The organism is Vagococcus sp. JNUCC 83, from assembly GCF_053667615.1.
On record NZ_CM132204.1, the window covers coordinates 172,307 to 229,977 of the forward strand.

Below are 57,671 nucleotides of genomic sequence, written 5' to 3' on the forward strand. Positions count from 1 at the left end.
AAAATTCTTTTTCAGCTGTATTTAATTTTACAACTCTAATTTCTTTTTCAGCAAAAGATATTTGTAAGTTTAAATTTTTTTCAATGTATTTATAAATAGAATCCTCACCAATGTCAATCGACATATTAGGAATTAATCGGCACAAGAGATAATCGGTATCTAAAATCACTTTTTGCCCATCAATTTCACGAGTCCGAATCATCTTCCATACCATTTCTCCTGTGGCGAATCCAGTCATTTTCTCAAGCTCAGTATCAATCATTATTTTATCAATAAACACTACTTTTGTAAGACTGTTATATCCATAGGCATGTTGCAATTCTTTGTAACTTGTTAATCCAGAAATAGGAAAACGCAATTGTTCTCTTTTTAATACCATTGAACCTTTGCCATGAATTTTTTGGATATAGCCATTGGTCATTAGTAAGTTTAGCGCTTTTCTTACTGTGTCTCTTGATACTTTAAATTGTTTAACATATTGATTTTCACTTGGTAAAAAGTCACCAGGTAAGAATTCCCCTCTTAAAATACTATTTTCAATTGCTTGGTATATTATTTCGTATGCTTTCATAAGGTCCCCTCCAAAAACTTGTATGAACATCTTATAGTTAAGTATATTCGATATAAAATATAAGGGATTTTAAATGAGAAGTTTTTAATAAAAAGTTAAATATAGTGGTTACTTGTTAGTTTTTTTACAGTCAAGTGTTAGTTTTGTTCAGTATATAATGTGTTTTTTTTGAATGATTTATTAGAAAAAGGTGTGTAAAAAAATTGATGGAAAACTTTTGTTTTGATAGCGCTTTACAAGTAGGCTCTAAAGGTGTATATTTTATTTAAGGTAACTTGTATGTACAAGTGAAAGGAGAAAGAAGATGGGAAAATTTAATCAAGATGCGTTATTATTATTAGATTATGTCGGTGGAAAAGAAAATATTGCTGCTGTGACACATTGTGCCACGCGAATGAGGTTTGTGTTAAATGATCCATCAAAAGCACAAGAAAATAAGATTGAAGACATTTCCTGTGTGAGAGGTATTTTTACTAATGCTGGACAGTTCCAAGTAATTATTGGAAATGAAGTGCCAACGTTTTATCAAGAGTTTATGTCTGTTGCAGGAATTCAAGGTGGAACAAAAGAAGAAATTAAGTCTGCAGCAAAACAAAATCAAAATATTCTACAAAGAGCGGTAACTGTTTTAGCAGAAATTTTCACGCCATTATTGCCAGCAATTATTGTTGGAGGATTAATTTTAGGATTTAGAAATATTTTGGAAGCAGTTCCAATGGGGTTTTTAGATGGGAAAACTATTACAGAATCGTCAACATTTTGGAACGGGGTTAATGGATTTTTATGGTTGCCAGGTGAAGCTATTTTCCATTTTCTACCAGTAGGGATTACTTGGAGTATTGCTAAAAAAATGAAGGGAACTGAAATATTAGGGATTGTCCTAGGAATTACGCTAGTATCACCACAACTTTTAAATGCTTATGCAGTGAATTCTACGAGCGCCGCAGATATAGCTGCTAATTGGAGTTGGGATTTTGGTTTCTTTACAATGGATAAAATAGGTTATCAAGCACAAGTTATTCCAGCAATGCTTGCCGGATTTATGCTAGTTTACTTAGAACGATTTTTAAGAAAACATATACCAGAAGCAATCTCAATGATTTTTGTTCCATTTTTTGCATTATTACCAACTATTTTAGCGGCACATTTAATTTTAGGACCTATCGGTTGGAAGATTGGTTCTGCGATTTCAATGGTGGTTAATACAGGATTAACATCATCTCTTAATTGGTTATTTGCAGCAGTGTTTGGTACGTTCTATGCACCACTTGTTATTACAGGACTACATCATACGACCTTAGCAATCGACCAACAATTAGTAGCAGACTTTGGGTCAACGAATCTTTGGCCAATGATTTGTTTATCAAATATTGCTCAAGGTGCAGCAGTTTTAGCTGTTGTATATGCTCATAAAGGCAATAAAAAAGAAGAGCAAGTATCTGTTCCTTCAGTTATTTCAGCTTGGTTAGGTGTTACTGAACCAGCGATGTTTGGAATTAATTTAAAATATATGTATCCGTTCGTTGCAGCGATGATTGGTAGTGGAATTGCCGGATTATTTGTAACGTTATTCGGAGTAAGAGCATTATCTATTGGGGTAGGTGGTCTTCCGGGTATTTTAGCGATTATGCCAAAATATTACGGAGTATTCTTAATCGGGATGATTATTGCTATCGTTGTTCCGTTTATATTGACTTTATTCTTTAGACGAGCTGGTATATTCAATCAACTAGACAGAGTAGGAGAAGCTATTTCTCCAGTAGATGCTAGTTTAAGTGGACCAATTGTACCAGAAAGTAATTTAACAGAAGTTGTTTCAGTTTATTCGCCATTAGTTGGAGAGTTATCACCGATGACTGATTCAAAAGATCCTGTTTTTTCTCAAGGGACAATGGGACAAGGTGTTGTTATTGAACCAAGCGAAGGTCATGTCTATGCTCCGATGAATGGGACAATTAGTTTAGTTTTCCCAAGTAAGCATGCGATAGGTATTACAGATGATCATGGAATTGAGATGTTAATACATGTTGGATTAGATACAGTTAACTTAAATGGGCAGTATTTTGACACATATGTAAAACAAGGAGATAAAATAACGATTGGTGATTTGTTGTTAGATTTTGATATTGATGGTATCAAAGAATCAGGGTACTTAACTCAGACGCAAATTGTCATTACTAATTCAGATAGTTATCAAGTAGATCCAACAATAAACAGTGGTCAGGTCACAAATGATACGGCCATTTTACAAGTTAAATCAATTTAATAAAGGAAGTGACATAGTGAGTTTTAAGAATAAAGTTATTTATCAAGTATATCCAAAATCATTTTATGATAAAAATGGGGATGGCATCGGAGATTTACAAGGGATTATTGAAAAGTTACCTTATCTTGAAACGTTAGGTGTCGATATGATTTGGTTAAATCCCATTTATCCAAGCCCACAAAAAGATAATGGGTATGATATTTCGAATTATACAGCGATTGATTCTATGTTTGGAACAGAATCAGATTTTAAACATTTAGTAGAAAAAGCTAGTGAAAAAAATATTGATATCATGTTAGATATGGTGTTAAATCACGTATCCATTGAACATGAATGGTTTAAAAAGGCAGTGACAGGTGATTCATACTATCAAGATTTCTTTATATTAAGAGAGGAACCAACTAATTGGGAATCAAAATTTGGTGGAAACGCATGGTCCCAATTTGGTGATACGGATAAATATTTTTTACATTTGTATGACAAAACGCAGGCTGATTTAGATTGGCGAAACCCAAATGTGAGAAAAGAATTGTATAAAGTGGTTGATTTTTGGACTGAGCTAGGTGTAAAAGGTTTAAGATTTGATGTTATCAATGTTATTGGTAAAGACAAAGTATTAAAAGATGCTGATGACAATGTTGGTAAAGCAGAATATACGGATAAACCAATTGCTCATCAATTTATTCATGAAATGAATCGTGCAACGTTTGGCAAAGACCCATCAATTGTTACAGTAGGAGAAATGAGCTCGACAACAATTGAAAATGGCATTCTTTACACAGCACCTGAAAGAGAAGAATTAAGCATGATTTTTAATTTTCACCATTTAAAAGTTGATTACAAGGATGGAGAAAAATGGACCATTATGCCATATGACTTTAATGCCTTAAAAAACACCTTGCATGAATGGGGAGAAGGAATGAGTCAAGGAAATGGATGGAATGCATTGTTTTGGAATAACCATGATCAACCAAGAGCTTTAAATCGCTTTGTTGATTGGAAAAATTATCGTGAGCGTGGCGCAAAAATGTTGGCAGCAGCAATCCATCTAAACCGAGGGACACCATATATTTATATGGGAGAAGAGATTGGCATGCTAGATCCAGAATTTGATGAACTAGCTACCTATCAAGATGTGGAAACTCATAATGCTTATAATAAGTTGTTAAGCAATGGATTAACACACGAAGAAGCTATTAAAGTGATACAACATAAATCAAGAGATAATTCTAGAACGCCAATGCAGTGGGATAACAGTGAAAATGCTGGGTTTAGTTCTGGAACACCATGGTTATCAGTCGGAAAACATCGTGATATTACTGTTGAGAAAGAGTTAAGCCAGGGAAGTATCTTCTCATTTTATCAACAACTTATTCATTTAAGAAAAGAAAAAGAAGTCATCTCTAAGGGTGATTATAAAGCTTTCGAAGTGGAAGGAAGTCGCATATATGGGTATACCAGACATTATAGCAATGAATCCTTATTAGTATTAAATAATTTTTCGGATGAAATAACACAAGTGATGATTCCAGATGAATTTATCCAAAGTGACATTTTGATTAGTAATGTTGTATGTGACACAGTAGAAAAAAATATGGTATTAAAACCATATCAAACACTCGCTTTATTGAGTCTTAGTTAGAGAGAAACCAGTTACTTTTTGAGTAGCTGGTTTTTTTGCGATGTTCAAAAAAATAGTGACACTAGTTTCATTAATACAGGGAAAAAAAGTAAATAGGCAAAAAGAGAGTATGTGAGAGACGAATCTGTAAAACTAATATCTATGTGTTTCTCACCTGCTAAAATGGCTACAGTATTTGATACAGGAATACTAAATTGAATCAAGCAAATTGTACCCATTAATGTAGAAACATGAAACAGGTGGGCTAATAAAATAACGATAATAGGTGTAATAATGAAACGCCCACAAAGTATTCCAATCACCTCTTTTGAAAACGTTAAATTTTTAAGACCAGTCTGATAGATAGTTGTTCCAATAAAAAGCATAGCAAGGGCTGATGTTGTTTCTCCAATATAGCTAAATAAGGATTTAAAGAAGAAAGGCAGTGGAATATTAAAAATGACCAACAAACTCGCTAAAAGAAATGCAATGATTGGGGGACTAAATAATTCTTGGATGGTGTGTTTAAAATCAAACGACGTCTGTTTATTAGTAGTAAAATCGTCATCTTTGTTTAGTAGCATGACTCCAATTGTCCAAGTGGATACACTAGTCACAATATATACTAACAAAGCATAAGGTAGTCCCTTATCTCCGTATAAGCCTAAAATAATTGGCATACCAATAAATGCAGCGCTTGGTGAAGCAAAACAAAGCGTGAAGGCCCCTTGTTGGGCTTTGGCAACTTTAAATAGATTAGAACTGAAGTAGCCAATGATAAAAACTAAACTAATAATTAATACGGGGAAAAACGATTCTTTAAAAAGTGAAAGAAGTTTTTGTTTAGTAAAGTCTCTCGTTATTCTTAAAAATATTTCTAAAGGTAAGGCGAAATGAATAACAAAATAAGATAAAGCATTACTCACATCTTGGGTAAAAATACGTTTTTTAGCTAAAACATACCCTAGAGAAATGATAGAAAATAGCACAAGAATGGTTGAATAACTGGCAAGCATAAGAGTCATCTCCTTTATAATCATTGTTTATCATACTTAAGAGATACAAACGTTTATCAAAAAAAATAAGAAGATTCTATATATTTTTTATACGTAAATGATTATTTTTCTCATTTAAGGGGTATATTTTTCCAGTTAAAGACATAAGTGATAAACTGATGTAGAAAGAATGGATAGGAGGATGTCTATGACTAATCTAAAAAAACTTTTTATTACTATTGTTGCAGGAATGACTGCACTAGTCGCAGAATTTATTTTTCATCAACCAAAGATAGCTTACAGTATAGTAGTGGTCATTGGCGGAATAACCACTATATCAATGTTTATTGGGATGATTAAAACATTGAAGTCAGGAAAATATGGCGTCGATATTTTAGCGATTACAGCAATTATCGCGACATTAGCTGTTGGTCAATATTGGGCGAGTTTAATGGTATTAGTGATGCTGACTGGTGGAGATAGTTTAGAAGATTATGCAGCAGGACAAGCAGGCAAAGAGTTAAAAACATTGCTTGATAATACACCACAAGTCGCTCATAAAGTGGCAAGAGATGGACTAAAAGATATTCATGTAGATGATGTCGCTATTGATGATATTATTTTAGTAAAACCCGGGGAAGTTGTGCCAGTTGATGGAACAATCGTTGAGGGCGTTTCTTCTTTTGATGAGTCTTCTTTGACAGGCGAGTCTAAACCAATTGAAAAGCAGGTAAATGATACTGTGATGTCAGGCTCTATCAATGGGGATGTGTCAATTAAGTTTAAAGTGACTAAAGTTGCGGCAGATAGCCAGTATCAAACCATTGTTAAATTGGTGAAAGAGTCTGAGTCAAAACCAGCTAATTTTGTTCGTTTAGCAGATAGGTATGCTGTCCCATTTACTATTGTGTCGTATGTCATCGGAGGGATAGCTTGGTATGTTTCAAAAGACCCAGTTCGTTTTGCTCAAGTGTTGGTAGTTGCTTCTCCTTGTCCACTTATATTGGCAGCACCAATTGCTTTAGTTGCAGGAATGAGTCGTTCAAGTCGACATGGTATTGTCGTTAAAACAGGAACGACAATAGAAAAATTATCAGATGCAAAGAGTGTTGCATTTGATAAAACCGGGACGCTAACTGAAGGAAGTTTAAAAGTATCTACTGTTACAAGTGTTAATGAACAGATATCAAAAGATCAATTAGTCCAGCTAGCAGCAAGTGTTGAACAAGAATCCATTCATATATTGGCAAGGTCTTTAGTACAATATGCTCATGATAATCAGTTGAATTTGAAAGATGTTTCTTCAACAAAAGAAGTCACTGGACAAGGGGTACAAGGAACTATAGACAATCATCTAATCAAAGTGGGTAAAGCAAGTTATGTTTCTAAAAAGACAATAACTTCTCCTGATAAGACAGTGATTTATGTGTCAATTGATGATGAATATGTTGGTAGTATAGAGTTTGAAGATATTGTACGTCCAGAGTCTAAATCAACAATAACTTCTTTAAGAAAACTAGGCTTAAATCCTATTTTAATGATTACAGGTGACAATGAAATAATCGCACAACATATAGGGCGAGAAGTTGGGATTACTGATATTCATGCGAAATGTTTGCCACAAGAAAAAATTGATATTATAAAAAAATTAACCCAAACATCACCACCTGCTATTATGGTGGGGGATGGCATGAATGATGCTCCAGCTCTTGCAATGGCTGACATTGGTATCGCAATGGGCGCTCATGGTTCTAGTGCAGCTAGTGAAAGTGCAGATGCCGTGATTTTAAAGGATGATTTATCCAAAATAGCTGAGTCAGTTGAAATATCTAAAGACACAATGAAGATCGCAAAACAATCAGTATTGATTGGAATATTTATTTGTATTATTTTAATGTTAATAGCAAGTTTTGGTGTAATACCAACACTTGTTGGAGCGATGTTACAAGAAGTGGTTGATACAGTGTCAATTTTATCAGCTTTAAGAGCAAGGAAGGATAAATAAAAACAGTCTAACCGTTCAATTGAATGGTTAGACTGTTTTTTTAGAATCTGACTTTTTGGAGTTGTTGATTTTGATAAACAGCTAATTCCGTTATACCATGCTCTTTAATTAAATTCCCCATTTCTTCAAATCCTAACCTATAGTCTTCGGAAACATGAGCGTCAGAACCTAATGTAAATAACGTTCCACCGAGTGAAATATATAAAGGAATGGCATATTTATAAAGTTTTCGATTGTCATACTTTATAAAACTCTTAGCATTTAATTCAAAGGCTATCTCTTTTTCAATGATTGTTTTAAAAATATCAATTAAATATGGCTCAGCTATGTCTTTAAAATAATCAACATCTATGTCTAATCGCCTCATGCCATAATCAAAATGAGTTAAAACATTGGCAAAATCCACCTTTTGTACGGCTTCTAACATACGAGAATAGTAATCATTAATTAAATCATTCACGTTTAACTTTAGTACATCGTCATCCATATAATCAAATAGTCCATTTTGATGAATGCTAAGGAGGATAATGTCATAGTTTTTATCTTCTAAAAATGTATGAATGAGTGAATGATGTGTGTCAACATAACCTACCTCAATTCCTTTTAATAACCTAGTATTATAGTCATCTGAAAGGTGGTTGATTTCTTTGATGTATTCTTTATATTTAGGAATACTATTTTCCCCATTGACATATGGATTTTTAAACTCTAGATGTTCTGTCGTCACAAAAAAGTCAGGTGAATAGGTAGATAAATAATTTTCAAATGATTCATCCGAATCAAAAGAATGATGTGTATGTAAATGTTGGTCATAATATTTCATTAAAATACCCTCCTCGTTAATTAAATCTATTCTATCACTAAATTTTAAATACGGACTATTTTTACGCCACATTTACAAAGTTTACAAATCATTACCCATCATTTACTAACTATTTACAAATTAAGTCTATACTCAACATGTCAAATAAAATAGAGTGAGGGTTAATAATGAAAAAGAAATTAATTTCAAGTTTATTAGGATTATTTTTAGTCACTATGTTAGTAGGTTGTTCTTCTTCATCAACTGAAAATAATGAAACGGCAGCTAAAGATGATGATAGTTTAGAAACAATCATTGAAAAAGCAAAAAAAGAAGGAGACGTAGCTAGTGTAGGAATGCCAGATACTTGGGCTAACTGGGTTGGTACTTGGGAGGACATGAAAGAAGAATATGGGATCAATCATAAAGACACAGATATGTCTAGTGCTGAAGAGTTGGCCAAATTTGAATCTGAAGGGGAAAATGGAACAGCTGATATAGGAGATGTGGGAATTAGTTTTGGTCCATTAGCCGTTAGTAAAGATTTAACTTTACCATATAAAACATCATACTGGGATGATATTCCAAAATGGGCAAAGGATGATGAAGGTCATTGGTTACTAAGTTATACAGGCACTATTTCATTCATGGTGGATACGGATAATGTTAAAGATGTTCCAACTAGTTGGGAAGATTTGAAAAATGGTGATTATCAGATTTCAGTAGGAGATGTTACTAAGGCTAATCAAGCACAATTTGCTGTTTTAGCAGCAGCAATGGCAAATGGTGGTAATGAAAAAGATATTCAACCAGGATTAGATTATTTTAAAGAAATTGCAAAGCAAGGAAGAATTTCATCTGTTGATGCTTCTTTAGCAAATATTGAAAAAGGTGAAATAGATGTTGCAATTCTTTGGGATTTTAATGCTTTAAATCATAGAGATTCAATTGATAAAGATAGATTTGAAGTTAAGATTCCAACAGATGGTTCTGTTATTAGTGGGTATACAACGTTAATTAATAAAAATGCGCCACATCCTAATGCAGCTAAACTAGCAAGAGAGTATATCCTATCTGACAAAGGCCAAATCAACTTAGCTAAAGGATATGCACGACCAATTAGAACAGACGTTAAGTTACCAGATGATGTGGGCAGTAAATTACTAAAAGATGAGGAATATGAAAGTGCAAAACCAGTTGAGTCTAACGAGGACTGGGATAAAACTGCTTTAGAATTACCTGAAAAATGGCAGAGTGAGGTACTAGTGAATGTTAAAAAATAAAGTATTACTTATTATTTTAGATGGGTGTCGTTATGATATTGCAATGGAACAAATGGGTTTTCTAAATAGTTTAGTTGAACATGAAAAGGCTCAAGTTAGAAAAATGAAATCAGAAATGCCAAGTAATTCTAGGCCATTGTATGAAGTAATAATGACTGGTAAACCTATGTACCAAAATGAAATATATACAAATTTGATAGTTAGACGGTCGAAAGAACTTTCTATTTTTGATTTAGTGAAGTCAGCTGGAGGAACGACAGGCATGTCAGGTTATTATTGGATGAGTGAATTATATAATCAGTCCCCATACAACATATTTACAGATAGGATTCAACATGATGAATCAAAACTTATTCAACATGGGATATTTTATAGTGAGGATCACTATCCAGATAGTCATGTGTTTGCTGATGCAAATAGTATTATTACTGAATATCAACCTGATTTTATGGTGATTCATTCAATGAATATTGATGATGTTGGCCATAAATTCACCTCTGATTCTCGTGAGTATATGGCTCAGGTTAATATTGCTGATAATATTCTCGGGACGATTGTACCAACCTGGTGTGAGTTAGGTTATAAAGTTATAGTAACAGCAGATCATGGAATGGATGAATATGGACTACATGGTGGAAATTTACCTCAACATAGAGAAGTACCTTTTTATTTTCTATCAGATTCAGAGATATTGCCAAAAAAAGAAATAATGAGTCAGTTGGAATTAATGCCTTTTATTGCAGATTTAATGGACGTATAGGAGGGAGAAAATATGAAAAAAGTGAATAAACAGTGGATGGGCCTCCTTCCACTGTTCATTATTGCAGCAATGTTTTTATTCGTACCTCTTATTTTTATGCTTGTATCTAGTTTTCAATTAGATGTTACGCAAAAATTTAGTTTGGATAACTATATTCAAGCTATTACTAACCCATATTATTATCAAGCTTTTGGAAATAGCATAGTCATAGCCTTAGGTTCGAGTGTTGTAGGAATTATAGGAGCACTTCTATTTTCATATGCTTTAGTAGGATTGTCTGATAAAACTCAAGAAAAACTGACATTATTTTCTAATTTAGCTGCTAATTTCGCAGGAATACCATTAGCTTTTGGTTTTATTATTATTTTAGGAAATTCAGGTTTATTAAAATTAATTTTTCCACTGTTAAATAAGTTTGATTTATATACATGGAAGGGATTGGTTTTAACGTATACGTATTTTCAGATTCCATTAGCTACATTATTTATATATCCTGTTATGAGGAAAGTAAAAAAAGAATGGCAGGAAAGTGCAGAGATGTTAGGCGCACCAACATTTTATTATTTGAGAAAAGTTGTATTTCCGTTTTTAGTCCCTACAATAAGTGGCACATTTGCTATTCTATTTGCTAATGGCATGGGAACGTACGAGACAGCTTATGCTTTAGTTAGTAGTAATGTGGGCTTAATAACGACTAGAATAGCTTCTGTAGTAGCAGGAGATGTATATGCTAAACCAAATGTGGGTAGTGCATTGTCAGTGTTGTTTGTATTAAGTATGATAATTGTTATTTTTATTTCTCAGTATTCAATGAAGAAATTCAGAAAGGATTTGGCATGAAACAGACACTAAAAAAACATCGTATTTTTTCATATGTTATTATTGCTATTTTAGCAATATATTATTTAACGCCATTGATTATGACATGCGTTTATGCTTTTGGAGATGAATGGGGCAAATCAATTTTACCTAATGATTTCACAATAAAGTGGTTCAAGATACTATTTCAAGATACGGCTTTTTTTCAATCAATTGCTCGGTCATTATTATTATCAATTATCGTTTTATCAAGTATTCTGATTGTTATGATACCAAGTGTTGTAATAATTTATTTGTACTATCCAAGACTGGATAGAATGATGCAATCTATTTCTTTGTTACCTTATGCTATTCCAGGAGTCATCTTAGTAACAGCTTTATTGAAAACTTACTCTAAAACAGGAATATCTATGTTTATAGTTTTATGTGGGGCACTTTTTATTTCTCCGATTATGTATATGGGAATTAGAAATAGTTTACAAGCAATTAATGCGAAACAATTAATTGAAGCAGGCCATATGCTAGGAGCAAATACAATAACAGTAATTTTTAGAGTAGTTCTGCCAAATTTAAGAGTTGGGATTGTGTTATCAAGTATCATGGTATTTTCGGGTGTGTTTGGTGAGTACGTTTTAACTAATTTATTAATTGGTGGCAGATTTGAAACTTTGAGAATTTATATGTTAAGAAGAATGAATGAAAATGGTCATTTAGCGAGTGCAGTAATGGTGTGTTACTTTATCATGATTTTTTTAATGGGAATAATTATCTATAGATTATCTAATAAGAAAAAAAATAATGAAAGTCATCTCAAAACTCAACAACAAGGCATCATAAATAAAGAAGCAATCAATACAATAGTAGAGGAGGGAAATGCATGAGTTATCTAGTCGTTGAGGATTTATCATTATCCTTTGATGATAAATTAGTTTTAAATAATGTTTCATTATCGGTAGGAAAAGGTGAATTAGTAACGCTTCTTGGACCTAGTGGTTGTGGAAAATCAACCTTACTTCGTGCAATTGCAGGATTGGAACAACCAAAATCTGGGAAAATTTTTCTTGATGGAGAGGAAATTCAAGATAGACAAAGTCGAGAGCGTCAAATTGGAATGGTATTTCAACAATACGCGTTATTTCCCACTATGACAGTATATGAGAATGTGGCTTTTGGGTTAAAAGTAAAAAAATTAGATAAAAAAATAATTGAGGAAAAGGTTAACAAAATATTAGGATTAGTAGAATTAGAAGAGTTTTCTAAGCGTTATGTTACACAACTTTCTGGAGGTCAGCAACAACGTGTCGCTTTGGCAAGGGCGCTAGTTGTTGAACCAAAATTATTATTATTGGATGAACCTCTAAGTGCATTAGATGCAAGAATCAGAAAACAACTTCAACTGGAAATTAGATCGATACAACAAGAACTTGGTATTACAATGATTTTTGTGACACATGATCAAGAGGAAGCTATGAGGATTAGTGACAGGATTTACGTATTATCAGAAGGGGAATTGGAGCAAGCTTCATCACCAAATGAACTGTATACAAAACCTCAAAGTCAATTTGTAGCTGAATTTATAGGAGATTATAATAAAATACCCTCTAGTGATTTAATAGGCCAGATAGGAACGAATCAGTACAAAAAATATTTTGCTAGGCCTGAGGTTATCAGTTTTGATGCTATGCCGGATAGTATTGGTATTCCAGTTGATTTTGAAAACCAGATAGTGTTAGGAAACGTCATTAGATATCAATTTAAAACAGGAGAAAATCAAACAATATTTGTTGATAGATTAAATAACGATGAAAATAATAATATCGAACATATCGAAATATTGTATATTCAACAAAAGGATTTATTAGGAATTAAGTAAAAAAGTCTAAAGCTGATTATTATGTCAGTTTTAGACTTTTTTAAATATCATGATGTATTACCGTTAGTTGATTTTTACCATTTCTTTTTGCTTTGTATAATGCCTCATCTGCTAAGGTGAATAACTCATCTGTACTAATAGAAGCGTTTGAAAAGTGTTTTTTTTCAATAATAGCTAGGCCACATGATAATTCAATAGAGATAGCCTGATTTTCAAATAGACAAGGAAATTGATTGATTTCATGTAGTTTGTTTTGTATAAATTTTTCTGGATTATCAATAGGTGATTTAAAAATCATAGCGAACTCATCACCACCGATTCGACATATTCTAGGTGATTCTACAGGTGTTTTATCACCAATTAGCAGTTTTGATACATGAATTAATACATGATCCCCAGCTAAATGACCATAGTTGTCATTGATTGCTTTAAAATTATCAATATCTAAAATGGCAATGCCGCAAGGAGAATCGTTGATTAATAAATCTGAATAAATATGATCTAAGAAAAAGTAAAAAGATTCCTTATTATATAATTTTGTTAAATGATCATAAATTGATGATGTTCTGTAGACATGTATCGTTTTTGAAATGCAAATAGATGTGTCAATTAACCAAGCAGTGAAAAGGAAAACTAAAGAAAATATAGTGACATAAGTTATTAAATTTATGAAATTATCAAATCGCCAGATAGGATAAAAAATAATAGAGAATGTAAATAGGCGAATGAACAAGGCAACGAATAAAAACGTAAAAACAGCCTTTTTCTGAGAAAAATGCTGTTTTTTTATGAGGGAGGCTAAAAAAACGAGAGAGAAAGTTAAAAAAATGTTGTTAAAATACTCGTAAGCAAAAGCCCCTCTGATGGTATATTGAATTAACTTTAAACTAATTAATGTTGCGCCATTTGCAACACCAATCAAAACTGAACCATAATAAATGGAAAAAAAGATAGGTAAGTATCTTACATCTACAGTGGCATTCCCATAAAATGGAATAGGAATTTTATTTAAAGAAATGAAAAAACAAAGAATACCGACTATGATACCTAAAAATAATTGGTGCGTTCTAGTCAAAGAAAACGTTCCAGATTGATTAATAAAGTCTGAATCAATCTTGCTATCTTTGAGAGATTGACCAATAGATAAGAAATATAAGGTTAATGATGTACTGACGATGATCGATAAGTTAATCAAAATTGCATTAACAAAATTAAGCATAGTGAATAAACCCCTAGTAATACGTATTATTTAAGTAAGTAATAACTTTTTCGTCTAATTGATGAGTGTTATTAATGGCCCGTCGAATGGTTCCCCAATCAGAATTAGAAGGAATATCATCGATTACGACGAGTTTATCTTGTGGTAGTAAGTCTGAATCAAAAGTACTAACAATAATATCAAACCCTTGGAAAAACTCTTTTGGAACATCTTCAATAAAGATAACAGACTGATTATAAGGTTCAATGATTGCTTTATTATCAAAGTTTTTTTGAATCATTTTTGATAGAAAATCTGAATGATCATGTCCTAAGCTACTCATTACAAGAATTTTAGCTTTTTGTTTTTTATTTTCTAGTAGAGTCGGCAAATCTGTCCATTGAATCATCATTGTGCACAGAACCTCATAAAAGTAGTCTGTGTGCCAAGGAAAATTCGTATTTTTTTCAAGTTTGATTAATTCTTGTTCAATTACAATCGCCATTGTAGGGAAAAGCTTTTTGATAGCAATGGCATTATAGAAGCTTTTATTAAAAATAATATAGTTTGAATAAGGATAGATTGTATGTTGTAAATAAATATGTTTCATTGAGTTTTCAATTTTGTCAGATAATTGATTGGTAAGAGTAAAGTCAAACACATTGCGAATATTTTTCATTAAGTTTTTTATCTCTTTTGTAATGTGCAAGTACTCTTCTTCTGAATGCCAATTAATCAAATGGTAGTATAGTGAAAACATTAAATCATAAATGAGCTGATCGTTTACAATAAGGCCATATTGTTCTGTGATATCAGACAATATATCTGAGTTTTTATCAATGGACTGATACATTTTTTTAGTAAAGATACTTTTATTGTAACCTTCAACAAAATAGCCTTGGCTTTGTCTTGTTAAAGAGATGCAAAGAATATAGCTAATCAGTAGAATATCCTTTTCAGAAACATCTTCATTAAAATAATCAACAATATTTTGGATAAATTGTATGGATTTCTTTTTATCAGAAGGAAAAGGCCAGTCATTTATTTGATAAGCTTCAAAAAAATAATTTGTATAGAAAAAACGAACAAAAAATTCATCTTTCCCAATGACACGACAAGGCTTTTTTTCCAGCGTTAGGCCATATTTACTTAAAGATTTTGATATATCGCTTGTTATTCTGTACAAAGAAGATTCGCTAATAAATAATTTTTCTCCCCATTTTTCAATACTCAAAGTGGTATCAAAAAAGACACTTTCAATTAATCGAAAAGCTTCAGAGTTTTTTAAGACATAGCGGTAAACCACCTCTATGTGGCTACTCGGCTGTGTTTGAAGACGAACGCCATTTTTTTTAGACGTTTCAATTAATAGATGTGGGTACCAATTTTCTTTTAGATAACTCACATCGTTATTTATTGTTCTTAACGATGCTTTATTACTTTTTGCTAATTCGTTAGAACTAATCCAGTCAGAAACTTCATTCAATTGTTCCAAAATATGAAGTCTACGCTGAGTAGGTGTATCAAGAAGTTCACGCATAGATGTATTCCTTTCATAAAAAGTGCCTATATAGTTTCGCAAAGTTGCATAATCTTACTCTATAAAGATACCTTATTTTGTATAAAAAATCTACTTAACCAAAATGAAGTAGTGGAACATTAAGAATTTATTAAAACACGATTAATTAAATAGTATTCGTTATTTTTTTGATGTAATTTATAAACGTTTTTTATAAAATCTGTTACAATTGTAGTAATAAGACGATAAGGAGGAAAAAGAATGTTTTATCCATTTTTTGATAGTACATATATTTTAGTGATTATCGGAATACTTATTTCAATGGCAGCATCTAGCTACGTGAATAGTACTTACCGAAAATTTGACAAAATTATGAATAAAAAAGGCTATACAGCGACAGATGTGGCTCGTTTGATATTGCAAGATTCTGGTATACATAATGTAGGCGTGCAACAAATTTCTGGTGATTTAACAGATAATTATAATTCTAGCACGAAAATATTGAGTTTATCGCAAACTGTAGCAGATTCAAGGTCTGTAGCAGCAATTGGTGTAGCAGCTCATGAGTGTGGTCATGCTGTTCAAGATCAAAAACATTACGCGCCACTTAAATTGAGGATAGCTCTTGTTCCAGTTGTAAATTTTGGTTCTAAGATATCCATTCCATTAATTTTAATTGGTGCTATATTTTTTAGTAGCACACCAGTTTTAGTGACAATTGGTCTATGGTGCTTTGCTTTAACATTCTTATTTCAAGTGGTGACATTACCTGTTGAATTTAACGCATCACGACGAGCTCTTGCTATATTAAGTGAGCATCATATTTTAGAAGAAGATGAATTACTCATGGCAAGAAAAGTGTTAACGGCAGCTGCATTAACCTATGTTGCTGCAGCGGTGGCCTCATTACTCCAAGTGATTCGATTGTTTCTATTATTTGGAAATAATAACAGAAACTAGAGAGAAAGAATCAAGAGATAACAGAGTGTCAATTCTGTCATATTTTTAAGAGAAATACCTGTTTGTTCTGAAAATTTATCTAGTTTGTATTGCAAGGTGTTTCGGTGAACATATAATAACTTTGCGCTTGATGTAATGTTACCCTGTTCACCCCATAAAGTTTTAATCACTTGTACCGTATCATCATCTAGTGTCATACGTTGAGATAGATTAGTCATTAAGGAACTATCCTTAATGGCTTTTTTTGTGAGATACTTGAGAGCAACATCAGAAAAGGTAAAGACTTGATTGGTATGGTATTCTTTATAAAAGGTATTAAATATCGCTTGTTCTTCATTAAAACATTCAATAAATGATGGTGAAATCAAGTTGAACTGTCCTAAAAAAACAGTTGATTGAATAAAAAACTCTATTTCAAGTGTCAAAAGAATAGACTGGATATCATTTTTATTATTAAGGATAGGTGTTTTCTGTTCTATGAGAATAGCGGTTGTCTCATCAATGAAAAAATAGTCTACGACAAAATCTAATAACTTGGAAAAATGAGTTAACCATTCTTGACGGTTTTCATTTTTATTTCTTAGTTTTATTTGAATCACTCTAAAATAGTTATTACTAGCTGGAAGTTTAGCATTATTAAACAACATGTCATACCAAATACTTGTTTTATTTATTTTGGTTGGTTGTTTATTAATTAGTAGTTCCGTGATGAGAGATATTTCTCGTTCTGAAAGGTCGTGCTTTGGTATATGGAAATATCCTTGCTCTACTGAAATAACTAAATCATTGCCAGTCGTTTTATTGGTTGATTTTATTTTGCCTTTAGGAAATAAAGATTGAAGAGTTTGCTGATTCAAATGAAGTCACCCTTTATTTTTTATTAAAGCTATTTTATCATAAAAGAGGAATCAAAAACATTTTTTTAAAGAGGAGTTAAAAATGTTGTTAAGAGATGTCAATTTATCTGAAGAAGAAAAAAATATATTTATGAAAGAGGCTTTATTAGAAGCCAAAAAAGCAGAATTAATGGGTGAAGTCCCAATTGGTGCAGTGGTTGTTTTAGAAGGTGAAATTATTGGAAGAGGTCACAATGTGCGAGAATTTTCGCAAGATTCAACGACACATGCTGAAATGATAGCAATTAGAGAAGCAAATCGAGCAGTTGGTAGTTGGCGTTTAGAAAAAGCTCATTTGTTTGTCACATTGGAACCCTGTCCTATGTGCAGTGGAGCTATTTTACTATCTCGAATTGATCAAGTATTTTTTGGCGCCATGGATCCAAAAGGTGGAACAGTCGGTTCGTTAATGAATTTATTGCAAGATACTAGGTTTAATCATTTTTGTTATGTAGAATCAGGGATTTTAGAAAATGAATGCGCCAGTATCTTGACTGAATTTTTTAGAAACATTCGAAAAAAGAAGAAAGAAGAAAAAAAGACTAGTAATTTAAATAAAAATATTGTACAATAATATTTGCCGTTATGGCTAGGACAATGGTGGGCTGATGAAGCGTGTCAGATCTGGAAGGAAGCAGCACTAAGTTGGTGCCGCCATGTGTCTGAATTTTATATTAGGCTTTAAGCCTATTTTTTTACCTAAAATATGATTATAGATAAAATGCCACAGCGATTAGAAACTGTGGCATTAGTTATATTATTTAGTCTTCGTTAGGGTCATCAATAGCATCTTGATGAGTTTTATGAACCGTTCCAGGGACATGATCAGGTCCAGCATACAATGTATAGAGTTTTAAAGGTTTGTCACCGATATTTTCTACATTATGCCACATATCAGCAGGAACGAAAATCGCATCATCATCAGATACTTCTTTAACAAAAGTTAAATTATCTTCAGCATCTCCCATCTTACAAAGTCCTTTTCCTTCTTCAATCCGTAGAAATTGATCAATACCATGATGTACTTCAAGTCCGATGTCATCGCCAGGTTGGATTGACATCAACGTCATCTGCATTTTTTTACCAGTCCATACAGTTGTCCGATAGTTATCATTAGCTAGAGTCCATTCTTCAACATTTTCTACAACAGGTTTTTGTCCTCTATCAGTAAAATCAAACGTCATTTTTTATTCCTCCAATGTTATTTTATATCTCAATCATATCATAAATTTATCCGTTTTCAAGTAATTAATATTATTTAATAATAATTATAATTTAACGATGTGATTTCTACTAAAAAAAACGATATGAAAGGGTTTTATAAAAGTATTAATAAAACTAATAGTTAACATAATTTTTGTTAAGTAGCAATGTTCGTGAAAACGGATTATTATTTGGTTGTAAGCAGGAAATAACAAAAAATAAATTTTTGGAGGAACACAACATGTCATATTTAGAAGAATTGAAAGAGTTTTATCCGTTAGATTTGTATGCCTTTTCAAGAGGGTTAACAGAGGGAGAATTCACTGTTCTTAAAAATTTACGAAAAGTTCTAGAAGAAAAAGTAAAACCAGTTGTTAATGAGCATTGGGAAAAAGCAGAGTTTCCATTTGAAGCTTTTGGTGAAATTGCTAAAGTTGGTGTAATGAACAGTCCATTATTATTTGAAGGACGCGAAGGAAAACGCAAACCAAGTGAATTATATAATGCCTTTCTTTATTTAGAATTAGCTAAATTAGATGCATCAATTGCAACATTCTACACAGTTCATGGTGGATTATGTTACAACACAATCTTAATGGGGGGTAGTGAAGAACAAATCGCTCACTATGCACCAAAAGTAGCATCATTTGAATGGCAAGGATGTTTTGGTTTAACTGAACCAGATCATGGATCAGATATCGCTGGTGGTTTAGCTACGACTGCTGAAAAAAAAGGCGACAAATGGGTTATCAACGGAGAAAAGCGTTGGATTGGTGGAGCAAACACTGCTGATATTTTACCAATTTTTGCTCGCGATAAAGCTGATAACAAAATTAAATGTTTCATCGTACCTGGTGGATCTGAAGGACTTAGAGTGGATGTTATCCAAAATAAAGTCGCATTAAGAGAAGTACAAAATGGACATATTTACCTAAATGATGTTGAAGTGGATGATAGCACTCGTTTAGCAAATGTTAATGGATTTAAAGATGTTGCTCGTATTCTACGTGCGACACGTGCAGATATTGCTCATTTAGCAATGGGTATGACTTATGGTTCGTTAGAAGCAGCACTTAAATATGTTAAAGAACGTGACCAATTTGGTAAGAAAGTTTCTTCTTTCCAATTAGTTCAAGAAAAATTAGCTCGTATGGAAGCAAACGTTGTAGCAACAATGGCTTATTCAGTACAATTAGCTAACTTACAAGAACAAGGTGAATTCTTAGAAGAAAACTCAGCACTTGCTAAAATGCATAATGCTTTAAGAATGAGAGAAACAGTTGCTCTTGGTCGTGAAGTATGTGGTGGTAACGGTATCACATTAGAAACAGATGTTGCTCGTTTCTTTGCTGATGGTGAGGCAATTTACTCATACGAAGGAACACACGAAATCAATGCATTAATCGTTGGTCGTTACTTAACAGGACAAGGTGCATTTGTTTAATCACTACGAGAGATTTTCCAATTATCAATAAACTTTTGAATTAAATAGAGTATAAGCTGCTAAATTAGTCATGGATTTAGCAGCTTTTTTTTTATATGTTTTGAAAACCACCTGCTATGCGGGTGGTTCTAAAGAGCTTTCAGCGTGGTATTAAAAAAGCCTCCTAAAATGATAAGATAAATTTGGTTTCCCGACCACAAAATATCAATCATATAGGAGGCTCCTTATGAAAAAGGACAATCAAAGTTTATCACACACAACATGGAAATGTAAGTATCATATAGTTTTTGCACCTAAATACAGACGACAAATTATTTATGGAAAATACAAACAAAGTATCGGAGAAATACTAAGGTTATTATGTGAGCGAAAAGGTGTTGAAATAATTGAAGCTAGCGCATGTAAAGATCATGTTCATATGTTAGTAAGTATTCCACCAAAATTAAGTGTTTCAGGATTCATAGGTTACTTAAAAGGAAAAAGCAGTCTTATGATCTTTGACAGACATGCTAATTTGAAATATAGATATGGTAACAGAAAATTTTGGTGTCGGGGTTACTATGTTGATACAGTAGGACGAAATAAGAAACAAATTGAGGAATACATAAGAAATCAAATTCGAGAAGATTATGTAGCAGATCAACTAACATTATTTGAAGAATATGATCCGTTTACAGGAGAGAAAAATAAAAAGAAATAATAGATCCTTTTAGGATCAGCGAGTGAATGTGGTGCATGAGGGAAACCGTTTCAGTGAGCCTTTCAGGCTCAAGCCGGTAATAGAGGCTTTCAGCCGAAGAACAAACCTCCAGTTCTCACTGGAGGTTTTGATTGGGTAAAAAAACGCATTTATGTTGCTATTTTTTAGACGGATGAGTATGCTTAAATCAAAGGAAAATAAAGGGGATTAAGGTATGGATATTCAGCAGTTGTATTATTTTATGAATATTGTCGAATGTGGATGTAACTTGTCATTAGCCGCAAAAAAAATTCATATTACACAATCAGCACTGAGTCAGTTAATTATAAATTTTGAAGCAAATGAGGAACTAGTATTATTTTATCGAAAAAATGGGCGATTGGATTCATTAACACCAAGTGGAGAAAAACTGTATGCTTACGCTCAACAAATTACGAAATTACATGAGCAAATGAATGATATGGTAAGAAAAGAGGCAGCAAAACAGAAAGGAACCATTCGCATTGGTCTTCCATCACTTATTTTGCGTATTTTTTTCTCATCATTTTTTCCAAAATTTACATTAGCCAATCCAGATATTCAAATTGAAATTATCGAAGGTGGAAGCAATCAGTTAAGAAAAATGTTGTTTCAAAATGATTTAGACTATGCCATTTTGATTGAACCGACAAGCTTAGATCCTAAAGCGTTTGAAGAACATGTTATTCAAATTGATGAAATGACAGCGTTTGTTTATCACGACCACCCACTTGCTTATAAAAAAATACTTAATTGGGAAGACTTAGAACCTTATCCAATTGGCACGTTCAATGAAAGTTTTACGACAAATGAGCTAGTTCGAAATAAATTAACTGAGATTCAAAGTAAAGCTAAAATTATGTTTCAGTCATCTTCTTGGGATTATTTGGTTGAGGCAACCCAAGAGTCTAAAATAGTAACAGTGTTACCTTCGCCAATTGAAAGAACGATGGATAAATCACTATTTAAAGAAATACCATTTAAAGATCCAATACCCTTTAATGTTTTGCTATGTCGACCGATTAAATCAAATTATTCAGAGGTCGAGAGTAAGGTATATGAATCTATTTTAAGTTATTTTTATCAGCCGATTATTTAAAGTATAATAAAAGAACGAAAGCTAGTTATGGTGCTTTCGTTCTTTTTGTGTAACAAAGAGAGTATTAATAAAAAGTTAAACTAAATTTAAAGATAAGGTGGTACAATTTAGTGAAAAAACTGATTGAAAGGTTATTAAAACAGATGTTTGGAAACCTATTAGTTTAACTAATAGTATAAATTATATTTACTTGTTAGATTTTTAGTAGAATTAAGGATAAAATAATAAGTGTAAATGAAGCGCTTTATTAATTGACGCTATAGGAGGAAATATAAGTGAAAGAAGTAGTAATCGTATCAGCAAGAAGAAGTCCAATCGGAAGTTTTGGTGGCAGTCTAAAAAATATGGATGCAGTGGAATTGGGTAAAAAAGTGTTAGAAGCTTCACTTAAAGATATTAACCTAGACCCATCAATGGTTGATGAAGTTATTTTAGGAAATGTTTTATCTGGTGGATTAGGACAAAATGTTTCTCGTCAAGTGGCGATGAACGCAGGAATTCCTCAAGAAAAATCTGCTTTCACAATTAATAAAGTTTGTGGATCAGGGTTAAAAACAGTGGTTCTTGCAGCACAATCAATTATGTTAGGTGACAATGATATTGTTGTTGCTGGTGGAACTGAGAGCATGAGCCAAGCACCTTATGTTTTAGAGAGTGAACGTTGGGGAAAACGTATGGGTGATGCTAAAGTCATCGATACTATGTTATCAGATGGTTTAGTTGATGCTTTCCATGGTATTCATATGGGAATTACAGCAGAAAACATTGCTGAAAAATTTGGCTTTACAAGAGAACAACAAGATGAATTTGCAGCAAAAAGCCAAAATAAAGCAGAAGCAGCCGTAACATCTGGTCGCTTTAAAGATGAAATCGTAGAAATTGAAATCCCTCAACGTAAAGGTGAGCCAGTTATTTTTAAAGATGATGAATTCCCACGTTTTGGTTCAACAGCGGAAAAATTATCTAAACTACGTCCTGCATTTAAAAAAGATGGTACTGTTACAGCTGGTAACGCATCTGGAGTAAATGATGGTGCAGCTATTTTAGTGTTAATGTCTCGCGAAAAAGCCGATGAATTAGGATTAGAAGTATTAGCATCTATTGAATCTTATGCTTCAGCTGGTGTTGATCCAACAATTATGGGAACAGGACCAATTCCTGCAACGAAAAAAGCATTGGAAAAAGCTGGTTTAACAGTGGATGACTTAGATTTAGTTGAATCAAATGAAGCATTTGCCTCTCAAGCAATGAGTGTGGCTCAAGAATTAGGATTAAAAGAAGAAATCACTAATGTAAATGGTGGCGCTATTGCTTTAGGTCATCCGATTGGAGCAAGTGGTGCTCGTATCTTAGTTTCATTACTACATGAAATGAAAAAACGTGATGCGAAAAATGGTTTAGCTACCCTATGTATCGGTGGTGGACAAGGTATCGCTTTAGTTGTCAAACGTAGTTAATTATTGAAATAAAGGAGTAAGCACAATGGATAAAAGACATGAGTTAGTATTGAAAGTAACAGATTACTCTCATAAAGAACTTGCAAAAGCTGCAAGATATTATGACACTGTGGACAAATTTCCTGATGAACAAATGAGTCATTTGTTCAAGATGAATATATTACCAAGTTTATATAGAAACCTAAATGACTTAACTTATCACGATTACTTAAGTGTGATTCGCCTAGTCTCAAAAAATTTTCCCGCACTTGGAAGTATTTTATTAACTCAAGAAAGTCATTGTGCTTGGCCTATTTCAATGTTTGGAACAAAAGAACAAAAAGACCGCTATTTAGAACAAGCATTACGTGGAGATATCTACGGATGCTTTGCTCTAAATGAACCAATAACTGGTAGTGAAATCGAAGAAATGAAAACCGTTGCAAAACAAACAGATACAGGTTGGGTTATATCAGGAAACAAAGATTATATTTCTAATTCCCCGATAGCTAGTGTGCTGTTGATTGCTTCGAAAACTATCTCTTTAGATGGAACACAAGGTTATGCAATCTTTATCATCGACAAAAAAACAGATGGTTTAAAAGTCGGTGAACTTGAAGAAAAAATGGGTATCAAAGCTCTTCCAGTTGCAAGTGTTGAGCTAGATAATGTGGTTTTGACAAATAATCAACTTTTAGGTGGTGTGGTTGATGGCTTACCGCAAATTTATTCAATTTTAAATAGAAATCGGTTGGCAGTAGCTGCACAATCTTTAGGTATTGCCGGAGGAGCATTAGATCGTGGATTAAAATATGTTTCTTATGATAGAAATTTAGGAAAACGCTTAATTGATATGGCATCCACACAATATAAGTTAGCCGATATTGAAACAGGGATTTATTCTGCCAGATCATTATTAATGCAAGTGATTAATTCTGGTCAGGAACAAGATGAGCGTATGGTAGCTATGACAAAATTGACAGCTTCAAATTTAGCAATAGAAGCAACAGAAAGTATCATCAATATGAGCGGTGGTTACGGTTATATGAGAAATAACGATATTGAACGATTCGTACGCGATGCAAAAATTACTGCAATATATGGATCGTCTTCAGATCGATTAAGAAGTATTATAGCAAAACCATGGGTGAATAAAAACGTAAAGTAAAGGAAGAGTAAAATGGATATTAAAAATGTAATGGTTGTTGGCGCAGGACAAATGGGTAATGGGATTGTTCAAGTCTTAGCAACAGTTGGATACAATGTGTATATGAATGACATCAACGATGCAGCGACACAAAACGGATTGGATAAAATTAAAGGGTTTTTAGAAAAATCAGTTAAACGTGGTTCTAAAACAGAAGAAGATGTGAAAGAAATTTTAGATAGAATTACTCTATCAACGTCTTATGAAGATGCAAAACATGTTGATTTAATTATTGAAGCAGCAACAGAAAATAAAAAAATTAAACTGGATATTTTTAGACAATTAGATGCTTTAGCTCCAGAACATGCTATTTTAGCAACTAATACGTCATCACTATCAATTACAGAAATTGCTTCTGTCACAAATAGACCAGAAAAAGTAGTAGGTATGCACTTCTTTAATCCAGTACCATTAATGAAATTAGTTGAAATTAATCATGGATTAGCTACAAGTGATGAGACAGCAAAAGCTATTCTTGATGTAGCAAGTAAAATGAGAAAAGTATCAATCGATATTAAAGACTCACCAGGATTTGCTGTAAACCGTATTTTAATTCCTATGATCAATGAAGCAATTTTCGTATTAGGTGAAGGAATTGCTACAGCAGCAGAAATTGATGAATCAATGACACTTGGTGCAAATCACCCAATGGGACCTTTAGCGTTAGCGGATTATATTGGATTAGATACATGTTTAGCCATTATGAATGTACTATATGATGGATTTAATGATTCCAAATATCGTCCAGCACCATTACTTAAAAAATATGTAGAAGCTGGTTGGTTAGGAAACAAAACAGGTAAAGGCTTTTACGACTATAAAAAATAATTGGAGGAATCGTTAATGAAATCATATAAATATTTAAGTCTTTCAGTTGAAAATGGTGTGGGAACACTAAAGATTGAACGTCCAAAAATGTTAAATGCACTAAGTACTGGTGTATTAGAAGAAATTAGTAAAGCAGTTGATGAAGTTAGTTCTCGTCAGGACATAGACGTGTTACTTGTGACAGGAACTGGCGAAAGAGCCTTTGTTGCGGGTGCAGATATTTCAGAAATGAAAGATAAAACTGTTTTTGAAGGAAGAGCATTTTCAGAAATTGGAAATGATGTGTTCTTAAAACTAAGTACATTAAGACAGCCAACGATTGCTTGTGTGAATGGTTTTGCATTAGGTGGCGGATGTGAATTAGCTTTAGCATGTGACATGCGTATTGCTTCTGACAATGCTAAGTTTGGTCAACCAGAAGTTGGTCTTGGTATTATTCCAGGATTTGGTGGCACACAACGTCTGACACGTTTAGTTGGTACAGGTATCGCTAAAGAATTAATTTTTACTGGAAAAATAATTTCAGCAGAAGATGCTTTACGTATTGGTCTTGTTAATAAAGTAGTTAGCTTTGATGATTTACAATCTGAAGCAATGGATTTAGCAAACCAAATTAAAAAGAACGCTCCACTTGCTGTAGAATTAAGTAAAGAAGTGATTGACTCAGGTATAGAGATGAGTTTGGCAAATGGATTAAGACTAGAAGCAGAAGTATTCGGTTCTCTGTTTTCAACAAAAGATCAAAAAGAAGGTATGGATGCTTTCATTAATAAACGTAAACCTAAATTCAAAAAAAACTGAAAATTCAGAATATACTGACAATAATAAGGAGAGTTTAACTATGAATTACGATAACTTATATAATGAAAAAATTAAGTCAGCAAAAGATGCAGTAAGTATTATTGAACCAGGAGATGCGATTGTTTTTCCAATTATGCCAGGTGAACCACCAGCATTATTAGATGCCATTCGTGAAATGGATACACTAGATGGCAACTCCCTATATCGTATGCTACCTAGTTTTCCAACTGTAGATATTGAAAAATCAAAGCTACGTCAAATCTCTATTTTCCTATCTGGTATGGATAGAAAGCAAATGAATGCAGGTAACGTTGATTTACTACCAAACCATTTCTCTGATATTCCCGCTCTTTTGAAAAAACGTGAAGGTGATAAACTTGTCATTATGGCCACAGTTTCACCAATGGATGAAGAGGGGAATTTTTCACTTGGGACAAGTCCTTCATATGTTGCATCATTAATCGAAGGCGCAAAACGTATTGTACTTGAAGTTAATGAAAATATGCCAAGAACATTTGGTGAAAAAAATACGATCCATATCAGTCAAGTTGATGCATTGATTGAAAATAATGTTGAATTACCAGAATTAATTAGTCCAACACCAAATGAAAAAGATTTAGCCGTTGGTCGTGAGATTGCGAAAAAAGTTAAAGACGGTGATACATTACAAATTGGATTTGGGGCAATGCCAAATGCTGTTATGGAATACTTAACAGAGAAGAAACATTTAGGGTTACATACTGAAATGTTGCCAGAAAAATTAGTGGACTTAACTGAAAAAGGTGTTATTGACAATAGTAAAAAAGAGATTCATAATGGTAAGTCGGTTGCCACTTTTGCGATTGGAAGTAAGAGATTATACGAATTTATGGATAATAATCCAGATATTTTGATGTTACCATGTGACTATACAAACAGTTTTGACACAATTAGCAAGATGAAAAACTTATTTGCAATTAACTCTGCAATTGAAGTTGACTTTCTTGGACAATGTAACTCTGAAAAAGTTAAAGGATTTTATTATTCATCAACAGGTGGACAATCAGACTTTATGAAAGGGGTTCGTTTAACAGAAAGTGGTACAGGGATCATTTGTTTATACTCTACAGCTAAAAATGATGAAATTTCGACAATCGTGCCAACTTTATTTGCAGGAGCACCTGTAGCAACATCTAAAAATGATATTGATACGGTTGTAACGGAATATGGAAGCGCTGAATTAAAAGGTAGTACTATTTTTGAGAGAACCGAAAGATTAATCAATATTGCCCATCCTAAGTTTAGAGATGAATTGAGAGAAAAAGCAAAAGAAATGAACTACATGTAATCACTACTAGGAGGAAAACAAATGGACACATTGACATTTCATGAGATGAAATTAATCTGGTTAGAAGGTGGAATGACCTGTTTAGATGGTGGGGCGATGTTTGGCGTAGTCCCAAAACCTGTCTGGACAAGAAAATATCCAGTAAACGAAAAAAATCAGATTGAATTACCAACAGATCCGATTTTAATTCAGTATCAAGGAAAAAATTACTTAATTGATACAGGTGTTGGAAAGGGTAAATTTACTGATAAGCAAAAAAAGATTTTTGGGGTTGCTTGGGAATCTGAGGTTGAGACATCACTCAAAGAGTTAGGGTTAACATCTAATGACATTGATGTTATCTTAATGACTCACATGCATTTTGACCATGCGACAGGATTAACAAAACCAACTAACGACGGGAAATATGTGTCTGCTTTTCCGAATGCAACAATATATGTTCAAGCGATTGAGTGGGATGAGATGCAACATCCTAATATTCGTTCAAAAAGTACATATTGGGCTTATAATTGGGAGCCTATTGTGGATCAAGTTATGACTTATGAGGACAAATTGGAAGTTGTCCCAGGTATAACGATGACTCATACAGGTGGTCATAGTAATGGCCATGCCATAATAAAACTTGAACAAAATGGGGAGACGATGATTCATATGGCAGATATCATGCCAACTCATGCTCATCAAAATCCTTTATGGGTACTCGCTTATGATGATTACCCAATGACATCGATAGCAAATAAAGAAAAATTATTAAAAGAAGCATATGAAAATAATTATAAGTTTATTTTCTATCATGATGCCTTTTATCGTATGATTCAGTGGGACCAAGAGGGGAAAGAAAAGGTAAACACTCTAGAGCGTTCTAGAGAGAGAATTATAAGATAATTAGGGGGAAGTATGTTGGTAAAAAAAGGTTTAGCAGAAGTAATAGGGACATTCTTTTTAGTTTTTATTGGTACAGGTACAGCAGTATTAAGTGGTAATGTGGTTGGAACATTAGGTATTGGTTTAGGATTTGGTTTAGCTATTATGGTAGCAGCAAACACTATTGGTCAAATATCTGGTGCACATTTAAACCCAGCAGTTACATTGGCATTTTTAGTTAATAAACGTATGGATGTACAAGAGTTTTTCGTTTATGTTATTGGCCAAATTATTGGAGCATTTCTTGGTACTGGTTTGCTAAGATTAATTTTAGGAATGTCTGATTTAGGTGTCGATAATCTGGCTCAAACAACGTATCAAGGTATTTCAACAACAGGAGCATTCATTATTGAAATGACATTAACAGCCATTTTAGTATTTGTCATTATGTCTGTGACAAGTAAAAAAGGTGAAACATCTTATAATGGTTTAGCAATTGGTTTAACTTTAACCATGTTACATTTTATTGGTGTACCGTTAACAGGTATGTCAGTAAACCCTGTAAGAAGTTTATCACCGGCTGTATTTGTTGGCGGAGATGCTATGAGCCAATTATGGTTATATATACTAGCACCACTTGTTGGAGGCTTAATCGCAGCAGTTGTTGCTAAAACATTATTACAAACTGAAGAATAATATATTTAGTGAGGCTGACCCAAAAGTATTAGAATATAAAAAATCCCATGAAATCCGTTAATTACAACGTTGATTTCATGGGATTTCTATTTTGATAGTTAAGTGATTTTGATTGAAAAAGTTACTTTTGGGTCAGCCTCATTTTGTTTTTTAATAATAGAAAGTTTTCGAATGATGGTAATTATATTAATTTGCTGTTATTAAGATGTTTTTTATAAAAAATGTACACTTTATTTATAAAAACTCAGATTAAATGAAAAGAAAAGTCATGCATGGTATGATAATTAAGAATCAATAGTTATAGGAGGAAGGCGCATGGCAAAAGAAGAAGCAGTAAATAAAAAAAATGATGAATTAAAAAAGCTGTCTAATCTCAGTGTACGAGAATTGATGATGGAGTTTCGGACATCACCTGATGGACTGAGTTCTGAAGATGCCGAGAAACGGCTAGATGAGTTTGGCGAGAATAAAGTGAATGTGCAAAAACCTAAACCTTGGTACAGAGTATTGATTGAATCTTTTATGGATCCCTTTATTTATGTATTGATAGCTCTCTTAATTGTATCAGCGTTAACAAAAGATTTTGAAGCTGTCTTAGTGATGAGTACGATGATTTTAATTAGTGCATTAATTCGATTTGTACAAGATTTTAAAGCTCAAAAAGAATCGCTATCATTACAGAATTTAGTAAAACATACTAGTGCAGTAAAAAGGGATGGGGAAGTTAAGGAACGTCCAATGGAGGATGTTGTACCAGGAGATATTGTTTATCTATCTGCAGGTGATATGATACCAGCTGATGGTGTGCTTATATGGACAAAAGATTTATTTGTTAATCAGTCCTCTTTAACAGGTGAATCGATGCCTGTTGAAAAGGTTGAATCTGACAAAATTGATGTTGATGTAGATAAAGATACCTCAGCAATTGATTTAAATAATTTAGTGTTTATGGGAACTGACATTTTAAGTGGTCAAGGTGAAGTGATTATCTTAAGAACTGGTCAGGAGACTTTTTTTGGTGATATTGCAAAATCGGCTAGTACAGCTCGTGCGTTAACTAGTTTTGATCGTGATTTAAATCGTATCAGTAAATTATTGTTAAAAATGGTCACTGTGTTATTTCCAGTTGTTTTCTTGATTAATGGATTGTCTAAAGGTGATTGGACGCAAGCGTTCTTCTTTGCTATTGCAGTAGCTGTTGGATTGACTCCAGAAATGCTACCAATGATTGTGACAAGTAACTTGGCCAAAGGTTCTCAAACGCTAGCTAAGAAAAAAGTGATTGTCAAAGAGTTAAATGCGATTCAAAATTTGGGATCAATGACTGTATTGTGTACAGATAAAACAGGTACAATTACAGAAGATAGAGTAGTTTTAGTAGAACATGTTAGTCCACTTGGCGATGCTAATCAAAAAGTTTTGGATATGGCATATTTAAATTCGAATTATCAAACAGGTTGGAAAAACTTAATGGATCACGCAATTATAAATTATTATGAGACCAACCCAGATAAGATGATGACAGATAAGTTAGAAAAAATTGATGAAATACCGTTTGATTTTTCAAGACGACGTTTGACAGTTGCACTAAAAAGAGATGGTCATCAGTTAATGATAACTAAAGGTGCTGTTGAAGAGATGGCAGCTATTTGTTCTTATGTAGAGATTGATGATGAAATAGTACCTCTGACAGATGAATTGATTCAACAGATGTCTGATGTCAATAGACGAATGAACGAACAAGGCATGCGGGTGATTACCGTAGCCTATAAACGAGATGCCCATGATACACCGACATATTCTGTAAGTGATGAATCAGATATGATTTTAGTTGGGTTTGTTGGATTTTTAGATCCAGCTAAACAATCTGCTGTTACAGCGATATCTTCTTTACATCAACATGGTGTGAATGTAAAGGTATTGACCGGCGATAATGAAATTGTGTCGAGAAAAGTGTGTAGCGATGTGGGGATTGAAGTCGATAAGTCCTATATAGGAACAGATATTGATGCGATGGATGACACTGAGTTAAAAGAAGCTGTTAATGACGTACAGCTGTTTGCAAAACTAAATCCAATGCAAAAGGCTCGAATTATTAATACATTGAAAGATCAAGGTGAAACAGTTGGTTTTATGGGAGATGGTATTAATGATGCGCCAGCTCTACGTGCAGCCGATGTTGGAATTTCAGTTGATACGGCAGCCGATATTACAAAAGAAGCAAGTTCAATTATTCTTCTAGAAAAAAGTTTGGTCGTTTTAGAAGATGGTGTGTTGGAAGGACGCAAAGTATTTAAAAACATGATGAAATATATCATGATTACGATTAGTTCAAATTTTGGAAATGTTTTTTCTGTGTTAGTTGCAAGTGCCTTTTTACCATTCTTGCCGATGTTATCTATTCAGTTGTTGATACAAAATTTAGTTTATGATATTTCACAGCTTGCTATGCCTTGGGACAATGTCGATGAAGAACAAATCATGAAACCTGTCAGATTTGATATTAAAAACCTTTTACACTTTACTCTATTTATTGGGCCAGTTAGTAGTATTTTTGATATTATCACGTTTGCTGTGATGTGGTTTGTCATTGGAGCCAACACAGTCGCAGAGCAAAGTGTGTTTCAATCAGGATGGTTTTTAGTGGGGTTGTTTACACAAACTCTAGTAGTTCATGTTGTTCGTACGGAAAAAATTCCGTTTATTCAAAGTATCGCTAGTCCACCTATGTTGATTATGAGTACACTAGCCATTTGTTCAGGTTTATTTATCATATTGTTTGAACCACTCAGACAAGCTTTTGATTTTGGTGCCTTACCTAGTGAGTATTGGTTATGGTTGATAGGTATCAGTTTTTCATATTTAATACTACAACAATTAATCAAAAAACTATACATAAAAAAATATCATGAATGGATATAACGTGAAAAAAATCACTTTCTTCATAAAAAAACAATAATGTTTTCATAGAAAAAGAACTCTTTAACTGAAGAGTTCTTTTTTGATGTTTTTAAGTTCTATTAGAAAAATGTTATATCTATAAAAATAAAGTGATGTAAGATAGCGTTTTTACAATAAGTGATATATAACAGTTTTTTATTTAAAGTGATACAGTTACTATCTGTTTAACTTGGTATAAAAAAAATAAGCGTAGATATTTTTTGAAAGTGATGTTTTTCACTATATTCTCTTTCTATCACTGGATGTTGATTTGAAGCGAAAAAATTAAAGCTGATTGCTTGCAATGTAGTCAAAGTCATGTTAAATTGAATTTGTCAAATTGAAAAAAAGTAATACAGTTTTTTTTCCTGTTTGAGAAACCAATATGATTACGTAAAAAAGAGAGGAATGTGTAACAATATGGCTAAGAAAAAAGTAAACCCACTTGATTTTTCAGCATTGATGGAAGACATTAACGCAGATTTCCCAACGATTCAAGTGCTAGATAAAGATGGTAAGGTTGTTGATAAAGATTTATTACCTGATTTATCAGATGACGAATTAGTAGAACTAATGACAAGAATGGTATGGGCAAGAGTTTTAGACCAACGTTCAACTGCACTAAACCGTCAAGGACGTTTAGGATTTTACGCTCCAACAGCTGGTCAAGAAGCAAGTCAATTAGCAAGCCAATTTGCTATGGAAAAAGAAGATGTGTTATTACCAGGATATCGTGATGTTCCACAATTAATTCAACATGGTTTACCACTTAGAGATGCATTTTTATGGTCAAGAGGACATGCAGCAGGTAGTGAATACGCTGAAAGTTTACAAGCTTTACCACCACAAATCATTATCGGAGCACAATATGTGCAAGCAGCTGGTGTGGCTTTAGGTCTTAAAAAACGCAACAAACCAAACGTTGCATTTACTTATACAGGTGATGGCGGTTCTTCACAAGGTGACTTCTATGAAGGGATCAACTTTGCAGGAGCTTACAAAGCAAACGCTGTATTCTTTATTCAAAATAATGGCTATGCAATCTCAACTCCACGTGAATTACAAACAGCAGCTAATACATTAGCTCAAAAAGGTATTGCAGCTGGTATTCCAAGTATCCAAGTAGATGGTATGGATGCATTAGCAGTATATAAAGTAACTAAAGCAGCTCGTGAATGGGCAGCAGCAGGAAACGGACCAGTTTTAATTGAAACATTAACATTCCGTTATGGACCACATACATTATCAGGGGACGATCCAACAAGATACCGTACTCAAGAAGTTGAAGATGAGTGGCATGCAAAAGATCCATTAACTCGTTTCAGAATTTACTTAACAGAAAAAGGTTTATGGTCTGAAGAAAAAGAAGAACAAATTATTGAACAAACTAAAGAAGAAATCAAAACAGCTATCAAAGCAGCTGATGCAGCACCAAAACAAAAAGTTTCAGATTTCTTGAAAAATATGTTTGAAGTAACACCTAAATTAATCCAAGAACAAATTGACACATTTGAAGCAAAGGAGTCGAACTAAATCATGGCACAAAAAACAATGATTCAAGCAATTACAGATGCTTTAGCAATAGAACTTGAAGCAAATCCAGATGTATTAGTATTTGGTGAAGATGTTGGTAATAATGGTGGGGTATTCCGTGCCACTGAAGGATTACAAGAAAAATTTGGTGTAGATCGTGTATTCGATACACCATTAGCTGAATCAGGCATCGGTGGTTTAGCATTCGGTTTAGCTTTAGAAAACTTCCGTCCAGTAGCAGAAATCCAATTCTTTGGTTTCGTATTTGAAGTAATGGATGAAATTATCGGACAAATGGCTCGTACTCGTTACCGTATGAGTGGTACTCGTAATATTCCAGTTACAATCCGCGCACCATTTGGTGGTGGAGTTCATACTCCTGAAATGCATGCGGATAACTTAGAAGGTTTAATCGCTCAATCACCAGGTGTGCGTGTGGTTATCCCAAGTAATCCATATGACGCAAAAGGATTATTAATTTCAGCTATTCGTGACAACGACCCAGTTGTTTTCTTAGAGCACATGAAATTATACCGTTCATTCCGTGAAGAAGTTCCAGAAGAAGCTTACACAGTTCCTTTAGATAAAGCCGCTGTAACTCGTGAAGGAACAGATGTTTCAATTATTACTTACGGAGCAATGGTTCGTGAAGCAATCAAAGCAGCAGAAGCATTAGAAAAAGATGGCATCTCTGTTGAAATCATTGACTTAAGAACAGTTGCACCATTAGATGTAGATACAATTATTGCCTCTGTTGAGAAAACAGGACGTGTTGTAGTCGTTCAAGAAGCTCAAAGACAAGCCGGAGTTGGCGCTCAAGTTGTTTCAGAAATTTCAGAAAGAGCGGTTCTTTCTTTAGAAGCACCAATCGGACGTGTGTCAGCACCTGATACAGTTTATCCATTTGGTCAAGCAGAAGGTGCATGGTTACCAAATGCATCAGATATCGAAGCAAAAGTAAGAGAAATTCATTCATTCTAATTAGTCGAAATTAACTGAATGCACAACAGAAGGAGAGAAATAACAGATGGCTTTTAAATTTAAATTACCAGACATTGGTGAAGGTATCGCAGAAGGCGAAATCGTTAAATTGTTTGTTAAAGAAGGCGACACAATCAACGAAGACGATACGTTATTAGAGGTACAAAATGATAAATCAGTAGAAGAAATTCCTTCTCCTGTAACAGGTAAAGTACTAAAAGTTCTTGTTTCAGAAGGAACAGTAGCAAACGTTGGTGACGTATTAGTTGAAATCGACGCACCAGGACATGAAGATGAAGAAGAAACAATCGCTCCTGCTGAGGAAGCAGCTGCACCAGCGGCAAGTGCTCCTGCAGCTAGCACAGGTGGCGTATTCCAATTCAAATTACCAGATATCGGTGAAGGTATTGCAGAAGGCGAAATCGTAAAATGGTTTGTGTCTGCTGGAGATACAATCAATGAAGACGATACATTATTAGAAGTACAAAATGATAAATCAGTGGAAGAAATTCCTTCTCCTGTAACAGGTAAAGTCGTTAACGTATTAGTACCTGAAGGAACAGTAGCAAACGTTGGTGATGTATTAGTTGAAATTGACGCGCCAGGACATAACGATGCGCCTGCAACAAGTGCACCAGCAGCTGAAGCTCCAACTGCAAGTGCACCAGCAGCATCAAGTGAACCAACTGGTAAACCAAGTGCTCGTGTATTAGCAATGCCATCAGTACGTCAATATGCTCGTGCTAAAGGTGTTGATATTACGTTAGTAACACCAACAGGTAAAGGTGGACGTGTGGTTAAATCTGATATTGATAACTTTGGTTCAGCTCCCGCAGCTCAATCTGTTGAAAAAGTTGTTGTATCTGAAGAAAAAGTTTCTACTGCACCAGCTAAAGAAACTACTAAACCAGCAGCTCCATTTGTTGGTATGCCTGAAGTTGAAGTTCGTGAAAAAATGACTCCAACACGTAAAGCAATTGCTAAAGCAATGGTAAACAGCAAACATACTGCACCTCATGTAACATTACATGATGATGTTGAAGTATCTAAATTATGGGATCACCGTAAGAAATTTAAAGATGTTGCAGCAACAAGAAATACTAAATTAACGTTCTTACCATATGTTGTTAAAGCATTAACTGCAACTATGCAAAAATTCCCAACATTAAATGCATCAATTGATGACGCAACAAACGAAATTGTTTACAAACATTACTATAACATTGGTATCGCAACTGATACTGATCATGGTTTATATGTACCAAACGTTAAACAAGCTAACACTAAGAGCATGTTTGATATTGCAGATGAAATTAACGAAAAAGCAGCTTTAGCTATTGAAGGTAAATTAACTGCAGCTGATATGCGTGATGGTACTGTAACAATTAGTAACATTGGTTCTGTTGGTGGTGGATGGTTTACACCAGTTATTAACTACCCAGAAGTTGCTATTTTAGGTGTTGGTACAATTACACAACAACCTGTCGTAAATGAAGATGGAGAAATTGTTGTTGGAAGAATGATGAAATTATCATTAAGCTTTGACCACCGTATCGTTGATGGAGCAACAGCACAAAAAGCGATGAACAATATTAAACGTTTATTAGCTGATCCAGAATTATTATTAATGGAAGGATAAGGTGAATAGTTAATGGTTGTAGGAGATTTCGCATTAGAATTAGATACAGTAGTAATTGGTGCAGGACCTGGTGGATATGTTGCCGCAATTCGTGCCGCACAAATGGGTCAAAAAGTAGCAATTATCGAAAGAGAATACATCGGTGGCGTTTGTTTAAACGTCGGATGTATTCCATCAAAAGCACTAATTAGTGCAGGACACAAATATCAAGAAGCAATGCATTCAGCTATCTTTGGTGTAACTGCTGATAATGTATCACTTGATTTTTCTAAAACTCAAGAATGGAAAAACAACCAAGTAGTTGCAAAATTAACTGGTGGTGTTGAATTCTTACTTAAGAAAAATAAAGTTGAAATTATCCGTGGTGAAGCATTCTTCGTTGATGAAAACACTCTACGTGTGATTGATGGTGACCATGCACAAACTTATTCATTTAATCATGCTATCGTTGCAACTGGTAGTCGTCCAATCGAAATTAAAGGATTTAAATTTGGTGGACGTATTATTGATTCAACTGGTGGATTAAGCTTAACTGAAGTTCCTAAAAAATTAGTTATCGTCGGTGGTGGCGTTATCGGTGCTGAATTAGGTGGAGCATATGCTAACCTAGGTACTGAAGTAACAATTTTAGAAGGTTCTCCACAAATTTTACCAACATTTGAAAAAGATATGGTTAAACTTGTTGAAAAAGAATTTGACAACAAAGGTATCAAAGTTGTAACAAAAGCAATGGCTAAAGAAGCTGTTGACAATGGCGATAGCGTGACTGTAACTTATGAAGTTGACGGTAAAGAAGAAAAAGTTGAAGCAGACTACGTGATGGTAACTGTAGGTCGTCGTCCAAACACTGATGATTTAGGTTTAGAAATCTTAGGCGTTGAGATGACTGATCGTGGATTAGTAAAAGTTGACAACCAAGGACGCACTAACGTGAAAAGTATTTTCGCTATTGGTGACATCGTTCCTGGAGCTGCCCTTGCTCATAAAGCGAGCTACGAAGCAAAAATCGCTGCCGAAGCAATTTCTGGTGAACCAGTAGCAGTTGATTATCGTGCAATGCCAGCTGTAGCCTTTACAGATCCTGAATTGGCAACTGTCGGTATGACAGAAAAAGAGGCAAAAGAAGCTGGATTAGACGTAAAAGCATCTAAATTCTCATTAGGTGGAAATGGTCGTGCCTTATCATTAAACCAAACTGAAGGATTCGTACGTTTAGTGACAACTAAAGAAGACAACGTGATTGTTGGTGGACAAGTTGCTGGTATTAGTGCTAGTGATATTATTGCAGAAATTGGTTTAGCTGTAGAAGCTGGAATGAATGCAGAAGATATCGCTTTAACTATCCATTCACATCCATCATTATCTGAAGCTGTTATGGATACAGCAGAATTAGCATTAGGTATGCCAATTCATATGTAATAAAATTAAAGTATTGTTTGTTCGGACGTATAAAGCATCTCTTTTTAGAGGTGCTTTTTTTATTTTTAAAACGTGTATTATTAAAAAGAATATGTTATGATAATTTTCTTGAAAAAGAATTATTGGGAGGGAAAAAGGTGTTACTTAGTATAAAAAAGAGTGAGTGGGTTGGTAATCCACGCGAAAATATTTTTGCTGGGTTAGTTTCTTCTGTTGCTATTTTACCTGAAGTGATAGGATTTGCTATTATTGCAGGAGTGCATCCTATGTCAGCATTGTTTGCGTCAGCAATAACGCTGCTCATCATTACGTTAACTGGTGGGAGACCTGCCATGGTGTCTGCAGCAGCAGGTTCGATGGCTCTAGTTATAGCAGGATTGGTTCAGTCACATGGGCTAAATTATATGATTGCTGCGACTGTTTTAACAGGTATCTTTCAATTTGTTTTAGGCTATTTGAATATTCATAAAATCATGAAATACATACCTAAAAGTGTCATGATAGGGTTTGTTAATGGGTTAGCTATTTCCATTTTTTTAGCACAAGTTCAACAATTACCAGAGCAAAATGGCATAGGTTATGTGATGGTTATTATCAGTATTTTAGCAATTTATATTTTACCAAAAGTCATAAAAGTTATTCCACCGGCATTAGTAATAATTACGGTAATGACTATCTTATCATTTGTTTTTAAAGGAAGTTTCTTTACAGTTGGAGATTTAGGTGATATGTCTTCACTTGATGTGTCATTTGGGATGCCACTTGTTCCAATAAACCTTGAGACGCTGTGGATAATTTTACCAACTGCCATTTCATTAACGTTTATTGGATTGATGGAAACACTTTTAACGATCCCTATTGTAGATGAAATGACAGACTCAACAAGTGATAGTAAGCGAGAAGTAAAAGCTCAGGGATTGGCTAATTTTATTACAGGATTATTCGGTGGTCAAGCAGGGTGTGCGATGATTGGACAAGCTGTTATAAATGTTAAATCAGGTGGACGGACACGATTATCCACTTTTATATCTGGTACGACATTATTACTATTTATTTTTGTTTTAAATTCTTTGATGATGGTGATCCCAACTGCAGCATTGATAGGTATTATGATTACAGTGGCAGGTGATACATTTGATTGGAAAAGTTTAGAATTAGTTAAATCTTGGGAAATGATTGAAAGTACAGTGATGGTAGTCACTGTAGCAATTATTATTTATACAGGAAACCTAGCCATTGGAATTTTGTGTGGTGTCATATTAAATGGGTTACTTATATTATTTACAAAACTTTATAAAAAATAAACCATTCAATCGAGTGGTTTATTTTTTATAAGTTGTTAATGCAGACTCACCAATTACTATAGAATCTTTGCCGTCGCTATATTGAGAATCCAAACTTATAGTAAATGAATTAAGGTTCGGTTTTTTCTTAGATAAAAGTGTAAACGTTCCTGGTGTTGAGGTCTTAGGTTGCATCAATCCATTAAAATTTTCATCAAACAAAAAAAATTCATCAGATGAAGAGTCAAATTGGTGTCCCCGTTTATCTATTAGTGTTTTGTTAAGAGATGATAGGTCAAGAATGCTTTTTGAAGTATTTTTTAATTTATAGTCAATGAGTGAACGATAGTATTTTTCTGGGAATTTATTAAAACCAGGAAAATTGTATTCAGCATTTTTTATATCATCTTCTTTATTTAATGTTTTTTCTTGAGATATATTAGTTATGGTATATTCGACAATACCAGCTGTGGGTAAAGTGACTTCTTTAAATGCGTTGTTGGTGGATGTGGGTATATTAGTAGATACATCATTTTGAGAGATCTGTTTATTAGTGTCATTGGTAGAACATCCCATTAGTAGAAAGTTTAATAAAACCAAGTAAGTTGTGGTTACTTTTTTCATAAAATGCCCCCTTTTTTCGATAATTGTATCATGTGTAGTAACAATTAACAATTAGTTCATTGTTGTTTATGATTCTGTTTGACTAGAAGATATTTCAATCTATATTTATAGCTAATATAGTAAAAAGGCAATAATAACATTCTCTTTTTTGTTATCATTTATTAATAATGGTCGAATAAGTAATAAAAAAACGCTATAATGAGATTAATAGATGATAGGAGGAAGCGTTATGTCACACATGAGTCCTAAGTTAGAAATATTTTTAGATGAAGGGTTAGATAACTTAAAAGAAGAAGGATTGTATTCAACTATTGATGTTGTTGAAGGTGCAAATGGTTCCAATAATAGAAATTGATGGTAAGAAAAAAACCAATTTGGCTTCGAATAACTATCTCGGATTTGCTACACATCCAGCACTTATCAAAGCGGCTAATGAGGCAACAGAAAAGTATGGTGTAGGTGCAAGTGCCGTACGTACAATCAATGGTACACTTGATATTCATCGTAAATTAGAAGAAAAAATTGCGAAGTCCAAAGGAACAGAAGCTGCAATTGCTTTTCAATCAGGATTTAATTGTAATAAGGGTGCGATATCAGCGGTTATGACAAAAGAAGATGCGATTTTATCAGATGTGTTAAATCAAGCGTCTATTATTGATCGTTGTCGTCTGTCTGGGGCAAAAATTATTTGAGTGAATCATTCTGACATGGAAGACTTGGATAAAAAAGCGAAAGAAGCTGTTGAAAGTGGTTTATACAAAAAAGTAATGTACATTACTGATGGTGTGTTTTCTATGGATGGAGATGTCGTAAAAATGCCAGAGATTATGGAAATTGTTGAAAAATACGGTTTGATTGTGTATGGCGATGATGCACATGGTTCTGGTGTTTTAGGAAAAGGTACTGGAATAGTCAAAGAGTTTGGATTATCTGATAAAGTAGATTTTCAAATGGGTGCATTATCCAAAGCAATTGGCGTGGTTGGTGGTTATGTTGCAGGTAGCCAGAAATTAATTGATTGGTTGAAATCTCAGGCACGACCATTTTTATTCTCAACGTCATGAACGTCAGGAGCTAGTGCAACGGTGATAAAAGCATTAGAACTGATGGAAAATGATTCATCATATGTGAATGTTTTATAGGAAAATGCTAATTATTTTAAAGAAAAACTTCAAGAAATTGGCTATGACATTGGTGAGTCTGAAACACCTATTACTCCTGTTATTTTAGGAGATGAAAAATTAGCACAAGAATTTGCTAAACGATTGATTGATGAAGGTATTTACGTTAAACCTATCGTCTTTCCAACCGTTCCACTTGGTACAGGACGAGTTAGAAATATGCCCACAGCAGCACATACGAAAGAAATGCTAGATGAGGCAGTAGCGATTTATGAAAAAGTTGGGAAAGATATGAAAATTATTTGATTTTCAACATTAAATTCTTGACGAAACGCTAAAACCCTTGTATCATACTTTTTGGGCACTCTTGAAAGATAGAGGCAGATAGACATAAATTAAAGCTCCCTTATTCGAATGGATAAGGGGCTTTCTTTGTTTTTTATAAACATCTTCCCCAAGTAATAGATAGAAGAAAAGAGGCGAATGTTATGACAAAGTACATTTTTGTAACAGGTGGAGTGGTATCTTCAATTGGAAAAGGGATTGTGGCAGCATCGTTAGGACGATTATTAAAAAATCGTGGATTGAATGTGACTATTCAAAAATTTGATCCCTATATTAACATCGATCCTGGAACAATGAGTCCTTACCAACATGGTGAAGTATTCGTCACTGAAGATGGGGCAGAAACAGATTTAGATTTAGGTCATTATGAGCGATTTATTGATATTAATTTAAATCAACACTCAAACGTGACTACTGGAAAAGTTTATTCAGAGGTAATCAGAAAAGAAAGAAAAGGAGAATATCTGGGTGCAACAGTCCAAGTAATCCCACATATTACCAATGAAATCAAAGAAAAAATGATGGCAGCAGCTGATACGAATGAAGCAGATGTGATTATTACTGAAGTTGGTGGAACGGTGGGAGATATTGAGTCTTTACCATTCTTAGAAGCTTTAAGACAGATGAAAGCTGATGTAGGTAAAGACAATGTCCTATATATCCACACAACATTGATTCCTTATTTAAAGGCTGCAGGGGAAATGAAAACAAAACCAACACAACACAGTGTGAAAGAATTGCGTAGTTTGGGTATTCAGCCAGACGTTTTAGTGGTTAGAACCGAAGAAGCAGTGCCACAAGAAATGAAACAAAAGTTAGCACAATTTTGTGATGTACCCGAAGAAGCAGTTATTGAATCAAGAGATGTAAACACTCTATATGAAATTCCATTAAATTTAAAGGAACAAGGATTAGATGATATAGTTTGTCGTCATCTAGGTCTAGAAACACCTCAAGCAGAAATGACTGAATGGCAAGAAATGGCCTCTCATGTATTGAACTTAAAACACAAAACTCGTATTGCCCTAGTTGGTAAATATGTTGAATTGCCAGATGCTTACTTATCAGTTGTGGAAGCATTAAAACATGCTGGATATGACTATGATACGAACATTGAGATTGAGTGGATTCAATCAGAAAATGTTACAGAGGAAAATGTCTCTGATTATTTATCAACAGTAGACGGTGTTCTTGTACCAGGTGGATTTGGTGATCGAGGAATTGAAGGTAAAATTGAAGCGATTCGTTATGCTAGAGAAAATAATATTCCGTTTTTAGGTATTTGTTTGGGAATGCAAATGGCATGTGTAGAATTCGCGAGAAATGTTCTAATGCTTGAAGGAGCAGACTCGAAAGAAACTGCACCAGAAACGCCTTATAACATTATTGATTTGATGTTGGACCAAGAAGGTGTAGAAGATATGGGAGGAACGCTTCGGTTAGGAGCTTATCCATGTGAGTTGAAACCAGATACTAAGACACGTGATTTATATAATGGTGAAGAGTTAATCAGTGAACGTCATCGCCACCGTTATGAATTTAATAATGATTTTCGTGAATCATTTGAAAAAGCAGGAATGGTCTTCTCGGGAGTCTCGCCTGATAATCGCTTAGTTGAAATTGTAGAAATTCCAGCTAATGATTTCTTTGTTGCCAGTCAATTTCACCCAGAGTTTAAATCACGACCAAACAGAAGTCATCCGCTATTTAACGGGTTTATTAGAGCTAGCTTAAATAACTAGAATGTTAACAAAAAACACATATTATCATGATATACTCGAATTATTAAAAAACAAAAATAACAAAGGCTGAAATGATATGAAACGTGTTATAGCAATTGGTTGTCTAGGACAAATAGGGACCGAATTAGTTACACGACTTAGAAAAGAATTAGGTACAGCCAATGTACTGGCACCTGATATCAGGTTAGGATGAAGGAAACCCAACAGTTGAGAATGGTGAATTTGATGTGTTAGGTGTTTTGGATAAAGATCGAATGTTTAAACTCGACTATGCTTTTAAAGCTGATACGATGATTCGCTTAGCGTCATTAGTATAATTTAGATAAAATGACACAAGATATGTTACAAAAATTAGAGAAAAAGTTAAGTTAAGTGTTAATCATTGTTGGTTGCAATTTTACCATTTATCCTAACTTTTAAGGAGGAAAACCATGAAAAAGCTAGGATTTGATTCTCAAAAATACATCGAAGAGCAATCAAAATTTATTTTAGAACGTGTAAATAATTACGATAAATTATATTTAGAGTTTGGTGGTAAATTAATCGGAGATAAACATGCAAAACGTGTGTTGCCAGGTTTTGATGAAGATTCAAAAATTAAAATACTGCAAAAATTAAAAGATAAAGCTGAAGTCATTATTTGTGTGTATGCTGGAGATATTGAGCGAAATAAAATTCGCGGTGATTACAACATCACATATGACATGGATATCTTAAAATCCATTGATGAGTTTAATGAGTATGGCTTATCTGTAAATAGTGTGTTAATCACACGTTACAGTGGACAACCCTCTACGAAAATATTTATTAATAAATTAGAAAAACGCAATATCAAAGTATACACACATGAAGCAATTGAAGGGTATCCATATAATATCGATCAGATTGTGAGTGACGAAGGGTTTGGTAAAAATCCTTATATACCAACGACAAAACCAATTGTTGTTGTTACAGCACCTGGTGCTGGAAGTGGAAAATTGGCAACTAGCCTAAGTCAAATCTATCATGAAAATCGTTTAGGGCGTGTGGCAGGTTATTCGAAGTTTGAAACATTCCCAGTTTGGAATATCCCATTGAAACACCCGCTAAATATCGCCTACGAAGCAGCAACAGTTGACTTGAAAGACGTGAACATGATTGATTCATTTCATTATGAAGCTTATGGTGAAGTGGCGGTTAATTATAATCGTGATATTGAAACATTCCCAGTTATTAAACGCATTATCGAACGAATCACCAATCAGGAGTCAGTCTTTAAATCACCGACAGATATGGGTGTGAATAGAGTAGGCTTTGGTATCATTGATGATGAGGTAGTAAAAGAAGCATCAAAAGAAGAAATTATTCGTCGTTGTTTCGATACAGAGTGTTTTTATAAACGTGGAATGGTTGACGAGGACGTGGTTAATCGTATCCAACTTATTATGGAAGAGATGGAGCTTAAAAAAGAAGATCGTCTTCCAGTATTACCAGCAAGAGAGTATGTAGAGAATTTAAAAAAATTATCCACAGAAGAAGTTGTCAATCCAATCTCTGTTATGGCATTTGAATTACCAACTGGAGAAATTGTAACAGGACGTACGTCAGATTTGATGGATGCCTCTGCAGCAGCTATTTTAAATTCAATCAAACGTTTGGCGAACATTTCAGATGATATTTTATTATTATCTCCTGTTATTTTGGAAACTATCCAAAAAATGAAAGTTGAAGAATTAGGAAATAAAATGACAGCATTAAATGCAAATGAAGTGTTAATTGCATTATCTATAAGTGCTGTGACAAACCCAACTGCTCAACTCGCTTATGAACAATTAGCTAATCTTGAAGGAGTTGAAGCTCATTCTACAGTGATGTTAAATAAAGATGATGAACAAGTTCTTAAAAAATTGGGTATGAATGTCACAAGTGATCCTGTCTTTTCATCAGAAAATCTTTTCTATATCTAATAGTAAATACTTGAAATAATAGGTAAATCTAGTTACACTGTGTGAGTTAAGTTTACTGTTATTTTTTAAAGGGGAAATCCAAAAATGAAAGAAAATACAATGAAAAAATCTCTTCTATCAGTTATCATAATTTTTATAGGGACATTGTTAGTTATTACTTTGTCAAGAGCGGTAGCAGGGACAAATGGTTATATGTATTTTGTTCTACCTACTGTTTGGTTTGTCGGTTTATTTTTTAGAGATATCAAAACTAAAAAAGAAATGCTGTCAAATCAGTGGGGTGATTTTAAAAAGACAAAATGGCGTCATATGCTATATGTTATAATAACACTGTTTTTAGCTTCGATAGCGATTCAAATCACTCGGCCAATTTTTAATCAATTTATTCCAACGAATCCTGTTCACAGCTATGATTACGATATTGATACTTCTCTAGGTTTATTGTTCTCTGTTTTAGGTGGGATAGTTGACTTAGTAGTGGCCTTTGTTGAAGAAGTCACTTATCGTTATGAAGGAATGTACGTTTATAAATATAATAAACTACTATTGGTTATTATGTTGATTTTGTCTAGTTTATTATTTGGCTTTTCTCATTACTATAATTTTGGTGGGAGTTTTCTTGCAAGTATTCCCTATGCTTTTGCTGGTCTAGTATTTGGGTTAATGTATTTATGGACAAAAAATATTTGGGTTCCTATTATGGCTCACTTGCTTTTTAATAGTACAGCAGTATTATCAAGTTTATTTCTAGTTATTGTGAAATTAATTAGTTAAGGAAGGAATACAGTAAATGCAAGAAACATATCGTTTAATAGGTTTTGTTGCAATAGTCATTGCAATAGTTTTTGGAACGTTAGCTCAATCTTGGGTTAAGACAAGATTGCTATTATTTAGAGACACAAGCATGGTAAAACAATATATTATAAGTTTTATATTTGTGATTATAGGGGCTTTTTTCTTTTATATGAGTGGCTCGTTTAATTAATACAACAATAGTGTAGACGACTTTTTATGGAAGTCGTCTATTTTTTTATTTTCTTTTTAAACAATTGAGTTGTGAAAATGATTCTCATTTGCTATAATGATTTTAAGTTTAGGTTTACCTAAAAATAAGTTAAATTAATCCAAAAAATAGAAAAGGTGAAAAACATGCAAGAAGAAGCATTAACGATGTCTTATGAAGGGTTAGTACAGGAACCTATTGACATTAAAAATGTATCGGTATCCTATCAAGCTAAAGTGGCATTAGAAAATATTAGTTTGTCGATTGAATCGGGGAAAATAACAGGAATTATTGGACCGAATGGTGCAGGAAAATCAACTTTTTTAAAAAGCATTATAGGTTTGATAAAAACAGATAGTGGTAGTGTCACAATTGGGGGAGAGTCTATCGATGCTGTTAGAAAACAAATTGCATATGTTGAACAACGAAGTGCGATAGATTTGACGTTTCCGATTAAAGTTGACGAAACCGTGATGTTAGGAACGTACCCAAAATTGGGACTATTTCGTCGGCCGAAAAAAGAAGATCGTCACAAAGTTCAAGAGTCACTGGAAAAAGTCAAAATGGAAAGTTTTTCTAAACGACAAATAGGTAATTTATCTGGTGGCCAGTTGCAGCGAGTCTTTATTGCAAGAGCTCTAGCACAAGATGCAGATATTATTTTCTTAGACGAACCGTTTGTTGGCATTGATATGGTAAGTGAAAAATTGATTGTTGAATTGTTACACGAGTTACGAAATGAAGGGAAAACAATTGTGATTGTTCACCATGATTTACATAAAACCAAAGAATACTTTGACAATTTAATTATTTTAAATAAAAAACTTATTGCAAGTGGCCCAGTAGCTAAAACATTCACTACTTCTACTATTCAACAAGCATATGGTGAAACAATGGGAGAAATCGTGATTAAAGGAGTGAATGATTAATGGTACAACATTTTATAGAAGGTTTAATAAAATATGATTTCTTACAAAATGCCTTAATTACATCAGTTATAGTGGGAATTGTATCAGGGGTGATTGGTAGTTTTATTATTTTGCGTGGGATGTCTCTTATGGGTGACGCCATTTCTCATGCGGTATTACCTGGTGTTGCTGTGTCTTATATGTTGGGTGGAAGTTATATGATTGGAGCATCCATTTTTGGGATTATGGCAGCTGGGCTTATTGGTTTTGTGACACAAAAAAGCAAATTGAAAAACGATACAGCAATCGGAATTGTCTTTAGTTCTTTCTTTGCTTTAGGGATTATACTTATTTCATTTGCTGAAAGTTCAACTGACTTGTATCATATTTTATTTGGTAATGTGTTAGCTGTAAGACCAAGTGATATGTATACAACATTAGCTGTCGCTGTTGCGGTCATTTTATTTGTTATTTTGTTTTATAAAGAGTTACTAGTTAGCTCGTTTGACCCAGTGATGGCTCAAGCGTATGGTTTGAAAGTTCAAGTGATTCACTATGCATTGATGTTTTTCTTAACGTTAGTTGCCGTGTCTTCACTTCAAACTGTTGGAACAATTTTAGTGGTTGCCATGCTTGTTACTCCAGCTGCAACAGCGTACCTACTAACTGATAAATTATCAACAATGATTGTGATTGCAAGTAGTTTAGGAGCTATCAGTGCAGTGATTGGGTTGTTCTTTAGTTATTCGTATAATTTAGCATCAGGAGCAACTATTGTTCTGACAACTGTTATGTTTTTTGTGATTGCGTTTATATTTTCGCCAAAACAAGGATTTATTATTAAGAGAAAAGAGGAAGTTATCATTGAAGAAGTCTAGTCTTATATTATCAAGTCTTATAGTAGGGTTAATAGTGTTTTTTTTAGCCGGTTGTTCAACAGGAAGTGCGTCTACAGAAAAAAATGCAGATAACAATAAATTGAAAGTTGTGGCAACCAGTTCAATTATTGCTGATATGGTTGAAAATGTTGGAGGAGAGCATGTGGATGTACACAGTATTGTGTCTCGTGGAACAGACCCTCATGAGTATGAACCACTTCCAGAAGATATTTCCAAATCGACTGATGCCGATGTGATTTTTTATAATGGATTGAATCTTGAAACAGGTGGCAATGGTTGGTTTTTAAAGTTAATGCAAACCAGTAAGAAAAAAGAAAATGAAGATTACTTTGTTGTCAGTAAAAATGTTGAGCCGATGTATCTAACCGGTGAAGGTCAAGAAAGTGAGCAAGATCCTCATGCGTGGTTATCACTAAAAAATGGGATTATCTACGTTAATAATATTAAGGATGTACTAGTTGAAAAGGACGCAAAACATAAAAATGACTATGAAAAAAATGCAAAAGCTTATACAGAAAAACTAGAAGCTTTACATAATGAAAATACGAGTCGTTTTGCTGATATTCCAAAAGATAAAAATTTATTAGTTACAAGTGAAGGCGCGTTTAAATATTTTTCAAAAGCTTATGGTGTAAATGCGGCCTATATTTGGGAAATAAATACAGAAAACCAAGGTACACCTGATCAAATGAGTCAAATCATTGATAAAATAAAACAAACAAAAGTTCCTAGTCTTTTTGTTGAACAAAGTGTGGATGCTCGTAGTATGGAAACAGTCTCAAGAGAAACAGGTATTCCAATTTATGATACAATTTTTACTGATTCGTTAGCGAAAAAAGGTGAAACTGGGGACACATATTATGACATGTTAAAATGGAATTTAGATACTATCCATGAAGGCTTAATGAAATAAATGAAAAGAGGCTGACCCAAAAGTAAGTTTTTAAATGAAAATCACTAAACTAACAAAACAGAAATCCCATGAAGTCAGTGTTTTAATAAACTGATTTCATGGGATTTTTCTATTTTAAGATTTTTGGGTCAGCCTCTTTTTCTTAATATTTAATTGTCGGTAATGTTTGATTTTTTTTATAAGTGAAATACCCAGCTAGGCAAAATAAAAAACAAATCCCAAAGGAAATAAATTCAAATACTGGATTTTCATAAAAACCACCAAACAATATAATTAATCCACCAGCAATTGCTAAAATAGGTGAAATTAGACCAGTGAAGCTGTCTGTGATTTCTTTTGAAACGTATAATTGAATGACTTTGATGTATAGGGCCATATACCAAAGATAACCAAAGACAATGGCAATTTCTCCAATATCTCCTAACCCCATTAACTGGTAGGATTGTGTGATGTAGTGAATCATAAACCATCCACAACTTGTTGCTAAAGCAATAATGGCAGAAATACTTGTTAAATGCTTTGACTGATAATTATCAACAATTTTTTGACTATTAGGAAGCATATTTTTTGTTGCTAGTGCATAAGGCATACGAATATGACCTAAAGTTACACCATTAATCACACCAAAAAGAGCTACCAAGATAAAAAGTAAAATGATTTTTTGACCAATGTTACCAAATAACATGTCACCAATCTCCATTACTGCGCCTTCTCCCATCGAAAGAATGTATTTAGGGCCCAGTATGTGTGTTAATCCTAAAAAGTAAGATAGGTAAACGATGAGCACAATAATTGGACCAAAGCACAATGCTTTTTTCATTGTTTGACTACCACCTTTGACTTCATGGGAAATTGATAAAGCGATTGGCCAACCATCATATGAAAATGCCATAGGGGCAAGTGCAGCTAACCAACCTAATCCAACGTCTGATGGTTCTATTGTCGGGACAGTGTTTGGAATAATAGGTGGTTCTTTTTGCCAAAAAATAGCAATGACTCCTATTCCAACTAAAGGAATTAATTTCGTGATGGTTGAAATAATTTGAAACCATCCAGCAAATTGACTCGATAATATATTTAAACTATAGAAGAATAGCATATAACAAAAACCAATCCCCATTTGATAAGTCAGGGTCTGTGGTAGATTTAAAAGCATGGTGGTATATGTGCCAGCAGCCCAAGAGACAACAACACCGATTGTTGGAAAGTACAAAAATGTTTGATACCAACCAAATGCACTGGCAACTGATGTGGAAAAGAAATCTTCAAAGTAAGCCACCATTCCACCATTTTTTGTTGTTTTTTGTGCTAAATTTGTTAAAGAGAGACTACCAAAAATAATACATAAAGCTCCAATGACAAAAACCAATACCCCTAAAAGGACATTTCCTCCGGTAAAGGCTAGGATGTTTCCTACTTTAAAAAAAATACCTGAACCAACACAAATGCCAATGATCATTGCAATAGCAGTCCAAAGGCCATACTGTTTTTCTTTATTGATAATAAAACCTCCATTTCAATAGTAAAAATATAACATAATTCATATGAAATTGAATGAAAATTTCATGAATTCTAGAAAAGGAATCAAAGAGTTTTACTAAGAGAGATATGGTAAACTAAAGAAGATAAATAAAGGGATTGAGGTGTTAATATTGAGTCTCCAGTTTGTACTAAATACAGCAGATGAAGACATTGTAGAAGATTTATTAAATATGTCGACTGAATGGTTAGAAAAATCAATGCATCATGAGGTGTTTTACTTGGTGCCTAACCATGTCAAATTTGAAACAGAAATAAATGTGTTAAAAAAAATGCATCAACTTCCTAAATTTAGCACACAAAAATATATTGCCAGTATGAGATTACAAGTTTTTAGTTTTTCCAGATTGGCTTGGTACTATATGCAACAAACAAAAAGTTATCAAGAAACAAGATTAAGTAATTCGGGTAAATTTATGTTGATTAGAAAAAGTTTGATTACTTGCCAAGATAACTTAACATTGTTTAAACGTGAGGTTGATCGACCCGGTTTTATTCAGCAGTTATTAGAGTTATTTGATGAGATGGAACAAGGGAATATTTCGCCAATAGAGTTAGGTGAAATAATTGAAGAAATAAGCACATCATCTTCTACTCAAAAAGAAGATTACTTAGCAAAATTAATCGATATAAAACTGATTAATCAAACTTATCAAGACTTATTACTAGAGCATCATATTGCAGACAAGGATTTGCTCACAGAGCTTGCGTTGTTTCTACAGGATAAAGATTTATCTCATGTGCAATTTTTAGTATCAGGATTTACAAATTTTACGGCTGTTGAGAAACAGTTGATTGAAACATTGATGCGAGTGTCTGGAGAAATGAAATTGAATTTGGTACTAGATCAAGCACCAAAAGATCAAGTTTTAGATAGTTATCAATTATTTTACAATACATCAAGAATGTATCACACTCTTTATTCAGTGGCGCGAGACCATAATGTCCCTGTGATGTTTGATTATCGAAAAAAAGTGGATAGTCTGACACCTATGAGACAATTAGCTATTGAGTGGCAAAACTTACAAGAGTTAATACCAAAAAAAGTGGAAAAAACACAGGTTCCACAAGTCCTTTCTTTATGGAGTTGCATGGATACTTATCAAGAAGTGAAAGCCATTGGTACAAAAATCAGAGAACTGGTATCAGAAGAAGGTTATCGATATGAAGAGATTGCTTTAATAAGTCGTGATATTGACACCTATTCATCGGAAATTATGTCATTATTTGATGACATGGATATTCCATATTACATAAATGAAGAAGAAAATATGGCCAATCATCCACTAGTTGAGTGGTTAAGAGCCCTTTTTAAAATAGATGAAGCCTTTTATCAATACAAAGATGTTATGCGTTTTTTAAGAACTGAGCTCTGTTTTCCAGAAGTTAAATTAACAGACCCATGTGATACGTGGGAAGAAAAAATGCAAGCATTTCGTCAAGCAACTGATTACACTGAAAATGTTGTCTTGGCCTATGGATACAGTGGGGTTGACTGGATTAAAAAGACAGATTGGGAATACGTTACTTATCAATATGACGTGGATGATGACACATTAGATAATGAAAAAATAATACAGGAACAATCAAATGACATCAGACATCTTATCCGAGATTATTTGCCTCCTTTTTTTGATAAATTAAAAAAAGCGACTACTAATAAGGAAGCGATCATTATCTTTTATCATTTTCTGTTAAGTTTGGGTGTGGATAAACAACTTCAAGCAATGGAACAACAAGAAATAGCCCGAGGTAATCTAACCGAGGCAAAAAACCATGAACAAACATGGCAAGCTTTGATGGACTTAATTGATGAATATTACGATGTGTTGGGTGAGGATCCATTTGAATTTGAGATATTTAAAGAAGTTCTGTTAAGTGGATTAGAAGGTGTGAGTTACAGTAAAGTTCCAGCAGCGATTGATGAAGTAGTTGTGACATCACTGGATAGAGTTCGAGCTAAAAAGTACCGTGCAACGTTTATTTTTGGTGCAACCGATCAAGTTCTTCCTCAAAAAATCGACAATAAAACGTTGCTAAGTAATGAAGAAAGAGATGTTTTTTCTAAGTTACTAAGAGATGATAGTTTTTTAAATAATAGCATAACAGAATCGATGGCTAATGAGCCTTTTATATTCTACTTAGCTTTATTATCAGCAACCGATCAAGTCATCCTGAGTGCCCCAAAAAATCGTGACCAAGTCAAAGATGTTAAAGTATCACCTTATATGGAGCAATTAAGTCGTCATTTTAATATACCAATAGAACAAAAAGAGTTACTTTTAAAACCTGAAGAATCTGTGTTGAAAGAAATATCAACAGATAAGGTATTATTAAGTGATTTAGTTAGTATGTATCGATACTATGATGAAAGTCGTGAGGCGGTACCATGGCTATTTTTACAATTAGAAAAACGTGTATACAAAGAATTACCGGTGGCTTCTAAGCGTTTATTTGCGAGTTTAACACATAAAAATATACCTGAAACACTGAACAATCAATCGATAGATGCCTTGTATGGTGACACTATCTATGCCTCTGTGTCAAAAATTGAGAATTTTTATCAGTGTCAGTATAAATATTTCTTGCGTTATGGCTTAGGATTGCAAGAAAGAGAACAATTTGAGTTATCATCGGCCGCAACTGGAGAATTTTATCATGAAGCACTTGATTTATTTTTTAAAGAATTAATCAAACAAAAAATTCAACTAACGACTATGTCTGATGATGAAGTGACTCATCTAGCTCAGAGTGTCTTGAAAGAAGTGCTTGGTGATAAACGATTTTCTATTTTATCAACGACAAATCGTATGAAATACGTGTCGTATCAATTGGAAAAAACCATTCAAAGAGTGTGTTTATCATTAAAAGAACAAGCCAAGCGAAGCAACATGACGCCAATCCAAACAGAAGTCTTGTTTGGAGAATCTCTCAAACAAGCTGGCTTAAACAGTTTGGAAATTGTGTTAAATAATAAAAAAAGAGTCAAAGTGCGTGGGAAAATTGATCGATTAGATAAAATGATGTTAGAGGATGATATTTATTTAAGTGTCATTGATTATAAATCTAGCAAACATAATTTTGACTTTGTTGATGCGTACTATGGGTTAGCTATGCAAATGATTACATATTTAGATGTTGCTTTAACTAATGCTGTTGAATTAGTGGGGCAGACAGCGAAACCAGCTGGAGCTTTATATATGCATATTAAAAATCCAACGATTAGTGTGGATGAGAAGTTTTCACTAGATACGTTAGAGGATCGCTTATTAGAAGAGTATAAATACAATGGGTTACTGGTTGATGATGAGTTGGTATTAGAAAATTTAGATAAAACGATTGATCCACAAGTTAAATCGTTAGTATACCCGTATCAACAGCTAAAAAGTGGGAAAATGAAATCAGCTAGTTTTATTTCTCCTGATGATTTATCAAGCTTGGTATCACATAACCGCGAAAACTTTAAACAAGCCGGAGAAAAAATATACGAAGGTCATACTATGTTAAATCCAGCGTATAAAGAGCAAAAACGTCTTGCTTGTGGTTTTTGTCCCTATCGTAGTGTTTGTCAGTTTGATGTGATGTTACCGGAAAATAACTATCACCGATTAGAATCATTGGATAAGGATACGATTATCGAAAAAATACAAACAGAAGCAAAGGAGGAGACAAATGAGTAAAGTGAATATCCCGTTAAAACCAGAAAGTAGTCATTTTACAGATAAACAGTGGCAAGCTGTTTATGATTCTGGGGATAATTTGTTGATTTCTGCATCTGCGGGTTCTGGTAAGACAACCGTTTTAGTGGAACGCGTGATTCAAAAAATAAAATCAGGTGTTAATGTGGATGAATTATTGATTGTAACATATACAGAAGCAGCAGCAAAAGAGATGAAACAGCGAATAAAAGTTGCTATTCAATCAGCTATCACCCAAGAAGTTGATACAGCAAAAAAAGAACATCTCGTTAGACAGTTAGGTTTACTCCCTACCGCAACAATCAGTACATTGCATGCGTTTTGTTTAAGAGTCATTCAAAAATACTATTATTTGATTCATATTGACCCAGTTTTTAGATTATTAACAGATGAAACTGAAAATTTATTATTAAAAGAAGATGTTTGGGATGAGTTGCGAGAAGAATTATATGGTGAGGAAAGAGAAATTTTTTATCAATTAACAGAGAATTTTTCGAATGACCGCAATGATAATGGGCTTATGGAACTTATTTTTTCTCTACATCTTTTCGCTCAAGCCAACTCAGAGCCACAAAAATGGTTAGACGATTTGTTAGTGAACTACGAAGAACAAGATAACTTAGCTAAATCGCCACTGTACAAAGAATACATGAAACCAGATGTTATGAATCAGTTAATTCTTAGTCAGAAAATCATTGATGATTTAGTAAATCGTTGTAAAAATGACGAGGAATTAAGCAAAACACTTGAGACAGTAAGTGATGATAAACAAATTATTGATACGTTATTGTCTTTAATATCTGAGGATAGGTTGGATGATTTTTATAATTATTTAGTTGCCACATCATTTTCACGTATTAAAGCACCCTCTAAAAAAACAGCGTCTGAGGAAGTAATGGAGGAATATCAAGAGATAAAATCCATAAGGGATGGAGTTAAAGACAATGTTTCTAAAATTAGGAAGCAGTATTTTAAACAAAGTCCTAAAGAAATGCTTGTGACTTTAGACCAAGCTCGCCCGCTAATAATCGAGCTGATCAGTGTCACAAAACAATTTATCGAACGTTTTACTAAAGAAAAAGATAAAAGGCACGTGCTAGATTTTAACGATTTAGAACATCTTACACTAGCCATATTGAGAAGATATGAAAATGAACAATGGGTTGAATCAGAGGCGTCTACGTACTATAGACGTAAATTTAACGAAATTTTGGTTGATGAGTATCAAGATATTAACCGACTACAAGAGACAATTTTATATTGGCTACGTCGTCCCGTGAAAAATAATGGCAATTTATTCATGGTAGGGGATGTTAAACAATCGATTTATGGGTTTAGATTAGCTGATCCAACGTTGTTTATTGAAAAATACGAGCAATTTGCGACTGAAAATGATGGACGTCGAATTATATTGGCTGAAAACTTTCGCTCTAGACGTAATGTGTTAGACTTTACCAATCTGGTGTTTACACAATTAATGGATAAAGAATTAGGACAATTAGACTATGATTCTAGTGCGGAGCTGATTGTCGGTAATAAGACATTTCCTAATAGTCAGGATTATGATACTGAGTTACTCATCTACCAAACAGAGTCAGAAAATCAATCAGATGAGTCACTAGATTTTCAGTTAGATGGAAAAACAGAAGGCGAGTTACGTCTAGTTGCGCTGAAAATAAGAGAGTTGATTGACGGTAAATTTCTTTTATTTGATAAAAAAGAACAAGTGAACCGCCCAATTTCATATAAAGACATTGTTTTACTGACACCTACTAAGAAAAATAATTTAGATATTTTGGATATTTTTAAAGAGTATGATATTCCATTAATGGTAAATGATACACAAAATTATTTTCAAGCGACAGAAATTAGGATAATGATATCATTGCTACAATTAATTGATAATCCATACCAAGATATTTCATTAGCTGCTATTTTGCGTTCTCCAATTGTTGGCATTGGTGAGAATGATATGGTAACTATTAAAAATTATGACAAGCAAGGCTATTATTATGATGCTTTGCAACAATTTTTAAAAGAAGGGAATCAGTCTAGTGAGTTGTATCAAACTATCAAGGCGTTTGATAAACAGTTTAATTATTGGCGAGAACTGGCTCGTCGTAAACGTCTCGTTGAATTGATTTGGCAAATATATAAAGACACAGACTTACTTGATTATGTTGCGGGGCTACCATCTGGTGTGCAAAGAAAAGCTAACTTGCACGCATTGTATCATCGAGCGTCTAGTTATGAAGAGATGAGTTTTAAAGGGTTATTTCAATTTATTCGATTTATTGAAAAAATGCAGCAAAAAAACAAAGATTTGGCAGAAGCTTCAAATATTAATGAAGAAGCAGATGCAGTAAGAGTTATGACAATCCATGCTAGTAAAGGATTAGAGTTTCCAGTAGTTTTCTTACTTGATATGACAAAGCATTTTAACTTAATGGATGTTAGACAGCGGAAATTTGTGTTTGATGAAGCTCTTGGGGGAGGTATAAAATTTAAAGATACCAATAACAGAGTGGAGTATGATACGTTTCCTTTTAGTATTATTAGGGAGCATAAAAAACAAAAATTGTTAGCTGAAGAGATGCGTAAATTATATGTTGCACTGACTCGTGCGGAAGAAAAATTATACCTGGTGGGTTCGTATAAAAGTTTGGATGATGCTTATAATAAATGGCATATATCTTCTGAGACAGATCATATGGTGTTGCCAACCGCAAGGAGACAATCGACTTATACGTTAATGGATTGGGTTGGTATGACATTAGTTAGACACCCTAATTTTATTTCATTTTTCCCAGATAGTCAGGAAAAAGTATTGCCTGGTTTGAAAAAACATCCTGGTAATTTTTCAATTCATTTTTATGAGGAACAAGATATTTTAAATAACTTAGTGGATCATAATGAAACAGAACGTACTTTAAAACAATCAGAGGTTGAACCCAATGTTAAACTATTAAAGAAAATAGTTGATAGGCTCAATTATTCTTACCCTGAAAAAGATGCCACAATGACAACTAGTTATCAGTCTGTTTCAGAAGTCAAACGATTATTTGAAGATCCAGATATGAAAGACTTACCAACATTAGACTTTGCAAAAGAACGACAACTAAAAGCACACCGTGAAGTGGTAAAAGACATGGCAAAACCTAAATTTATGGAGGGTGATGTTGAAATTCATGCAACAGATATTGGTTCAGCAAGTCATTTGATATTACAACTGCTCCCACTTTCAGATAAACCAACAGTACAAGATGTCAAAAAAATAGTGGATGAAATGGTTCATGCTACAGTATTTACCAAAGAGCTTGCTAAAAAGCTTCCTATAGAAGAGATGATTCAGTTTTTTGAGACAGACTTTGGAAAATTTATGGTTGAAAATCATACATTTATCAGAAGAGAACAGCCTTTTTCTTTGTTATTACCTGCTAAGGAACTTTATCAAGACTATCATACTCAGGCAAATGATGACGTATTGATTCATGGGATTATTGATGGCTTTGTATTAACAGATAAGTCCTTTGTTTTATACGACTTTAAAACGGATTATGTTCCTAAAAATGCCTCAATAGAAGATTTAGAAAAAATTAAAAATCGATATATTGGGCAGATGACTCTATATAAAATGGCGTTAGAAGAAATATATCAACGACCTGTGACCTCATCAAAATTAATCTTACTTAATAGTAGTGATGTTATAGAGTTGATATAAATGTTGTTCATTTTTTATAAATAATGATAAAATAATTGGTAATACAAAAAGGAGGAAGTGAGTGTATGTACAAAACATCTGGTGAGTTAAAAAGAGAAGTAAAAGACTCATTAAAAGGACGTTGGAAAGAGGCAGTCTTACTAAATTTAGTTCCGTCGATTATTCAAATAGTTAGTATATTTATAACCACCCTGTTGGTTATAGCATTTGGATTTTTTATAGCCTA

Annotated in this window: 45 protein-coding genes, 1 other RNA gene and 1 pseudogene (2 of these 47 running past the window's edge); 38 read left to right on the plus strand and 9 right to left on the minus strand. The window is 33.5% G+C overall.

Annotated elements, in window-relative coordinates; genetic code table 11:
- Positions 1-571, minus strand: partial view of a trehalose operon repressor gene (gene treR, locus JNUCC83_RS00885; protein WP_454460387.1) — the 5' portion only. The gene continues 152 nt to the left of window position 1, outside the view; the window shows 571 of its 723 coding nt (coding positions 1-571); it begins with the start codon at positions 569-571; the stop codon falls past the left edge of the window.
- A 304-nt stretch (positions 572-875) separates the two neighbouring features.
- Here treR and treP point away from each other — a divergent pair, with 304 nt between their 5' ends.
- Together treP and treC are read left to right on the plus strand one after the other, a co-directional pair.
- Positions 876-2,837 carry a PTS system trehalose-specific EIIBC component gene (gene treP / locus JNUCC83_RS00890; protein ID WP_454460388.1) on the plus strand — a complete coding sequence of 654 codons (1,962 nt, stop codon included), beginning with the start codon at positions 876-878 and terminating at the stop codon, positions 2,835-2,837.
- 16 nt (positions 2,838-2,853) lie between these two features.
- A complete protein-coding gene (treC, locus tag JNUCC83_RS00895) occupies positions 2,854-4,479 on the plus strand; it encodes an alpha,alpha-phosphotrehalase (RefSeq protein WP_454460389.1) in 1,626 nt (541 codons plus the stop codon).
- Between the two features lie 44 nt (positions 4,480-4,523).
- Here the strand turns inward: treC and JNUCC83_RS00900 are convergent, their stop codons facing one another.
- The gene (locus JNUCC83_RS00900) at positions 4,524-5,474 is read right to left on the minus strand and encodes an AEC family transporter (RefSeq protein ID WP_454460390.1); all 951 of its coding nucleotides are present in this window, start codon (positions 5,472-5,474) and stop codon (positions 4,524-4,526) included.
- A gap of 187 nt (positions 5,475-5,661) precedes the next feature.
- Between JNUCC83_RS00900 and JNUCC83_RS00905 the strand changes: the two genes are divergently transcribed.
- Positions 5,662-7,458 (plus strand): heavy metal translocating P-type ATPase, encoded by a 1,797-nt coding sequence (locus tag JNUCC83_RS00905; protein ID WP_454460391.1) that lies wholly within the window; start codon positions 5,662-5,664, stop codon positions 7,456-7,458.
- Between the two features lie 40 nt (positions 7,459-7,498).
- On the opposite strand, the gene JNUCC83_RS00910 is transcribed toward JNUCC83_RS00905, so the two are convergent.
- Entirely contained in the window at positions 7,499-8,281 is a 783-nt protein-coding gene (locus JNUCC83_RS00910; RefSeq protein ID WP_454460392.1) for a PHP domain-containing protein, read from the minus strand.
- A 167-nt stretch (positions 8,282-8,448) separates the two neighbouring features.
- Between JNUCC83_RS00910 and JNUCC83_RS00915 the strand changes: the two genes are divergently transcribed.
- From JNUCC83_RS00915 to JNUCC83_RS00935, 5 genes are read left to right on the plus strand one after another with little or no spacing between them, the layout of a single operon-like run.
- Complete coding sequence (locus JNUCC83_RS00915) at positions 8,449-9,543, plus strand: ABC transporter substrate-binding protein (protein WP_454460393.1); 1,095 nt, start codon at positions 8,449-8,451, stop codon at positions 9,541-9,543.
- On the plus strand, positions 9,530-10,303 hold the full coding sequence (locus tag JNUCC83_RS00920; protein ID WP_454460394.1) for an alkaline phosphatase family protein: 774 nt from the start codon (positions 9,530-9,532) through the stop codon (positions 10,301-10,303). Before JNUCC83_RS00915 ends, JNUCC83_RS00920 begins: the two co-directional genes overlap by 14 nt.
- Before the next feature lie 12 nt (positions 10,304-10,315).
- The gene (locus JNUCC83_RS00925; protein WP_454460395.1) at positions 10,316-11,143 is read left to right on the plus strand and encodes an ABC transporter permease; all 828 of its coding nucleotides are present in this window, start codon (positions 10,316-10,318) and stop codon (positions 11,141-11,143) included.
- On the plus strand, positions 11,140-12,003 hold the full coding sequence (locus tag JNUCC83_RS00930) for an ABC transporter permease (RefSeq protein ID WP_454460396.1): 864 nt from the start codon (positions 11,140-11,142) through the stop codon (positions 12,001-12,003). The genes JNUCC83_RS00925 and JNUCC83_RS00930 overlap by 4 nt, the downstream gene beginning before the upstream one ends.
- Positions 12,000-12,995, plus strand: coding sequence for an ABC transporter ATP-binding protein (locus tag JNUCC83_RS00935; RefSeq protein ID WP_454460397.1), 996 nt, complete (start codon positions 12,000-12,002; stop codon positions 12,993-12,995). The genes JNUCC83_RS00930 and JNUCC83_RS00935 overlap by 4 nt, the downstream gene beginning before the upstream one ends.
- Positions 12,996-13,035: 40 nt before the next feature.
- On the opposite strand, the gene JNUCC83_RS00940 is transcribed toward JNUCC83_RS00935, so the two are convergent.
- Positions 13,036-14,214: a GGDEF domain-containing protein gene (locus JNUCC83_RS00940; protein ID WP_454460398.1), complete on the minus strand. Its 1,179-nt coding sequence runs from the start codon at positions 14,212-14,214 to the stop codon at positions 13,036-13,038.
- A gap of 13 nt (positions 14,215-14,227) precedes the next feature.
- Positions 14,228-15,733: an AcpB/EbpR/MafR family transcriptional regulator gene (locus tag JNUCC83_RS00945; protein ID WP_454460399.1), complete on the minus strand. Its 1,506-nt coding sequence runs from the start codon at positions 15,731-15,733 to the stop codon at positions 14,228-14,230.
- A gap of 240 nt (positions 15,734-15,973) precedes the next feature.
- Here JNUCC83_RS00945 and JNUCC83_RS00950 point away from each other — a divergent pair, with 240 nt between their 5' ends.
- Positions 15,974-16,672: a zinc metallopeptidase gene (locus JNUCC83_RS00950; protein ID WP_454460400.1), complete on the plus strand. Its 699-nt coding sequence runs from the start codon at positions 15,974-15,976 to the stop codon at positions 16,670-16,672.
- On the opposite strand, the gene JNUCC83_RS00955 is transcribed toward JNUCC83_RS00950, so the two are convergent.
- Positions 16,669-17,529, minus strand: a complete 861-nt coding sequence (locus JNUCC83_RS00955) for a helix-turn-helix domain-containing protein (protein ID WP_454460401.1) — start codon at positions 17,527-17,529, stop codon at positions 16,669-16,671. The genes JNUCC83_RS00950 and JNUCC83_RS00955 overlap by 4 nt on opposite strands.
- An 82-nt stretch (positions 17,530-17,611) precedes the next feature.
- Between JNUCC83_RS00955 and tadA the strand changes: the two genes are divergently transcribed.
- Positions 17,612-18,142, plus strand: a complete 531-nt coding sequence (gene tadA / locus JNUCC83_RS00960) for a tRNA adenosine(34) deaminase TadA (RefSeq protein ID WP_454460402.1) — start codon at positions 17,612-17,614, stop codon at positions 18,140-18,142.
- 7 nt (positions 18,143-18,149) lie between these two features.
- Positions 18,150-18,248, plus strand: an RNA gene (ffs, locus tag JNUCC83_RS00965) — signal recognition particle sRNA small type.
- A gap of 81 nt (positions 18,249-18,329) precedes the next feature.
- Here the strand turns inward: ffs and JNUCC83_RS00970 are convergent.
- A complete protein-coding gene (locus JNUCC83_RS00970; RefSeq protein ID WP_079345693.1) occupies positions 18,330-18,752 on the minus strand; it encodes a cupin domain-containing protein in 423 nt (140 codons plus the stop codon).
- 260 nt (positions 18,753-19,012) lie between these two features.
- Between JNUCC83_RS00970 and fadE the strand changes: the two genes are divergently transcribed.
- The 16 genes from fadE (at position 19,013) to JNUCC83_RS01050 (ending at position 39,007) form a co-directional block, all read left to right on the plus strand.
- The gene (gene fadE / locus JNUCC83_RS00975) at positions 19,013-20,215 is read left to right on the plus strand and encodes an acyl-CoA dehydrogenase FadE (protein ID WP_454460403.1); all 1,203 of its coding nucleotides are present in this window, start codon (positions 19,013-19,015) and stop codon (positions 20,213-20,215) included.
- Between the two features lie 226 nt (positions 20,216-20,441).
- Positions 20,442-20,915 (plus strand): IS200/IS605 family transposase, encoded by a 474-nt coding sequence (tnpA, locus tag JNUCC83_RS00980; protein ID WP_454459189.1) that lies wholly within the window; start codon positions 20,442-20,444, stop codon positions 20,913-20,915.
- Positions 20,916-21,129: 214 nt separating this feature from the next.
- Positions 21,130-22,032 carry a LysR family transcriptional regulator gene (locus tag JNUCC83_RS00985; protein WP_454460404.1) on the plus strand — a complete coding sequence of 301 codons (903 nt, stop codon included), beginning with the start codon at positions 21,130-21,132 and terminating at the stop codon, positions 22,030-22,032.
- A 275-nt stretch (positions 22,033-22,307) separates the two neighbouring features.
- Positions 22,308-23,489: an acetyl-CoA C-acetyltransferase gene (locus JNUCC83_RS00990; RefSeq protein ID WP_454460405.1), complete on the plus strand. Its 1,182-nt coding sequence runs from the start codon at positions 22,308-22,310 to the stop codon at positions 23,487-23,489.
- A gap of 25 nt (positions 23,490-23,514) precedes the next feature.
- Positions 23,515-24,636 (plus strand): acyl-CoA dehydrogenase family protein, encoded by a 1,122-nt coding sequence (locus JNUCC83_RS00995; RefSeq protein WP_454460406.1) that lies wholly within the window; start codon positions 23,515-23,517, stop codon positions 24,634-24,636.
- A gap of 12 nt (positions 24,637-24,648) precedes the next feature.
- Positions 24,649-25,503, plus strand: coding sequence for a 3-hydroxybutyryl-CoA dehydrogenase (locus JNUCC83_RS01000; protein ID WP_454460407.1), 855 nt, complete (start codon positions 24,649-24,651; stop codon positions 25,501-25,503).
- Positions 25,504-25,518: 15 nt separating this feature from the next.
- The gene (locus JNUCC83_RS01005; protein WP_454460408.1) at positions 25,519-26,304 is read left to right on the plus strand and encodes an enoyl-CoA hydratase-related protein; all 786 of its coding nucleotides are present in this window, start codon (positions 25,519-25,521) and stop codon (positions 26,302-26,304) included.
- Between the two features lie 40 nt (positions 26,305-26,344).
- Entirely contained in the window at positions 26,345-27,631 is a 1,287-nt protein-coding gene (locus JNUCC83_RS01010) for an acetyl-CoA hydrolase/transferase family protein (protein WP_454460409.1), read from the plus strand.
- Between the two features lie 21 nt (positions 27,632-27,652).
- On the plus strand, positions 27,653-28,516 hold the full coding sequence (locus tag JNUCC83_RS01015; RefSeq protein WP_454460410.1) for a YtnP family quorum-quenching lactonase: 864 nt from the start codon (positions 27,653-27,655) through the stop codon (positions 28,514-28,516).
- A 12-nt stretch (positions 28,517-28,528) separates the two neighbouring features.
- Positions 28,529-29,191: an MIP/aquaporin family protein gene (locus JNUCC83_RS01020; protein ID WP_454460411.1), complete on the plus strand. Its 663-nt coding sequence runs from the start codon at positions 28,529-28,531 to the stop codon at positions 29,189-29,191.
- A gap of 315 nt (positions 29,192-29,506) precedes the next feature.
- A complete protein-coding gene (gene mgtA, locus JNUCC83_RS01025) occupies positions 29,507-32,113 on the plus strand; it encodes a magnesium-translocating P-type ATPase (RefSeq protein WP_454460412.1) in 2,607 nt (868 codons plus the stop codon).
- 438 nt (positions 32,114-32,551) lie between these two features.
- On the plus strand, positions 32,552-33,664 hold the full coding sequence (gene pdhA, locus JNUCC83_RS01030; protein ID WP_454460413.1) for a pyruvate dehydrogenase (acetyl-transferring) E1 component subunit alpha: 1,113 nt from the start codon (positions 32,552-32,554) through the stop codon (positions 33,662-33,664).
- A gap of 3 nt (positions 33,665-33,667) precedes the next feature.
- Entirely contained in the window at positions 33,668-34,645 is a 978-nt protein-coding gene (locus JNUCC83_RS01035) for an alpha-ketoacid dehydrogenase subunit beta (RefSeq protein WP_454460414.1), read from the plus strand.
- A 46-nt stretch (positions 34,646-34,691) separates the two neighbouring features.
- Positions 34,692-36,284 (plus strand): dihydrolipoyllysine-residue acetyltransferase, encoded by a 1,593-nt coding sequence (locus JNUCC83_RS01040; RefSeq protein WP_454460415.1) that lies wholly within the window; start codon positions 34,692-34,694, stop codon positions 36,282-36,284.
- A gap of 12 nt (positions 36,285-36,296) precedes the next feature.
- A complete protein-coding gene (gene lpdA / locus JNUCC83_RS01045; protein ID WP_454460416.1) occupies positions 36,297-37,703 on the plus strand; it encodes a dihydrolipoyl dehydrogenase in 1,407 nt (468 codons plus the stop codon).
- A gap of 137 nt (positions 37,704-37,840) precedes the next feature.
- A complete protein-coding gene (locus tag JNUCC83_RS01050; protein ID WP_454460417.1) occupies positions 37,841-39,007 on the plus strand; it encodes a SulP family inorganic anion transporter in 1,167 nt (388 codons plus the stop codon).
- 18 nt (positions 39,008-39,025) lie between these two features.
- Here JNUCC83_RS01050 and JNUCC83_RS01055 read toward each other — a convergent pair whose 3' ends face one another.
- Positions 39,026-39,610, minus strand: coding sequence for a hypothetical protein (locus JNUCC83_RS01055; protein ID WP_454460418.1), 585 nt, complete (start codon positions 39,608-39,610; stop codon positions 39,026-39,028).
- 238 nt (positions 39,611-39,848) lie between these two features.
- Between JNUCC83_RS01055 and JNUCC83_RS01060 the strand changes: the two are divergent.
- The 8 genes and pseudogenes from JNUCC83_RS01060 (at position 39,849) to efaA (ending at position 48,487) form a co-directional block, all read left to right on the plus strand.
- A pseudogene (locus tag JNUCC83_RS01060) lies at positions 39,849-41,037 on the plus strand (glycine C-acetyltransferase).
- A gap of 182 nt (positions 41,038-41,219) precedes the next feature.
- Positions 41,220-42,818 (plus strand): CTP synthase, encoded by a 1,599-nt coding sequence (gene pyrG, locus JNUCC83_RS01065; protein ID WP_454460419.1) that lies wholly within the window; start codon positions 41,220-41,222, stop codon positions 42,816-42,818.
- A 431-nt stretch (positions 42,819-43,249) separates the two neighbouring features.
- The gene (locus tag JNUCC83_RS01070) at positions 43,250-44,764 is read left to right on the plus strand and encodes a DUF1846 domain-containing protein (RefSeq protein WP_454460420.1); all 1,515 of its coding nucleotides are present in this window, start codon (positions 43,250-43,252) and stop codon (positions 44,762-44,764) included.
- A gap of 84 nt (positions 44,765-44,848) precedes the next feature.
- Positions 44,849-45,538, plus strand: a complete 690-nt coding sequence (locus JNUCC83_RS01075; RefSeq protein ID WP_454460421.1) for a CPBP family intramembrane glutamic endopeptidase — start codon at positions 44,849-44,851, stop codon at positions 45,536-45,538.
- A 16-nt stretch (positions 45,539-45,554) separates the two neighbouring features.
- Positions 45,555-45,749, plus strand: a complete 195-nt coding sequence (locus tag JNUCC83_RS01080) for a hypothetical protein (RefSeq protein ID WP_454460422.1) — start codon at positions 45,555-45,557, stop codon at positions 45,747-45,749.
- A 164-nt stretch (positions 45,750-45,913) separates the two neighbouring features.
- On the plus strand, positions 45,914-46,696 hold the full coding sequence (locus JNUCC83_RS01085; RefSeq protein ID WP_454460423.1) for a metal ABC transporter ATP-binding protein: 783 nt from the start codon (positions 45,914-45,916) through the stop codon (positions 46,694-46,696).
- The gene (locus JNUCC83_RS01090) at positions 46,696-47,553 is read left to right on the plus strand and encodes a metal ABC transporter permease (protein ID WP_454460424.1); all 858 of its coding nucleotides are present in this window, start codon (positions 46,696-46,698) and stop codon (positions 47,551-47,553) included. Before JNUCC83_RS01085 ends, JNUCC83_RS01090 begins: the two co-directional genes overlap by 1 nt.
- Positions 47,540-48,487 (plus strand): Mn/Fe ABC transporter substrate-binding lipoprotein EfaA, encoded by a 948-nt coding sequence (efaA, locus tag JNUCC83_RS01095; protein WP_454460425.1) that lies wholly within the window; start codon positions 47,540-47,542, stop codon positions 48,485-48,487. The genes JNUCC83_RS01090 and efaA overlap by 14 nt, the downstream gene beginning before the upstream one ends.
- 142 nt (positions 48,488-48,629) lie before the next feature.
- Here the strand turns inward: efaA and JNUCC83_RS01100 are convergent, their stop codons facing one another.
- Positions 48,630-49,991: an APC family permease gene (locus JNUCC83_RS01100; RefSeq protein WP_454461302.1), complete on the minus strand. Its 1,362-nt coding sequence runs from the start codon at positions 49,989-49,991 to the stop codon at positions 48,630-48,632.
- Between the two features lie 148 nt (positions 49,992-50,139).
- Between JNUCC83_RS01100 and JNUCC83_RS01105 the strand changes: the two genes are divergently transcribed.
- The 3 genes from JNUCC83_RS01105 to JNUCC83_RS01115 form a co-directional block, all read left to right on the plus strand.
- Positions 50,140-53,706, plus strand: coding sequence for a PD-(D/E)XK nuclease family protein (locus JNUCC83_RS01105; protein WP_454460426.1), 3,567 nt, complete (start codon positions 50,140-50,142; stop codon positions 53,704-53,706).
- A complete protein-coding gene (addA, locus tag JNUCC83_RS01110; protein WP_454460427.1) occupies positions 53,699-57,445 on the plus strand; it encodes a helicase-exonuclease AddAB subunit AddA in 3,747 nt (1,248 codons plus the stop codon). Before JNUCC83_RS01105 ends, addA begins: the two co-directional genes overlap by 8 nt.
- A 65-nt stretch (positions 57,446-57,510) precedes the next feature.
- Positions 57,511-57,671: the beginning of a DUF975 family protein gene (locus JNUCC83_RS01115; protein WP_454460428.1), read on the plus strand. Its footprint extends 685 nt past the window's final position; only the first 161 of its 846 coding nucleotides appear in the window; its start codon is at positions 57,511-57,513; its stop codon lies beyond the right edge, outside the window.

Excerpts from the sequence above, each read along its gene's own strand:
- treP (WP_454460388.1), top strand. The coding sequence starts at position 876 with ATGGGAAAATTTAATCAAGATGCGTTATTATTATTAGATTATGTCGGT.
- JNUCC83_RS00900 (WP_454460390.1), bottom strand. The coding sequence starts at position 5,474 with ATGCTTGCCAGTTATTCAACCATTCTTGTGCTATTTTCTATCATTTCT.
- JNUCC83_RS00905 (WP_454460391.1), top strand. The coding sequence starts at position 5,662 with ATGACTAATCTAAAAAAACTTTTTATTACTATTGTTGCAGGAATGACT.
- JNUCC83_RS00910 (WP_454460392.1), bottom strand. The coding sequence starts at position 8,281 with ATGAAATATTATGACCAACATTTACATACACATCATTCTTTTGATTCG.
- JNUCC83_RS00915 (WP_454460393.1), top strand. The coding sequence starts at position 8,449 with ATGAAAAAGAAATTAATTTCAAGTTTATTAGGATTATTTTTAGTCACT.
- JNUCC83_RS00920 (WP_454460394.1), top strand. The coding sequence starts at position 9,530 with ATGTTAAAAAATAAAGTATTACTTATTATTTTAGATGGGTGTCGTTAT.
- JNUCC83_RS00925 (WP_454460395.1), top strand. The coding sequence starts at position 10,316 with ATGAAAAAAGTGAATAAACAGTGGATGGGCCTCCTTCCACTGTTCATT.
- JNUCC83_RS00930 (WP_454460396.1), top strand. The coding sequence starts at position 11,140 with ATGAAACAGACACTAAAAAAACATCGTATTTTTTCATATGTTATTATT.
- JNUCC83_RS00935 (WP_454460397.1), top strand. The coding sequence starts at position 12,000 with ATGAGTTATCTAGTCGTTGAGGATTTATCATTATCCTTTGATGATAAA.
- JNUCC83_RS00940 (WP_454460398.1), bottom strand. The coding sequence starts at position 14,214 with ATGCTTAATTTTGTTAATGCAATTTTGATTAACTTATCGATCATCGTC.
- JNUCC83_RS00945 (WP_454460399.1), bottom strand. The coding sequence starts at position 15,733 with ATGCGTGAACTTCTTGATACACCTACTCAGCGTAGACTTCATATTTTG.
- JNUCC83_RS00950 (WP_454460400.1), top strand. The coding sequence starts at position 15,974 with ATGTTTTATCCATTTTTTGATAGTACATATATTTTAGTGATTATCGGA.
- tadA (WP_454460402.1), top strand. The coding sequence starts at position 17,612 with ATGTTGTTAAGAGATGTCAATTTATCTGAAGAAGAAAAAAATATATTT.
- JNUCC83_RS00970 (WP_079345693.1), bottom strand. The coding sequence starts at position 18,752 with ATGACGTTTGATTTTACTGATAGAGGACAAAAACCTGTTGTAGAAAAT.
- fadE (WP_454460403.1), top strand. The coding sequence starts at position 19,013 with ATGTCATATTTAGAAGAATTGAAAGAGTTTTATCCGTTAGATTTGTAT.
- tnpA (WP_454459189.1), top strand. The coding sequence starts at position 20,442 with ATGAAAAAGGACAATCAAAGTTTATCACACACAACATGGAAATGTAAG.
- JNUCC83_RS00985 (WP_454460404.1), top strand. The coding sequence starts at position 21,130 with ATGGATATTCAGCAGTTGTATTATTTTATGAATATTGTCGAATGTGGA.
- JNUCC83_RS00995 (WP_454460406.1), top strand. The coding sequence starts at position 23,515 with ATGGATAAAAGACATGAGTTAGTATTGAAAGTAACAGATTACTCTCAT.
- JNUCC83_RS01000 (WP_454460407.1), top strand. The coding sequence starts at position 24,649 with ATGGATATTAAAAATGTAATGGTTGTTGGCGCAGGACAAATGGGTAAT.
- JNUCC83_RS01005 (WP_454460408.1), top strand. The coding sequence starts at position 25,519 with ATGAAATCATATAAATATTTAAGTCTTTCAGTTGAAAATGGTGTGGGA.
- JNUCC83_RS01010 (WP_454460409.1), top strand. The coding sequence starts at position 26,345 with ATGAATTACGATAACTTATATAATGAAAAAATTAAGTCAGCAAAAGAT.
- JNUCC83_RS01015 (WP_454460410.1), top strand. The coding sequence starts at position 27,653 with ATGGACACATTGACATTTCATGAGATGAAATTAATCTGGTTAGAAGGT.
- JNUCC83_RS01020 (WP_454460411.1), top strand. The coding sequence starts at position 28,529 with ATGTTGGTAAAAAAAGGTTTAGCAGAAGTAATAGGGACATTCTTTTTA.
- mgtA (WP_454460412.1), top strand. The coding sequence starts at position 29,507 with ATGGCAAAAGAAGAAGCAGTAAATAAAAAAAATGATGAATTAAAAAAG.
- pdhA (WP_454460413.1), top strand. The coding sequence starts at position 32,552 with ATGGCTAAGAAAAAAGTAAACCCACTTGATTTTTCAGCATTGATGGAA.
- JNUCC83_RS01035 (WP_454460414.1), top strand. The coding sequence starts at position 33,668 with ATGGCACAAAAAACAATGATTCAAGCAATTACAGATGCTTTAGCAATA.
- JNUCC83_RS01040 (WP_454460415.1), top strand. The coding sequence starts at position 34,692 with ATGGCTTTTAAATTTAAATTACCAGACATTGGTGAAGGTATCGCAGAA.
- lpdA (WP_454460416.1), top strand. The coding sequence starts at position 36,297 with ATGGTTGTAGGAGATTTCGCATTAGAATTAGATACAGTAGTAATTGGT.
- JNUCC83_RS01055 (WP_454460418.1), bottom strand. The coding sequence starts at position 39,610 with ATGAAAAAAGTAACCACAACTTACTTGGTTTTATTAAACTTTCTACTA.
- pyrG (WP_454460419.1), top strand. The coding sequence starts at position 41,220 with ATGACAAAGTACATTTTTGTAACAGGTGGAGTGGTATCTTCAATTGGA.
- JNUCC83_RS01070 (WP_454460420.1), top strand. The coding sequence starts at position 43,250 with ATGAAAAAGCTAGGATTTGATTCTCAAAAATACATCGAAGAGCAATCA.
- JNUCC83_RS01075 (WP_454460421.1), top strand. The coding sequence starts at position 44,849 with ATGAAAGAAAATACAATGAAAAAATCTCTTCTATCAGTTATCATAATT.
- JNUCC83_RS01080 (WP_454460422.1), top strand. The coding sequence starts at position 45,555 with ATGCAAGAAACATATCGTTTAATAGGTTTTGTTGCAATAGTCATTGCA.
- JNUCC83_RS01085 (WP_454460423.1), top strand. The coding sequence starts at position 45,914 with ATGCAAGAAGAAGCATTAACGATGTCTTATGAAGGGTTAGTACAGGAA.
- JNUCC83_RS01090 (WP_454460424.1), top strand. The coding sequence starts at position 46,696 with ATGGTACAACATTTTATAGAAGGTTTAATAAAATATGATTTCTTACAA.
- addA (WP_454460427.1), top strand. The coding sequence starts at position 53,699 with ATGAGTAAAGTGAATATCCCGTTAAAACCAGAAAGTAGTCATTTTACA.